This window comes from Streptomyces sp. NPDC043685, assembly GCF_056436585.1.
On the sequence record NZ_JBWKCH010000005.1, the window covers coordinates 456,874 to 514,544 of the forward strand.

Below are 57,671 nucleotides of genomic sequence, written 5' to 3' on the forward strand. Positions count from 1 at the left end.
CGCCTCGACGAGCAGGCATCCGGGGTGCTCGTCGAGCACGGTCGTCAGGGTCGGTGCGAAGTGGACGGTCTCGGCGGGCTGCCGGGCCCAGAACTCGGGGTCGCGGGCCCGGTCCGCGCCGAGGAGGCCGCGGGTGTAGGCGGAATAGAGGGGCAGCCTCGGCGGCGCCAGGCGCACCCTGTGCCAGGCGGGCAGGGAGGCGGCCACGGCGGGTTCGACGACGGGGCTGTGGAAGGCCTGGCGGGCGCGGACGTCCTGGCAGACCAGCCCGCGCGCGGTGAGGGTCCGCGCGGCGTCGTCCAGCGGGGCGCGCTCCCCCGCCAGCAGCAACTGGCGGGCGGCGTTCACCGCGGCCAGGTGCACGGTGGGGCCCAGGAGGTCGGAGACGTCGTCCACGGAGGCGGCGACCGCGAGCATCCCGCCGGGCGGGGTGTCGGCGAACAGGGACATGCGGTCGCGCATCAGCCGGATGCCGTCGGTGAATTCGAGGACGCCGGCGAGTGTCGCGGCGACCAGTTCGCCCACGCTGTGGCCGAACAGCGCCGCCGGGCGCAACCCCTGGTCCAGCAGCATGCGGCCCAGGGCGTGCCCCACCGCGTAGAGCAGGGGCTGCGCGACGGTGACGTCGTCGTAGTCGGGTGCCGGTTGCGGCGCGAGCCACTGCTCCCGCAGGCGGACGCCGTCCGGTCCGAGGAGCCGGAACGCCTCGTCCATCCAGGCCGTGAACGTCTCGTCGTGGCCGTGGAGTCCGGCCGCCATCCTCGGATGCTGCGCGCCCTGACCGGCGAACATCAGGACCACGGGCCTGGTCCGCCCTGCCGTGTCCGGCATCTCCACCCCTTTCCTCGTGTCGACCAGACGGTCATCCCCGGGGGTCGAGGCGCGCCGGAGGACCGTTCGAACCTCGGTGATCCGTCCCGGCTCGAGCCGGCTTCGACACCGCGGACCGACACTCCCCCGCGGCGGCGGACGGTCGCCGCAGGGTCCGAGCGCACACGGGGGAGGACTGTGGACATCGCGGACGTGTACGTGTCCGGGGTCGGACTGCATCTGGCGCGGCGCATGCCCGCCGAGGAGGTCGTGGACCGGGGCATCGCCGATCTGCGGACGGTCCGGCGCACGGGGATGCGCTCGGTGTGCGTCGGGGAGCGGTCGGGCCCGGAGATGGCCGTCGAGGCGGCGCGGGCCGCCCTGCGCGGGTCGGGGCGGGCGCCGTCCGACATCGGGGTGGTCCTGCACGCCGGCACCTGGTTCCAGGGGCACGACCTGTGGGCGCCGGCGTCCTATGTACAGCGCGAGGCGGTGGGCAACAGCTGTCTGTCCCTGGAAGTCGGGCAGTTGTCCAACGGCGGTATGGCGGCGATGGAACTGGCCGTGGCCTGGCTGCGGGCGGACGCCGGTCCCGGATCGCGCAGTGCGCTGATCACCACCGGGGACCGCTTCTGCCTGCCGGGCTTCGACCGCTGGCGGACCGACCCCGGAACGGTCTGCGGCGACGGCGGGACCGCGCTCGTGCTGTCGCGGGGCTCGGGTTTCGCCCGGCTGCGAAGTCTGGTGACGGTGTCCGAGCCGTCCCTGGAGGCGATGGGCCGCGACGGCGACGGCTTCGCCCCCGCGCCCCTGGCCGCCCGGGCACCGATCAGTGTCGCCGCCTCGCGGGAACGGCTGGTCAAGAAGATCGGGCTGACCCGGCTGCTGGAGGTGCTCCAGGAGGGTCAGCGGGCCGCTTTCGACCGGGCGTTGCACGAGGCCGGTGCCAAGGCCCGCGACATCGACTGGTTCGTCCTGCCGAACCTCGGACGCCCCAAGATGGACGCCCAGTTCTTCCAGGTGCTGGACATCGACCCGGAGCGCACGACCTGGTCCTGGGGCGCGGGGGTCGGCCACCTGGGCGCCGGTGACCCCTTCGCCGGACTCGCCCGGCTGGCGGGCACCGGGGCCCTGCGCCCCGGCCGGCTCTGCGCGTTGATCAGCGCGGGGGGCGGCTTCGCCTGGTCGGTCGCGGTCCTGGAGGTGGTCGCCGAGCCCCCGCCGACCCCGTCCTTCGAGGAGTGACGCCTGCCTCGCCGCCCGGGCGGCGAGGGCTGCCGCGGCGTCCTCGGGCGCGCGTCACCGAGCACCCGGTCCGCGGCCACGTCCCGGCGGGCCCGTCGCCGCCGGCCGCCGGGGGCCGTCGCCGCGTCCCTCGGGCCGCCGGCCCGCCGGCCCGCCGAGAACCCCACCGCCCACCCGGGGAGCCCGCTGCCCCACGGACGCAGTCCGCACCCCGGCTTGTGAGAACCCCGGCCCCGAGCCGTCCGGCGACACCCGCCACCACCGCCCGACCACCGGCGGCCCTGGCCACCCGGCCACCCGGCCACCCGGCCACCCGGCCACCCGGCCACGGCGGATCGTCGACCGTCCTTCCACGCCGATTCCAGCGACCGACCCGAGGCTGTGCACCGATCACCGCACGCCCCGCCGACACGGAGGCCCTCCGACGACATGACGACCAGTCACCTCTCACCGGACGCCCTGAACGGGTTCCGCGGCCGGCCACCCACCTGGTCGCCCTCGCCCTCGGGCGACGGCAGTGAACAGTGCACCGTAGAGGTGCCGCTCGATCACTCCCGGCCCGACGGGCCGCGGATCTCCCTGGCCCTGACCCGGATCCGGGCCAAGGACCCGGCCCGGCGCCGTGGCATCCTGCTCGCGCTCAACGGCGGCCCCGGCGGCTACTTCGGCCTGGGCCGCGGCTTCCCGGCGGTCCTGGCCCGCACCCGTCTGCCCGAGGTGTACGACCTGATCGGGTTCGACCCTCGCGGCACCGGTGCGTCCACGCCGCTGACCAGCGAGATCACCCCGGCCGAGGCGCCGTTCGACTCCCGGCTGCCCGACGCGGACTTCCCGCTGCTCGCCGAGGACGCCCGGATCCGCGAAGCGGGCAACCAGCGGCTGGGCGGCGAGGCGCGCCGTCACCACAACACCCCGAGCATCGCGCGGGACATGGACGTGATCCGGCAGGTGCTGGGCGAGGAGAAGCTCAGCTTCGTCGGGTACACCTACGGCACCTACCTGGGAGCCGTCTACGGCGCCCTGTTCCCCGACCGGCTGGACCGCTGCGTCCTGGACTCCTGTGTGCATCCGGACTGGTCGTGGCGGGAGCAGTTCATGGCCCAGGGCCGGGCCAACCGGGCCAACGTCGACGCGTGGGCGGCGTGGGTGGCCGAACGCGACGGGCTGTTCGGGCTCGGCGCGTCCCGGGAGGAGGTGCTGACGGCCGTCGAGGAGGCCGCGCGCAACACCGCCGAGAAGGCCGGCACACAGCTGCGCACCCTCTTCGACGGCGCCATGGGATCGCGCTCGGCGAACCGGGCCCGCTGGGCCGAACTGGGCCACCTGGTCCGCGAGTTGCGCACCGGTGACGCGGCGGTGGCGGGCCGGTGGCTGTCCAACGAACGGGTGTGGCCCCCGGCCGAGACGGAGGGCACCACGCGGTGCGGTGTGCTGGACGCGGTCACCCTGGAGAAGGACTGGCCGGCCGACCTCGAGGTCTACTACGAGGACATGCGCCGCTTCCGGGAGAACTACCCGTACGGATACGGCATGTTGCGCGCCGCGCCCTGGGTGGGGGCCTTCCGGGCCTTCACTCCCCCGCAGCCGCCGGTGAAGCTGACCGGCGAGGGCCTCTCCTCCGGTCTGGTGGTGCACGCCGACGGCGACCCGACCGACCACTACGAGGGCGGGGCCGCGATGGCCGAGCGGCTGGGGTACCGGCTGATCACCGTGGCCGACTCCGGCCAGCACGAGATCTACGGGTTCGGCGGCAATCCCGCGGTGGACGCCCTGGTCGACGCCTATCTCGTCGACGGCGTCGTGCCCGAGGACACCGTGTGCGCGAGCACGGTGCCCCGCCCCGACCTGCCCTGCGACGGCACGCCCGCGGCCACCGGCCGCGCCTGACCCGGACCGCGTCCGACAAGCGAAGGAAGAACCCATGGCACGCGCACTCGTGATCGGCGCAGGCATCGCCGGCACGGTCACCGCGATCGCACTGCAGAAGGCCGGCCTGGACCCGGTCGTCTACGAGGCCTACGACCGGACCGCCGACGGCATCGGCAACTTCGTCAACATCGCGCCGAACGGGATCGACGCGCTGGACAGCATCGGTCTGGGCCATCTGGTGCGCGAACACGGCTTCGACACCCCCGGCATCGCCTTCTACAGCCACACCGGCCGGGCCCTGACCGGCGACGTCCGCACCGACCGGCTGGCCGCCGACGGTCAGATCATCCAGACGATCCGGCGTTCGGACCTCTATGTGTCGCTGCGCGACGAGGCGGCGCAGCGCGGGATTCCCATCGAGTACGGCAAGCGGATCGTGGACGCCACCACGACGGGCGGCGTGGTCCGGGCCGTCTTCGCGGACGAGTCGCAGGCCGAGGGCGATCTCCTCGTCGGCGCCGACGGACTGCGCTCACAGGTGCGCCGCATCATCGACCCCTCCGCTCCCCTGCCGCGCTACCTCGGGGTGCTCAACGCCTTCGGCTGCGCGCGGGGTTTCCCCGCCGAGGGGCCGCCCGGGGTGATCCGGATGTTCTTCGGCAAGAAGAGCTTCTTCAGCTACACCAAACACCCCAACGGCGACCTGTGGTGGTTCGCCAACCCGCCCTGCGCGGCCGAGCCGGACGGGGCGCAGCTGCGGGCCCTGCGGCGGGACTGGCGCCGTTATCTGCTGGAGCTGTTCGCCGGCGACCGGACCCCGGCGGCCGCGATCATCGCGGCCACGCCCGACCCCGCGCCGCCCTCGCCCACCTACGACCTGCCCCGGGCACCGCACTGGCACCGGGACGGGCTCGTCGTGATCGGCGACGCGGCCCACGCCGTCTCGCCCACGGCGGGCCAGGGGTGCTCGGTCGCCATGGAGGACGCCGTGGTGCTGGCCAAGTGCCTGCGCGACGCGCCTGGCATCGACAAGGCGTTCCTCACCTACGAGTCGGTGCGGCGCAAGCGCGTCGAGGACATCGTGGCGCAGGGCAAGTACAACAACGAGGGCAATATGCGCCGCGGGCCGGTCGGCCGCTTCCTGCGCAACTACTTCATCGCCCGCGCCTTCAAGACTTCCGACGGCTCCGATCCCACCTGGATGAGCAGCCACCACATCGACTGGCACGCACCGGCCGACGGCGACGGGCACGGACTGCGGGCCTCGTCGTGACCCGATTCGCAAGCAGAGGAGAGACCTGATGACCAGCACCGCGGACGTCTCGGGCGCGCCGGAGACCTTCCCCTTCGTGCGTCCCGGCCCGTTCACCCCGCCCGAACAGTACGCGGGCATGGTGCGGCGGGGCGTCACCCAGGTGACCCTCGCCAACACCGGACTGCGCGTCTGGACGGTCACCGGCCACGAGGCGATACGCCGGCTGCTGACCGACCCGCGCGTCAGCGCCTCGCGCAAGCACCCGGGCTTCCCGTTCTACTTCGTGGCGCCGCCCGAGGCCCGCACCGAGACCTCCTTCATCGGCTACGACCCGCCCGAGCACACGGCCGCGCGCGGGAAGGCGGCCGCGGCCTTCACCTACCAGCGCGTGCAGAAGCTGCGTCCGCGCATCCAGGAGATCGTCGACGAGCACATCGACCGGCTGCTGGCCCTGACGCCGCCGGTGGACTTCCACCGTCTGTTCTCCCTGTCGCTGCCCACGACGATCATCTGCGACATGCTGGGCATCCCCCAGGGCGATCACGACTTCATCATCGAGCACAGCAACAACATGTTCGGCATCCACAGCACCCCCGAGCAGCGGGTGGCGGCGATCGTGGAGGTCAACGCCTATGTCGAGAAGCTGGTCGAGATCCGGGAGACCGAGCCCGGCGACGACCTGACCAGCCACATCATCAAGGAGTACCGGGCGTCGGGCGAGGAGTACACCCGGCGGGACCTGGTCAACATGGTCCGGATGCTGATGAACGGCGGTCACGAGACCACCGCGAGCATGCTGTCCCTGGGCACGGCCTGCCTGCTGGAGCACCCCGACCAGCTGGCGGAGCTGATGGCCGATCCGGAGGCGCTGATCGGCCCGGCGACCGAGGAACTGCTGCGCATGGTGACCATCGGGGACATCGGGGTGCCCCGGGTCGCCCTGGAGGACATCGAGATCGACGGCACGGTCATCCCGGCCGGTGACGGCATCCTGTGTCTGCTGCTGACCGCCAACCGGGACCCTGAGGTCTTCCCGGAGCCGGAGAAGCTGGACCTGCGCCGGGGCAGCCGCAAGCAGATGGGGTTCGGTCACGGCGCGCACCTGTGCATCGGTGCCGAACTGGCCCGGCTGGAGATGCAGATCGCCTGGACGACCCTGTTCCGGCGCATCCCCACCCTGCGGCTCGCCGTACCGCTCGACGAGGTGCCCCGCAAGGAGGGGGCCATCGTCTACGGGGTGCGCGAGCTGTCCGTCACCTGGGACGCGTGATGCAGCAGGAGGCGTACGGCCCGCAACTGGCCGAGATCTACGAACTCGTCTACGCCGCACGCGGCAAGGACTACGCCGCCGAGTCGGCCGAGGTGACGGCCCTGGTCCGGGACCGCAGGCCGGACGCCTCGTCCCTGCTGGACGTGGCCTGCGGCACCGGAGGCCATCTGACCTACTTCCAGGAGCACTTCACGACCGTGGAGGGGCTGGAGCTGTCGCGGCCGATGATCGCCCAGGCTGCGCGCCGGCTGCCCGGCATCCCCGTGCACCCGGGCGACATGCGCGACTTCACGCTCGGCCGCCGCTACGACGCGATCAGCCTGATGTTCAGCTCGATCGGCTACACCCGGTCGACGGACGAACTGGAGCGCACCCTCGCCAGTCTGGCGCGGCACCTCACCCCGGGCGGGGTGATCGTCCTGGAGCCCTGGTACTTCCCGGAGGCGTTCCTGCCCGGCTACATCGCGGACGACCTGGTGCGCACCGACGACCGGGTGACGGTTCGGGTGTCCCACTCGCGGCGGCAGGGGGACGACGTCCCGATCGTCGTGCACTACATCGACGCGCGGAAGGACGCCGGCATCCGGCACTTCACGGACGTCCACCTCATGCGGCTGTTCACCCGGGAGCAGTACGAGACGGCCTTCGAGCGGGCCGGCTGTTCGGTGGAGTACGTCGGTCCCGGACGCTTCAGCTGCGGTCTGTTCGTCGGTGTGGCCAAGTGACGCCGGTGCGCTGAGGCAGGGAAGGAACCGTACGGCCCCCTTCAGACGTCCGTCGGGAGGGGGCCGTCCGTCGTCGCCGCGGTCCACATGGCGCCGAGGGACTCCTCGAGGCCGATGCGGGGGGACCAGCCGAGCAGCCGCCCGGCGAGCCGGATGTCGGCGCGGGTCCAGGCGCCGCCGAGGCCCGCGACGTCCCGGGTCCGTTCCTCGATCAGGTCAGTGGAGTGTCCGGCGGCGGTGACGAAGAGCCGGACCAGGGTGCGCATGTCCACGGCGTGGCCGCTGCCGATGTTGAGGGCGTGGCCCGTCGCCGGGGAGTGGACGGCCCTGACGACCGCGTCGGCGAGGTCGCGGACGTCCACGAAGTCCCGGCGGGCCCCGGTGAGGACCACCGTCATGGGTTCCTGGTCGGCGAGGGCCCGGCGCAGCATCGTGACCAGCTTGCCGGGAAAGCTCGCCGGTGAGGGATGGGGTCCGCAGACGTTGGCCGCTCGCAGCACCAGCCCGTCGGCCGCGCCCGCGCGCACGGCGGCGAGAACGGCCTGCGATCCGGCGAGTTTCGTCCGCGCGTAGGCGCTGCCGGGGCGCGGGGGGATCTGTTCGTCGATGAGCGTCCCGGGAGGGACGTCGCCGTACTCGTGCAGGGTGCCGATGTGCACGACGCGCGTGCGCCGGGGCAGGTCGCCCAGGGCCGCGAGCAGCCGGTGCACCGCGGCGACGTTCACCGCGTCCAGGTCCTCGTCCGGCCGGGCCCAGCCGTCCGTCGCGTTGAGGGCGTCCGTCGCGTTGACGACCGTGTCGATGCGGTGGGCTGCCAGCAGCCCGGCGATGCGCTCCCGGCCGGCGTGGCCGAGGTCCAGGGGCGCGAAGGCGTACGGGCGGATGTGGGGGGCCGGCCGGCGGGCGACGACGAGGACGTCGTCGCCGCGGGCGGCCAGGGCGGTGCACACGTGGCGCCCCACCCAGCCCGTGCCGCCGAGGACGGCCACGCGCCGCCGTGTGGGTGCGGGCCGGTGCGATGTGGTCATGCCGTCCTCCCGGTCCTGCGGGCGGCCGGTGACCGGCCGCCCGGTTCCCCCTCAGGCGCCGGAACGCCCGGCGACGAGTTCTTCCAATACCGGCACGGTGCGCGCCGGGGACGGGCGGCGGGCGTTGTCGTCCGCCACGGTTCGCGCCTGGCGCGCGTACGAGGGGTCCTCCAGCAGCGCGCGGACGGCCTCCAGCATGGTCGCGGGCGACAGTTCCGCCGGGTGGACGCGGCGTACCGCGCCCAGGTCGGCGAGGCGGGCGATGGCGTCGAGCGGCTTTCCGCGTCCGGGCACGACGACCTGCGGCACACCGTGGACGAGGCAGGCCATCATCGTGCCGGGGCCACCGTGGTGGACGGCGGCGTCGCAGCCCGGCAGGACGGAGGTCAGCGACTGCCAGCCCGTGGCGATGACGCTGTCCGGCAGCGCGCCGAGCTGCCCGACGAGGTGGTCGGCCACCGCGACGACCAGGTCCACGTCCAGTTCGCCGAGCGAGCGGACGATCTGCCCGAGCATCGGGGCGCCGCCGATCTGCGGCTGCACGGAGCCGAGGGTGACCAGCAGCCGGGGGCGGGTGCGGGGCCGCAGCACCCACTCGGGCACGGTGCCCGGCTCTCCGTAGGGCACGTAGCGCAGCGGCGTCGTGCCGGGCGCCGCGTCGCCCAGCAGGGACGGGCAGTTGTCGAGCACGAGGGCGGGGTCGGGGAGCGCGTCGAGTCCGAATTCCTTGAGCTCCGGGGCGAGTTCGTCGGCGATCCAGGGGTCGACGGGCAGGTCGCCGGGGCCCACTACGTGCTTGACCCAGGGGATGTCGTGCCGGGCGGACGCCGCTGCCGCGGCGGCGTATCCGTACGACTCGGCGACGATCAGGTCGGGGCGCCAGCGGTCGACGAGTTCGGCGGTGCCCTCCAGGGTGCGGGCGGCGAGCCGTCCGAAGCCGCGGCCGATGCCCTCGGCCATCTCCTCGTCGGTGTCGGGCACCCGGACGCGCCCGCCGTCGCGGTCCTTGGCCATCACCTCGCCCATGTCGAGCGGGCCGTAGACCGGCGCCATGGGCAGGCCGGAGCCGCGCACGGGGCCCTCGAAGCTCTCGGGGGCCGCCACGAGCACCTCGTGGCCTGCCGCGCGCAGCGCCCACGCGAGGGGCACGATCGGGTAGTACAGCGGGTGAGCTGGGCCGGTGGCCACCAGTGTCTTCATGCCGGGGAAGGTAGAAGAGCGGGCCGGAACGGCACTCGAATCCGGCTGGGACGGCACGCCCCCCCCCCCGCCGGGCGGTCAGGCCCCGTCGCGCGGTGCCGTGAGGGCGTCCTCGAGTTTCAGGCACTCCCCGTAGTGCGGCAGCAGTCCGGCGTCCGCGGCCCGGGCGAGGGTGGGAGCCACCCGGTCCCGTTCGGAGAGGACCGGCTGGATGTCACCGGGCAGCGGCAGGCCGAGCTCGGGATCGAGGACGGACAGCGCCAGTTCGTTGTCCGGGTCGTAGGCGAGGGAGAGGGTGTACGCCATGGCCGTGTCGTCCTCGAGCGCCACGAAGGCGTGCCCGACGCCCACCGGGAAGTACACGGCGCGGAAGTCCACCGGGTCGAGGACGACGGCGTCCCACCGGCCGAAGGTCGGCGAGCCCAGGCGGAGGTCCACGACGATGTCGAGGGCCTTTCCCCGGACGCAGTACACGTACTTCGCCATGCCGGGCGGAGTGCGGGTGAAGTGCACCCCGCGCACGACACCGCGCCGGGAGAAGCTGCAACTGGTCTGGGCCACCGGGAAGAGCGGCCGGCCGGTCGCCCGGAGGAAGGCCTGCGACTGGAAGGGCGACACGAACAGTCCCCGGTCGTCCCGGAACACCTCGGGGGTGAAGACGCGCGCACCGGCGACCTCGAGCTCTCTCGATTCCATGGGCGATGACTGTGGCCCGGCCGCCTCGAAGCGCACTACAGGTCCGCTCCAGGCAGCTGCCCGATCGCGGTCAGTGGCTGACCGCGATCGCGGCTAGGTTGGCCCCGCGGGCGATCGTCTCCCCGCCGCCGTGCTCGGCGCGTACACAGGCGAAAGGACGCCATGGCCGAAGTTCTCACGCGCCGGGCCCTCAACCGGGCGACCCTGGAACGCCAGTTGCTGACGCGGCGCACGGACCTGTCCGCCCCGGCGGTGATCGAGCGGCTGGCCGGGTTGCAGGCGCAGGACCCCGATCCGCCGTACATCGGGCTGTGGAGCAGGATCGAGGGCTTCCGGCTGGAGGAGCTGACGAAGCTGCTCGAGGAGCGCGCGGTGGTGCGGGCGACCCTGTTCCGCGGGACCCAGCACCTGGTCACGGCGGAGGACTATCTGTGGCTGCGCCCGCTGTTGCAGCCGATGCTGGACCGCTGGCAGAAGGCCGCCTTCGGCAAGCAGACGGCCGGTGTGGATCTGGCCGAGCTGGCCGCGGCGGCCCGTTCGGCACTGGCCGGCGGTTCGCTGGCGCGGCCGGAGCTGGGCCGGTTGCTCGCGGAGCGCTGGCCGGGGCGTGACCCGGTGGCGCTGGCCCGTTCGGTGCAGGGGCTGCTCGCCGTGGTGCACCCGCCGCCGGACGGCACCTGGGGGCGCCGGGGCACCACCCCGTTCGCGCTCGCCGAGGAGTGGCTGGACCGGCCGCTCGCCGCGGACGCCTCACGGCGGCAGCTCGTGCTGCGGCATCTCGCCGGGTTCGGCCCGGCCACCGTCAAGGACGTCCAGGCGTGGAGCGGTACGACCCGGCTGCGTGAGGTGGTCGAGGAGCTGCGGCCGCGGTTGCGGGTGTACCGGGGCGAGGGCGGGGAGGAGCTGTTCGACCTTCCCGGGGCGCCGCTGCCCGACCCGGACTCGGTGGTCCCGGTGCGGTTCCTGGCCGCCCTGGACAACGTGGTGCTCGGTCACGCGGACCGCTCCCGGCTGATGACCGACGACCAGCGCCGGCACATCATCGTCGAGGCGGCGGTGCTCGTGGACGGCTTCGTGCGCGCCCTGTGGGTGATCAAGCGGGAGGGGCGCGGCAGGACGGCCGCGGTCCTGACCGTGAAGTTCTTCTCCCCGCTGACGGCGCGTGAGGAGGCGGAGGTGGCGGCGGAGGGCGAGCGCCTGCTGCGGTTCGCGGCCGCGGACGCCGAGCGGCACGACCTGCGATTCGTGCCGGTCGGGGACGCGAGCTGAGACGCCCACGCCCGCTCCGGCCACCGGCTCCGGAGCGGGCGTGGGCCGTCTCATTCCCGCGCGAGTTCCGTCGCGATGGTCCGCACGTACGCCCCGTACCCCGAGGGCCCGATCCGCACGCCCAGCCGGTAGCAGGCCTCGCTGTCGATGTAGCCCATGCGCAGGGCGACTTCCTCGATGCAGGCGATGCGCACGCCCTGCCGGGCCTCCAGCGTGCCCACGTACTGTCCGGCCTGGAGCAGCGACTCGGGGGTTCCGGTGTCGAGCCAGGCGAAGCCCCGGCCCAGGTTGACCAGGCGGGCGGCATCCCGTTCCAGGTACCAGCGGTTGACGTCGGTGATCTCCAGTTCGCCGCGTTCCGAGGGCCGGAGGTTTCGCGCCACGTCGACCACGCGGTTGTCGTAGAAGTACAGGCCGGTGATCGCCGTGTTGGAGCGGGGCTTTTCGGGTTTCTCCTCGATCGACAGCAGGCGCCCGTCGGCGTCGACCTCGCCCACGCCGTACCGCTCCGGGTCGTGCACCGGGTAGCCGAACAGCACGCAGCCCCGCACGTCGGCGCTGTGCTCGGCCAGGACGGAGTAGAAGTGGTGGCCGTGGAAGATGTTGTCGCCGAGGATCAGGGCGACCGGGTCGTCCCCGATGTGGTCGGCGCCCAGGACGAACGCGTCGGGCAGGCCGACGGGCCGGTGCTGGGCCCGGTAGGTGAGGGACAGGCCCAGCTGTGATCCGTCGCCCAGCAGCCGCTGGAACTGGGGCAGGTCGACCGGGGTGGAGATGATGAGGATGTCCCGGATGCCCGTGAGCATCAGCACGCTGAGCGGGTAGTAGATCATCGGCTTGTCGCCGACCGGAAGCAGCTGCTTGGAGACGCCGAGGGTGAGCGGCCTCAGCCGTGTTCCCGAACCGCCCGCCAGAATGATCCCCTTCACGGGTGTCTCCCGCCCTCCGCTCGCGGTGAATGGGTACGCCGTACATTCCGTCATCCGGTATTCGAGAGCGCCTCGACGACGACTCGACAGGGATTCCGTCCGGCCGGGGCGGCGGGCTTTCCCCACTCCATCTAGCAGGTGTCTAGTTCTCTTCGAGGAACCCGCCCTAGCGTGCGAGCATGACCACTTGCCGCGTCTGCCGGAGTTCCGTCACCGAGTTCTTCGATTTCGGTCGCCAGCCGCTGTCCGATGCATTTCGCCGACCCGAGGAGACGTCGGAGGAGTTCTTCTACCGACTCGCCGTCGGCGTCTGCGAGGAATGCGCCATGGTGCAGCTCATGGAGGAGGTCCCGCGGGAGCGCATGTTCCGCGAGGACTACCCCTACCGCTCGTCCATGTCGTCGGTCATGCGGGAGCACTTCGCCACGACCGCGCGCCGCCTGCTGGCCACCGAGTGCCACGGCGACGACCCGTTCGTGGTCGAGATCGGGTGCAACGACGGCGCCATGCTGAAGACCGTCGCCGCCGCCGGTGTCCGCCACCTGGGCGTCGACCCCTCGCGCGACGTGGTGGAACTGGCGGCCGCCCAGGGCGTGCGGGTGCGGTTCGACTTCTTCCAGGAGTCCACCGCCAAGGAGATCAGGGCCGCGGACGGTCCGGCCGACGTCGTCTACGCCGCCAACACCATGTGCCACATCCCCTACCTGGACTCGGTGTTCCGCGGTGTCGACGCGCTGCTGGGCACGGACGGGGTGTTCGTCTTCGAGGACCCGTACCTCGGCGACATCGTCGAGCGGGCCAGCTTCGACCAGATCTACGACGAGCACTTCTACCTGTTCTCCGCCTCGTCGGTGCAGGCCGCGGCCCGGCGGTTCGGCTTCGAACTGGTCGATGTGCAGCGGCTTCCGGTGCACGGCGGCGAGGTGCGCTACACGCTGGCCCGCGCGGGCCGCCGGCAGCCGAGCCCGGCGGTGGCGGAACTGACCGCCGAGGAAGGCCGCCGGCAGCTCACGGACAGCACGATCCTCGAACGGTTCGGCATGCAGGTGAAGAGGAACTGCGAGGAGCTCACCGCGCTGCTGCACCGGCTGCGCGACGCCGGGCACACCGTCGCCGCGTACGGCGCCACCGCCAAGAGCGCGACCGTGACGAACTACTGCGGCATCGGTCCCGACCTGATTCCCGCGATCTACGACTCGACGGTCGCGAAACAGGGCCGCCTCTCCCCCGGCGTGCACATTCCCGTCAAGCCGATCGAACAGTTCTCGGCGCCCTACCCGGAATACGCGCTGCTCTTCGCCTGGAACCACGCCGAGGAAATCATCGCGAGGGAGACCGCGTTCCGGGAACAAGGCGGGAAATGGATTCTCTACGTGCCGGACGTCCGCGTCGTCTGAGAGCGCGGAGCTGTCATGACCAGAGTGCTCGTCACGGGCGGAGCGGGTTTCATCGGCTCCCATTACGTACGGACCGTCCTCGGCCCCGACGGCCCGGGGGACGTCACCGTCACCGTGCTGGACGCCCTCACCTACGCCGGCAACCGGGCGAACCTGGCGCCGGTGGAGGACCATCCGGGGCTCACCTTCGTTCACGGGGACATCTGCGACACCGAGGTGGTCGACGCGCTGATGCGCACACACGACCAGGTGGTGCACTTCGCCGCCGAGTCCCATGTCGACCGGTCCATCGACAGCGCGGCGGACTTCGTACGGACCAATGTGACGGGCACGCAGGTCCTGCTGGACGCCGCGCTGCGCCACCGGGTCGGGCCGATCGTGCACATCTCCACCGACGAGGTCTACGGGTCCATCGACCGGGGCGCCTGGAGCGAGAGTTCCCCGGTGCGGCCGAACAGCCCGTACGCCGCGTCCAAGGCCGCCGGGGACCTGCTCGCCCTCGCCCAGCACCGGACGCACGGCCTGGACGTCCGGGTCACCCGCTGCTCCAACAACTACGGCCCGTACCAGTTCCCCGAGAAACTGATCCCGCTGTTCATCACCCGGCTGCTCGACGGCCGGGAGGCCCCGCTGTACGGCGACGGGGGCAACGTACGGGACTGGCTGCACGTCGAGGACCACGTCCGGGCCGTGGAACGGGTCAGGACCCGGGGGCGGCCGGGCGCGACCTACAACATCGGCGGCGGCACCCCGCTGGCCAACCGCGACCTCGTCGACCGGCTCGTGCGGGCCTGCGGCGCCTCGTGGGAGCAGGTCCGCCGGGTCGAGGACCGCAAGGGCCACGACCGGCGCTACTGCGTCGACCACTCCAAGATCACCCGCGAGCTGGGCTACGGCCCGACCGTCCCGCTGGCCAGGGGCCTGGCCGAGACGGTGGAGTGGTACCGCGCCCACCGCGACTGGTGGGAACCACTTCTGAGCCCCGCGGGCCGCACCGGGTGAACCGGGGGCGCGTGCGCCGATCATCACCGTCCGGGTTGTCGTCGGACTCGAGCAGGCAGGGCTCGAGTCAGGCGAGGAAGGCGACCTTGGCGACCCGTGCCGAGCCGTACGCGGACACGTACGGGCGACCTCACCGGTGCCCATCGAGAACCCGACGGCGCACCCGACGGCGGGCCGTTCACCCGGGCAGGGGGCGGTCGTCGACGACGTGCTTCATGACGAGGGTGGAGTTGAGGCGCTGGACGCCGGGGAGCCGGGCGAGCCGCTGGTCGTAGAGCTGCTGGAAGGCGCCGAGGTCGGTGGTGGCGACCCGCAGGAGGTAGTCGGGGTCGCCGAACAGGCGCTGGGCCTGGAGCACGTGCGGGACGGCGGCGACCGCCTCTTCGAACGCCGAGACCGTGTCGGCGTCCTCCCAGCGCAGGGTGACGAAGACCAGGGCCTCGAAGTTCAGGCCGACGGCGGCCGGGTCCACCACCGCGCGGTAGCCGCGGATCGCGCCCTCGCGTTCGAGGTCGCGCAGCCTGCGGTGGCAGGGCGACACGCTCAGTTTCACGCGGGCGGCGAGCTCGGTGATCGTGAGACGGCCGTCCTGCTGCAGCTCGGTGAGAATTTTCCGGTCCAGGGCATCCATGGAGGAGATTCTGCCCAGATACCGGGATACGGCGGTAAAGAAGGGAACGGGGAGGAGGAGATCGGCAGCGCCGTGCGCGGCCGGTTCCCTCACGGCACCTCCGGTCCGTGGAACTCGCTCATCGCGTCGACGAGCCGGCGCCCGAGGTGGTCGGCGAACGAGGAGTGCGGCAGCAGCCGGTACGTCGGCGTGCCGTCGGTCTGCCAGAGCAGGACGGTGACGGGGCCCACCGTGGTCGACACCGCCCGCCCCGGACCGAAGGCCCGGGGGTGCAGGTCCAGCGGACAGCCCTTCTCCAGCACCTGCCGGGCGGACGGGCCGCTCAGCTCCAGCGTGGTGCGGTGCGCGGAGACGTCCACGACCGACCCGGGGTCCGGGCCCAGCGCCTTGCGCAGGGCGGCGGTCTCGTCGGACGGGGAGAGCACGAGCCACTCGTCGGGGCCCAGCCAGAGGACCGTGCGGGGCCCTGACGTCGTGGTGTCGCCGCACCGGCGCGGGAGCGGCGCCCCCAGGGCTTTCTCGATCCGGCCGGCCGCCGCGGAGGCGGGCTCGACGCGCACGTTCACCATGCCGAGGAACGGCAGCTCCCGCAGGGCGACGCCCCGGGCACCGGTGACGGTGGCGGCGCGCATCCGTTCCTCCAGGTGGGCCAGGGGGCTTCGGCGCAGTGTCGCGGGGCCTGTGTCAGCCATCTCGTCTGGTCCCTTCGGGGTCGTAGAGGACGCAGTCGGTCACCTCGACGGGCACCAGGTCCCGGCCCACCGGGGCGAGCAGGGTCTCGCCGATCCTGGCCCGCCCGCCGGTGACGAGGGCCAGGGCGAAGGGGCGGCCGAGGGCCTGGCTGTGATAGCTGGAGGTGACGTGGCCGAGCATCGGCACCGGCGTCCTGTCCAAGTCGGCGTCCCGCGCGACGAGTTGGGTGCCCTCGGGCAGCCGGGTCGTGCGGTCGCTCGGCAGCAGGCCGACCAGGTGCCTGCGGTCGGCGCGGGCGGTGTCGGCACGGGAGAAGGACCGCTTGCCGATGAAGTCCTTCCGCTGCGACACCACCCAGGACATGCCCGCGTCCTGGGGTGTGACGGTGCCGTCGGTGTCCTGCCCGACGATGATGTAGCCCTTCTCGGCCCGCAGCACGTGCATGGTCTCGGTGCCGTACAGGGTGATGCCGTACGGCTGCCCGGCCGCGTGGACCTGTTCCCAGACGGCCAGGCCGTACCACCCCGAGACGTTGATCTCGTAGGCCAGTTCGCCGGAGAAGGAGATGCGGCAGACGCGCGCCGGAACGCCGCAGGCGAGGGTGGTCTCGCGGAAGGTCATGTAGGGGAACGCCTCGGCGGACAGGTCCAGGCCGGGCGCGAGCCGGGCGACGACGTCCCGGGACTTCGGGCCCACGACGGCGATGGTCGACCACTGCTCGGTCACCGAGGTGCAGTGCACGTCGAGTCGGGACCACTCGGTCTGGAGCCACTCCTCCAGCCAGTCCAGGACCTCGGCGGCACCGCCGGTCGTGGTGGTCGTGAAGTAGCGGTCGTCGTCGAGGCGGAGGGTCACACCGTCGTCGAAGATCATGCCGTCGGGCCTGCACATCACGCCGTAGCGGGCCGTGCCGGGCTTCAGCTTCGCGAAGGCGTTGGTGTAGATCCGGTCGAGGAACTCGCCCGCGTCGGCGCCCCGGATCTCGATCTTGCCGAGGGTGGAGGCGTCCATGAACGCCACCCCTTCGCGGGCGGCCCGGCATTCCCGGGCCACGGCGGTGTCCATGTCCTCGCCGGGCCGGGGATAGAACCGGGGGCGCTTCCACTGCCCTGCGTTCTCGAACTCGGCGCCGTGCGCCACGTGCCAGCCGTGCAGCGGCGTGGTCCGCTCCGGGTCGAACAGCTCGCCGCGTTCGCGTCCGGCCAGGGCGGCGAAGGCGACCGGTGTGTACGGCGCCCGGTGGGCCGTGGTGCCGATCTGCCCGGGTGAACCGCCGAGCGCCTCGGCGATGACGCCGATCGCGTTGACGCCCGAGGTCTTGCCCTGGTCGTTCGCGGTGCCGAGGGAGGTGTAGCGCTTGACGTGCTCGACGCCGCGCATCCCGGCCGCGGTGGACCGCCAGACGTCGGCGACGGTGACGTCGCGCTGGAGGTCGACGAAGTGACGGTCCCAGGTGGCCGGTTCGCCGTCGGGTCCGGGGATCAGCCACAGGGCGCGGGCCGGGCCGGCCGGCAGCCGCTCGCCCTCGGGCGGTACGGCGACCGGGAACCCCGCCCGCGTCGCGGCCAGCGCGCCCGCCCGGGCCCCTTCCGAGCGGCAACCGTCGGTGTCGTACGTCCCGCGCGCGGCACCGACGACCTGCTGGTCCCGCACGGCGCCGTCGGGCACGAAGGCGACCAGGTCCTCGTCCCAGCGCAGCCGTCCCTGGCGCTGGCTGTGCAGATGCACCACCGGGCTCCAGCCGCCCGAGACGGCGAGCAGGTCGCATGCGAACAGTTGGGGCGCGCCGGTGAGCCGGCCGTCCGCGTCGAGTTCCCGGACCGTGACGCCGGTGAGTCTCGGCCCGCCCGCCGTACCGGTCACCGCGCTGCCCGTCAGCACCCGCACCCCGGTGGCCCCGGCGATCCGGGCGGCCCGGCGGGACAGGCAGGGCCGTGCGTCGGCCACGGCGGCGATGCCGATCCCGGCCGCGTGCAGAGCGGCGACCGTGTCGTAGGCGCTGTCGTTGGTCGTGCTCACCACGGCCCGGGATCCGGGGGCCACGGCGTACCGGTCGAGGTACGTCCGCACGGCCGAGGCGAGCATCACCCCGGGCCGGTCGTTGCCGGCGAAGACCAGCGGCCGCTCGTGCGCGCCGGTCGCCAGCACCACCTGGCGGGCCCGGATGTGCCACAGCCGCTGGCGGGAGACGCCCTCGACGGCGGTCGCGAGGTGGTCGGTGCGGCGCTGGAGGGCGAGCACGTAGTTGTCGTCGTACGACCCGAAGGCGGTGGTGCGTCGCAGGACGACGGTCTCGGGGTCGCGGGCCGGGGCCGCGCGCGGGCCCGCGCCCTCGCCGGTGCCGGAGTGCGGGCGGTCACCGGGATCGGGCTTGTCGTCGACGAGGATCACCCGGGCGCCGGAAGCGGCGGCAGCGGCGGCGGCCGCGAGTCCGGCCGGGCCGGCGCCGACGACCAGGACGTCGGTGTGGGCGTACTTCTTGTCGTAGAGGGCCGGGTCGGGGGTGGGGGCGAGCCGGCCCTTCCCGGACAGGGTGGTGGCGGACAGTCCGTCGTACAGCTCCACCGTCGTCGCCGGGAGCATGCCCTCCGGGCAGGGGCCGTCGAGCCGGACCAGGGCGTTGGGTTCCTCGACACCCGCGGCGACGATGCCGCGCGGACGGCCGCGGTAGAGCGACGGGGCGACCTCGACGAGCCCGTTCGCCAGCATCGCGGAGGCGAGGGTGTCACCGGGGTGGCCGGTCAGCTCCCGTCCGTCGACGGTGAAGCGCAGCAGGGTGGCGCGGTCGACGCGGCCGCCGTGCGGCAGCCGGAAACGCTGCTCGGTCATCGGGTCCCTCCGGGGCGCGGCTCGTCGAGCCGGTAGGTGGTCAGCACCTCGTAAGTGGCGGTGTCGCGCAGCACGTTGAACCAGCGGCGGCAGCCGGTGCTGTGTGCCCACCGCTCGGCGAAGGGACCCTCGGGGTTGTCGCGGTAGAAGACGTACTCGGCCCACTGCTCGTCGGTCAGCCCGGCGGGGTCCTCGGGGTGGGGGACGTGGGCCTGCCCGCCGTAGCGGTACTCGGTCTCGTCCCGCGGGCCGCACCAGGGGCAGGTGATCAGCAGCACGGTGTCCTCCTCAGTGGGCCACGGCCGCGGCGCCGTGCTCGTCGATCAGCGCGCCGGTCGTGAAACGGTCGAGGGCGAAGGGGGCGTTCAGCGGATGCGGCTCGCCGGTCGCGAGGGTGTGCGCGAAGGTCCAGCCGGCCGCCGGGGTGGCCTTGAAGCCGCCGGTCCCCCAGCCGCAGTTGACGTACAGACCCTCCACCGAGGTGCCGCCGATGATCGGTGAGGCATCGGGGGTGACGTCGACGACGCCGCCCCAGGTCCGCAGCACATGCGCCCGCGCGAAGACGGGGAACAGCTCGACGGCGGCGGCCATCTGCCGCTCGATGACGTGGAACGAGCCGCGCCGGCCGTACCCGTTGTAGGAGTCGACGCCCGCGCCCATCACCAGCTCGCCCTTGTGCGCCTGGGAGACGTAGACGTGCACGTGGTTCGACATGACGACGGTCGGGTGCACCGGCTCGTGCAGCTCGGAGACCAGGGCCTGGAGCGGGTGGGACTGCACCGGCAGCCGCAGCCCCGCCCGTTCGGCGAGGACGCTGCTGTGGCCTGCCGCCGCGAGGCCCACGCGGCCGGTGTGGATGCGGCCGCGGGTGGTGTCGACGCCCACGACCCGGTCGCCGTCCTTGACGAAGCCGGTGACCTCGCAGCCCTGGATCAGGTGCACGCCCAGCTGGTCGGCGCGACGGGCCAGCGCCCACGCGACGTGGTCGTGCTTGGCGATGCCGGCCCGGGGCTGGAAGGTGCCGCCCAGGACCGGATGGCGGGTGCGGGGTGAGACGTCGAGGATGGGGCAGACCTCGGCGACCTGGTCCGGGTCGAGCCATTCGGCGTCGACGCCGTTGAGACGGTTGGCGTTCACCCGGCGCACGCTCTCGCGGACGTCCTGGAGGGTGTGGGCGAGGTTGAGGACCCCGCGCCGGCTGAAGAGGAAGTCGTAGTCGAGCTCTTCAGGGAGCCGCTCCCACAGCTTGAGGGCGTGTTCGTAGATCGCGGCGCTCTCGTCCCGGAGGTAGTTGGAGCGGATGATCGTGGTGTTGCGGGCCATGTTGCCGCCCGCCAGCCAGCCCTTCTCCAGAACGGCCACGTCGGTGATGCCGTGGTCGCGGGCGAGGTAGTAGGCGGTGGCCAGGCCGTGGCCGCCCCCGCCGACGACGACGACGTCGTACGAGGAACGCGGCTCGGGGTGGTGCCAGAGGAAGTCGGGATGTTCCGGCGGCGGCTCGGCGCTCATGCCACGGCTCCGTTCGCGTGGTGGGGGGCGGCGGGGCTGGTCGACGGGCTGGTCGTCCTGGGTGCACCGTTCTGGGAGCCGGTTGATGCGCGACTGATATATCAGACTGTGCGGTACGGTATGGGAGCTCACCGGACAGGTCAAGGGGGCCTTCATGCGGCAGTCGGCGACGGAGCTCGCGAGCGGGGAGTCCCTGGGTCCGGAGCCCGGGGCCGAGGAGCTGTCCCTCGCCGAGCGCGCGTACCGCGCCATCCGCGACCGGCTCGTCATGCTGGAGATCCGTCCGGGTGCGCCGATCCACGAGGAGCAGCTCGCGCAGTCCCTCGGCGTCGGGCGGACACCGGTGCGCGAGGCCCTGAAGCGGCTCCAGTACGAGCGCCTGATCACGGCTTATCCCCGGCGCGGCACGTTCGCCACCGAGGTCAACATCACCGACCTTGCCCATGTCTTCGAGGTGCGCCAGGAGCTGGAACCCCTGGCCGCCGCGCTGGCCGCGCGACGCGCCACGACGGCGGACCGGGCGGCCCTGACGGCCCTGCGGCAGGAGCTGGCGGGCGCGCACTCCGCCCGGCGGCATCCCGGCGCGCTGATGCATCTGGACCTGCGGGTCCACCGCGCCGTCTACGCCGCCGCGCACAACCCGTATCTGGAGGACACCCTCATCCGCCACGACAACCTCGCCACCCGCATCTGGTGCCTGTTCCTGGACCGCCTGCCCGACATGGCGGGCCACGTCCAGGAGCACGGGCCGCTGATCGAGGCGATCATCGCGGGCGAGCCGGAGCGGGCGGCGCGGCTGGCCCATGGGCACGTCGAGGGGTTCGAGCGGGCGATCCGGGCGGCCATCTGAGTGTCTTCGCCGGTCACCGCAGTGGCTCAGCGCAGACGCGCCGGTGCGGGCCGGTAGCGGGACAATCGGTGCAGGAAGCGTGAGCAGCCAGGGGCGGCACATCCGGAGGCACCGTGGAGGGACGCGTACCGGAGGACTTGGCGGTCGTCGTCGACGCCGACGGGGCGATCTCGGTGTGGAGCGACGGTGCTCGCCGCCTGCTCGGACACGAGCCCGCCGAGGTCGTGGGCAGGCCCGCCGACGACCTGCTCGCCGCCCGGCTGCCCGAGTCCACGCGGCGGCACGCGGCCGAGGGCCGGCGCTGGGCCGGTGAGGTGGCGCTGTGGAACCGGGACGGCAACCGGGTGGTGGTCCGGCTCCAGGGGACGCCGATGCTGGACGGGCGGGGCAGGCGGCTGTGGCTCGTGACCGGCACCGCGCCGGTGTACCCGGCGGCGCCCGCCGACCGGGCGACCCTGCCCCTGTGGGACCTCACGCTCGCCCAGCTCCCCGTGCCGGTGGCGGTGTACGACCGGGATGCGCGGCTGGTGGCGGCCAACGAGATGATGACCGCGGTGATGGGCAGGTCCGTGGAGGAGATGAAGGGCCTGACCCTGTGGGAGATCGAGCCGAACCCGCCCTTCGACTCCTACGACCGCCTCCAGCGGGAGGTCCTGCGCACCGGTGAGCTGATCTTCCACGAGGAGCACGGCAAGGCCCCGGGCGAGACCCGGCCGCACGCCTGGTCGATGTTCATGTCGCCGCTGAAGGACGAGACCGGCGCGGTGCGGGGCATGTCGGCGACCGTGTTCGACACGACGGAGCAGTACTGGGCCCGCCGCCGGCTGGCGGTGCTGAACGAGGCCAGTCTGCGGATCGGGAGCACCCTGGACGTGACCCGCACGGCCGAGGAGCTGGCCGAGGTGGCCGTGGCCGGGGGTTTCGCGGACTTCGTCGCCGTGGATCTGCTGGAGTCCGTCGCCCTGGGCGAGGAGCCGGAACCGCTGCCGCCGGACACGCCCGTCACCGTGCGGCGCACCGCACAGCGGTCGGTGCTGGAGGGCTGCCCGGAGTCGGTGGTGGCAGCGGGCGCCGCGACCCCCTACCCGGTGGGGACGCTGCCGCTGCGGACCCTGGCAGCCGACCGGGGTGCCCGGCACCGGCCGGGCGATCCGGAGCTGCGGGAGTGGATCACGGCCTCACCGGGCCGCGCCGAGTCCGTGTCCCGGTTCATGATGCACTCGGTGATGATGGTGCCGTTGCGGGCCCGCGGCGTGACGCTGGGCCTGGTGCACTTCCTGCGCCACCGCACCCCGGACCCGTTCAGCGAGGACGATCTGCTGCTAGCGGAGGACATCGTGGCCCGGGCCGCGGTGAGCGTGGACAACGCCCGCCGCTTCACCCGGGAACGCCGCACGGCCCTGGCACTCCAGCGCAGCCTGCTCCCGGAACGGCTCCCCGACCTCGCGGCGATGGACATCGCCTACCGCTATCTGCCGACCGGGGCCGGGGCGGACATCGGGGGCGACTGGTTCGACGTGATCCCGTTGTCCGGCGCCCGCGTGGCCCTGGTCGTGGGTGACGTGGTCGGCCACGGCATCCAGGCGTCGGCCACGATGGGCCGGCTGCGGACCGCCGTACGGACGCTCGCCGATGTCGATCTCGCCCCCGACGAGCTGCTCACCCAGCTGGACGACCTCGTCATCCGGCTCGACCGGGAGGAGGGCCCGGAGGCGCGCGGGGCGGAGGAGGCGTCGGGGCAGGTCGGTGCCACCTGCCTGTACGCCGTGTACGACCCGGTGTCCCGTCGCTGCACCATGGCCCGCGCCGGGCATCCGCCGCCCGTGCTGGTGACGCCCGACGGCGGCGTACGGTTCCTCGACCTGCCGGCCGGGCCGCCGCTGGGCCTGGGCGGTCTGCCCTTCGAGGCCGTGGAGGTGCAACTGGAGGAGAACAGCCTGCTCGCCCTCTACACCGACGGTCTGATCGAGGCGCCCGACCACGACATCGAGATCGGCACGGCCCTGCTGCGCGACGCCCTGGGCGACTTCGGCGGCACGCTCGAGGAGACCTGCGAGCGGGTCCTGCGCACGCTGCTGACCGGCCGGCCCGACGACGACATCGTGCTGATGCTCGCGCGCACGGCCGTCCTCGACCCCGGGAAGGTCCGCACCTGGCAGTTGCCGCCGGACCCCGCGGCCGTGGCGCGGGCCCGCAAGATGGCGGGCGATCAGCTGGCCGAATGGGGGCTGGCGGAGGCGGAGTTCGCCACCGAACTGATCGTCAGCGAGCTGGTCACCAACGCGCTGCGGTACGGCGGCGCCCCCATCGAACTGCGGCTGATCCGCGACTCGACCCTCATCTGCGAGGTGTCCGACGGCAGCAGCACCGCGCCGCACCTGCGCCGGGCCCGGGTCTTCGACGAGGGCGGCCGGGGCCTGCTGCTCGTCGCCCAGCTCGCCGAGCGGTGGGGCACCCGCCAGACGGCCACGGGCAAGACCATCTGGGCGGAGCAGCCCTTGCCGCCGGGCATCTGAACCGGACACTCGCGGGTCCGCGATGCCCGGTCACGGCGGGCCTGTTCCCCGGCGTCCGGTACGGGCGCGGTGTCCGATGCGGCATGCCGGCACGCACCACGGGTACCCCGGTGATCTTGCAAGGCGGCCCTCGGGCCGTATGTTCGTCGGAAGGAGAGCCGTGTCTGACGAGACGGTGAAGAACGTCTTCGTGATCGGGCTCGACGAGGCCAATCTGCCCACGCTCCAGCAGGTCCCGGGAGCCGACCGGCTGCGCTTCCACCAGCTGCTGACCATCGAGGAGCTCCAGGTCGGCGAAGTGCACCTCCCCTCGCTGCTCGACAAGGCCCAGGGGGTGCTCGACGCGTTCGACGGCAGCATCGACGCGATCGTGGGGTACTGGGACTTCCCGGTCAGCACCCTCGTCCCGATGCTGAGCGAGCGCTACGGCACCCGCAGCACCAGCCTGGAGTCGGTGGTCAAGTGCGAGCACAAGTACTGGAGCCGGCTGGAGCAGCAGAAGGCCACCGACCGGCATCCGCGCTTCGGACAGGTGGACCTGTCGGCCGAGCCGCCGCGCCCGCCGCAGGACGTGACCTTCCCGATGTGGCTCAAGCCCGCCCTCTCGTACTCCTCCGAACTCGCCTTCGGCGTGGATGACGAAGAGGAGTTCCGCAAGGCGGTCGGCGAGATCCGCGAGGGCATATCCCGCATCGGCCGGCCCTTCGAGCACATCCTCGAACGCATCGACCTGCCGCCGGAGATGCACGGCGTGGGCGGCCGGGTCTGTCTCGCCGAGGAGGCGCTGTCCGGCGTCCAGGTCGCCGTCGAGGGCTACGTCCACCAGGGCGAGGTGACCGTCTACGGAGTCCTGGACTCCATCCAGTACCCGGACTCCTCCTGTTTCCTGCGCCACCAGTACCCCTCGATGCTGCCGCCCCCGGTCATCGCGCGGCTGCACGACGTCAGCGAGCGCGTGATGCGGCAGATCGGGATGGACTCGGCCACCTTCAGCATCGAGTACTTCTACGACCCGCGGACCCAGGAGATCAATCTGCTGGAGATCAACCCCCGGCACTCCCAGTCGCACGCGGAGCTGTTCCAGTACGTCGACGGCGTGCCCAACCACCACTGCATGGTCCGCCTCGCCCTCGGCGAGGACCCGCGCATGCCGCACCGCGAGGGCGAGTACGCCATGGCCGCGAAGTGGTACCACCGCTGGTTCACCGATGGTGTGGTGCGCCGGGTGCCGAGCGCCGAGGAGATCGCGCGCATCGAGCGGGAGACCCCGGGTGTGCGCATCGAGGTCGTCCCCGCACAGGGCGACAGGCTCTCGGAGCTGCCGGGGCAGGACAGCTACAGCTACGAGCTGGCGCACATCTACACCGGCGGTGCCGACGAGGCGGAGCTGCGGGCGAAGTTCGACCACTGCGTGGCGGCCCTGGGCCTCCTCTTCGAGGACGCCCCGTCCGGAGCCGAAGCCGCGCGAAAGTGAGGAGCACGTCACTTCAATGCGTTATGTGACCAACCTGCCGTACGAGACGAAGGAAGAAGAGCACGTCACGATCCCGATGTCCGACGGGATCCGGCTCTCCGCGCACATCTGGCGCCCCACCTCCTCCGACCAGGAGCCGGTGCCGGCGGTGCTGGAGTACATCCCGTACCGCAAGCGCGACCTGACCGCCGTACGCGACTCGATCCACCACCCCTACCTCGCCGGGCACGGCTACGCCTGCGTCCGCGTCGACCTGCGCGGCACCGGCGACTCGGAGGGCGTGCTGCGCGACGAGTACCTGGAGCGGGAGCAGGCGGACGCCGAGGAGGTCCTGGCCTGGCTGGCGGAGCAACCGTGGTGCGACGGCGGCACGGGCATGATGGGCATCTCCTGGGGCGCGTTCGCGGCGCTCCAGGTGGCGGCCCGCCGGCCGCCGAGCCTGAAGGCCATCGCCATCGCCTCGTTCACCGACGACCGGCACGCCGACGACATGCACTACATGGGCGGCGCCCTGCTGTCGGACAACCTGGCCGAGGCGGGCACCATGTTCGCCTACGGCACCTGCCCGCCCGACCCGGCCGTGGTCGGCGAGCGCTGGCGCGAGATGTGGCACGAGCGGCTGGAGAACACCGAGCCCTGGGTGCTGGAGTGGCTGCGCCACCAGCGCCGCGACGACTACTGGCGGCACGCCTCGGTGTGCGAGGACTACACGAGCGTGCAATGTCCGGTCCTGGCCTCGAGCGGCTGGGCGGACGGCTACTCCAACGCCGTGACCCGGCTGCTGGGCAACCTGGACGTGCCCCGCAAGGGGCTGATCGGGCCCTGGTCGCACAAGTTCCCGCACCTCGGGGAGCCGGGCCCGGCCATCGGCTACCTCCAGGAGCTCGTGCGGTGGTGGGACCACTGGCTCAAGGGTGTCGACAACGGCGTCATGGACGGGCCGATGCTCCAGGCGTGGATGCAGGACAGCGTGCCGCCCTCCACCTCCTACGAGGAGCGGCCGGGCCGCTGGGTGGGCGAGCCGGACTGGCCGTCCCCGCACATCCGGTCCGTCACGCACCCGCTCACCCGGCACACGATCGGGCCGCCGCGCGACGCGGACGCGCCGGCGCCCGAGGGCGGTGAGGCGATGACCGTCCGCTCACCGCTCTCCGTCGGCCAGTTCGCGGGCAAGTGGGCCTCCTACAACGCGCCCCCGGACCTGCCCTACGACCAGCGGGAGGAGGACGGCGGTTCGCTCGTCTTCGACACCGAGCCGCTGACCGAGCCGGTGGAGATCCTCGGCTCGCCGAGCGTGGAGCTCGACCTGTCGGTCAGCGAGCCGGTCGCCCTGGTGGCCGCGCGGCTGTCCGACGTGAGCCCCGACGGCGCCGCGACGCGCGTCTCGTACGGCATCCTGAATCTGACCCGCCGTGACAGCACCGAGGCCCCCGAGCCGTTGGAGCCGGGCCGGCGCTACCGGGCCACCATCCCGCTGAACGGGGTGGCCCAGGCGTTCCCTCCCGGCCACCGCATCCGGCTGTCCCTGTCGACGTCCTACTGGCCGCTGGCCTGGCCCGCGCCCAAGCCGGCCCTGCTCAGCGTCCACGAGCACTCCAGCACGCTCACCCTGCCGGTGCGGCCGGTGGACGAGCCCGACGAGGTGCCGTCCTCGCCCTTCGGTGAGCCCGAGGGCACTCCCCCGCTCGCCATGACCCAGGTGACGCCGCCGGAGGAACGCTGGGACGTCAAGCGGGATCTGATCGACTACCGCTCCGAGCTGGACATCGTGAAGGACCGGGGCACGGTCCGCTTCGAGGACATCGGCCTGGAGGCCGGCCGCCGCGCCCACGAGCGGTACACGGCGGTCGCCGACGACTTCACCTCGGTCGGCGGCGAGACCACGTGGACCATGCGGTTCCAGCGGGACGACTGGGACGTGCGGGTGGTCACCCACACCCGGCTCACGTGCGACGAGACGGACTTCTTCGTCGACGCGACCCTCGACGCCTACGAGGCAGGCCGGCGGGTCTTCTCCCGCACCTGGAACGAGGAGGTCCCCCGCGACCTGCTGTAGGCCGCGTCACCTCAGCCGGGCGGCGCACCAGCGGAAGTGCCCGTCCTGCGGGCCGGTGCCGAAGAGGTCGTACGTGATGAGGGCGTAGGCCCTGCGGTAGAGGGTCAGGACCTCTTCGGCATGGCCCAGTTCGCGGGCGAAGAGACGGCTCAGCTCGGCGGTGTGACGGTCGGCGTCGGGTCCGTACATGTCCCAGACGGCGGCCGTGACCGCCGCCTCGAAGGCGGGGTCGCCAACCGTGGTGCAGAACCCGAAGTCGAGGACGGCCACGGGCCGTCCGGCCTCGTCGAGGTGGATGTTGGGCGGCACCAGGTCGCCGTGGACGACACTGTCGGCCTGGTCGGGCAGGGCCCGCAGCGCGGCGGCCGTGCGGGACACGACGTCGGCCAGGCCGGGCACGTGCGCGGCGAGGGCGTCCCCGTTGCGGCCCGCGGCCCGTTCCACGAGAGCGGCGAGCGCGTCGGAGAAGCGGGAGTGGCCCTGCCAGAGCGGCCGGTCGTCCCCCTGGATCGCCATGCGCCGCATGGCATGGGTGCCCGGGACGGAGGCGAGCCCGCGCAGGACGGTGAGCAGGGCGTCGGTCTCGCCGCGGGGCAGGTCGCGGGCGGGCGGGTCGCCCTCGGTGCCGGAGCGCAACGGGCGCCCGCCCAGCTCGCGTTCATAGCTGACCAGCACCCCGTCGTGCTCCTCGACGCCGAGGATCTCCGGAGTGTCGAAGGGCAGGGGGTGCCGGGCGATGTCGGCGTAGAGCCGTCGGGTCAGGGCGAAGTCCTGCGGAGGGCGCCCGGTCCACACCTTCGCCACGGTTCCCTCCCGGAGCCGGTAGACGGTCCCCTCTATGCCGGAGGCGAGGCGCCGCGCGCGTGGGTGGCCGCGTCGGGCGAAGTACTGAACCCAGGGGTCGGCCTCGTGCGTGTCCGTCTCGGTCATGCGCGGCATTCAACCAGCGCCGCCCGCGGGCCGTCTCTCCCGCCGGGCACGGAAGTCGCCGGGTGCACCCGCCTTGCGGCTCCCGCGGGCACGGCGGCGGATACTGGAGGACTCGCGATACGGACCGGTTCCCGACCCGCCCTCGCCGCCAGGAGGACCACATGACCGTGCGCACAGGACGTGTCGAACTGACCCCCGCCGCCGAGGAGCTGCTGCGGCGGCTGACCGCGGCGCACGGGCCGGTGATGTTCCACCAGTCCGGCGGCTGCTGCGACGGCAGCGCCCCGATGTGCTACCCACGCGACGAGTTCCGGGTCGGCGGCTCGGACGTGCTGCTGGGACACGTGGCCGGGGACACCCCGTTCTGGATGAGCGCGGACCAGTTCAGGCACTGGTCGCACACCCATCTCACCGTGGACGTGGTCCCCGGCCGCGGCAGCGGCTTCTCGCTGGAGGCCCCGGAGGGCGTCCGCTTCCTGCTCCGCTCCCGTCTCCTCACCGACGAGGAACTGCACCGCCTCGCGTCGAAGCCGCCCCTGCGCGACGGTGCGGACCACACCGGTACGGCATGACGCCCCGTCGGCCGGGCTGACCCTGCCGGCCTGTCGCGGCGCCCCTCGATCTCCTAGAGTTCCGGATCATCCGCTACTCGTCGGCAAGGGGTCCGGACATGGCAGAAGTCGTCCTGTTCCATCACGCGCAGGGCCTGACCCCGGGGGTCGCCGCATTCGCCGACGAACTCCGCGGCGCCGGCCACACCGTCCACACACCCGATCTCTTGGAGGGCCGTACCTTCGCCTCTCTCGAGGAGGGCGCGGGCCATGTCGAACGGATCGGCTTCGCCGAAACGACCGAGCGCGGCGTCCGCGCGGCCGGACACCTTCCGCAGGACGTCTTCTACGTCGGCTTCTCACTCGGTGTGCTGCCCGCCCAGAAGCTGGCCCAGACACGGGCGGGCGCTCGGGGCGCGCTCCTGTTCCACGCCTGCATCCCGGTGGCCGAGTTCGGGACGGCTTGGCCGGACGGCGTGCCGGTGCAGGTGCACGCGATGGAAGCCGACCCGTTCTTCGCCGAGGACGCCGACGCGGCTCGCGCCCTCGTCTCCGGCAGCGCTGACGCGGAGCTGTTCCTCTACCCCGGAGACCGGCACCTGTTCGCGGACCGTTCGCTGCCGTCCTACACTCCGGCCGCAGCCGAACTCCTGACCCGGCGGACGATCGAGTTCCTCGGCTCGCACCAGGGCCCTTCTGACGGCTCTTGCTGAGGTGGTCGGATCAGTGGATCTCGGAGGCCGTTGTCCGGTCCCCGAGACACAAACCCCTTGAGTTGCGGCCCAGTTCTCGAACACACTCGTCCACACGCCGACGGAACGGAGTCCATCGCGATGCCGGACACCACTTCGGCCGACCTCGGCCCTCGTGAGGTGCTGGCCCGATACCAGCGGGCGATGCTCGACAAGTCCGCGGACGACCTGGCCGATCTGTACGCGGTCGACGCCGTGCACGAGTTCCCTTTCCTCTTCCCCGGCATGCCCGAGCGCTACCGGGGACGCGACGAGGTCCGCGCGGGCTATCGAGCGGCCTGGGGCGCGAGCCCGGCACAACCGCAGGAGATCCGCGAAGTCGCCGTGCACGAGTCCACCGATCCGGAGGTGATCGTCGTCGAGCAGGTCGTCTCCGGGACCGTGACCACGACCGGCCGGCCCTTCAGCTTCCCGGGCCTCCTCGTGATCCGTGTCCGAAACGGCCAGATCGTGCATGTCCGCGACTACATGGACGGGCTCGGCGTGGCTCACGCGATGGACCGACTGACCGCGGTGGCCGCAAGCCTCAGCGGCCGCTCCTGACCCAGCACGTCACGGAAACCCTCGGACCTGGCAGGTGCGGACGAAGACCACCGGGAGGTGACCACGCCCGCGCTCCACCTGCCCGCCACACCCGTGGCACCTAGGGTGGGCCCATGTACACGTCCCGGGTCTCCGGCCATGTCGACGCTCCCCGTGCCGCCGTCTACCGGGCGCTGGTGAGCGCCGAGGCGATCGCGCGCTGGCGGGTGCCGGCCGGGATGCGCGCCGAGGTGCACGAGTTCGACGCCCGCGAGGGCGGTGGCTTCCGTGTCTCCCTCACCTACGACGCACCGGCCGCCTCAGGGAAGTCGGCCGCGCACACCGACACCTACCACGGGCACTTCGCGCGTCTGGTGCCCGGCGAACAGGTGGTGGAAGTGCTGGAGTTCGAGACCGCCGACCCCGCCCTGGGCGGCACCATGACCCTGACGACCACGCTCACCGACGCCGAGGACGGCGGCACCGACGTGCTCATGGTGCACGAGGGCGTCCCCGACGCCGTGCCCGCCGCGGACAACGAGACGGGCACGCGCATGGCCCTGGCCCAATTGGCCCGGCTCGTCGAGACCGGCGACGCCTTCTGAGCGGCGGGACCGCACAGCACCGGGGCGCATCGACGGCGGCGCCCGCCTGAATCCTCCGCACGGAGCGCCACCCGGCCGGGCCGGCCCAGCCCGAAGGGCGCCGAGAAGCCGCGCCTCACGAACCGGGCGCACCAACAGACCCGCCGTCACCGTCTGGACGCCCTCACGAAGCCTCCCCTAGGGTGCTGCGGCAAGCGCTTTCTAGCCTGCCCATGCCAACTCCCGTGTGCGCAGCCCCGCCGACGACCGGACGAGGAACCGTCGCGGGCCGGCGCGGAAAGGCAGTGCCCAGTGCCGCAGAGACCGCCGTTCCCGTCCGTCACCCGCAAGTCCTTCTTACGGGGCATGGCGGCCGTGGGTGCCGCTCCCCTGCTTCCCGTCCCCGCTGCCGAGGCCGCGCCCTCGGCCCGCCGCCCGGACTTCCCCCTGCTCCAGGACGGCACCGCCGTGGACGTGTGCGTCGACGCGGCGGACGACCCCGCCGTCATCCGCGCGGCCGGGGACCTCCAGGCCGACGTGGAGCGCGTCGGCGGCGTACGGCCGAAGCTCGTGCACACCGTCCCGCCGCGTGCCCGGCTGCTGGTCCTGGTGGGCACGATCGGCGCGAGCCCGGTGATCGACCGGCTCATCGGGCAGGGACGCCTGGACGTCTCCCGGGTGAAGGACCGCTGGGAGGCCTCCGTCACCCAGGTCGTGGACCGTCCGCTGCCCGGTGTGGAGCGTGCCCTGGTCATCGCCGGAAGCGACCGCCGCGGCACGGTCTACGGCGTCTACGACACCTCGGAGCGCATCGGCGTCTCGCCCTGGTACTGGTGGGCCGACGTCCCCGTGGCCCGCCGTGACACGGTGACGGTCCCGGCCGGGCCCCTCGTCCGGCGGGAACCCGCCGTCCGCTACCGGGGCATCTTCATCAACGACGAGCAGAACCTCACCACCTGGTCCCACCGCACCCAGGAGCCGGACAAGAACATCGGCCCGAAGACCTACGAGCGGGTCTTCGAGCTGCTGCTCCGCCTCAAGGCCAACTACCTCTGGCCGGCGATGCACCCCTACTCCGACTTCTTCAACAAGCACCGCGAGAACCCCGAACTGGCCGACCGCTACGGCATCGTGGTCGGCTCCAGCCACCCCGAGGCCATGCTGCGCAACGGCGTCCACGAGTGGCAGCCGTGGGCCGAGGAGCACCGGGCCGCGGACGGCACGCTCCCCCTGTACGACTACACGGTGAACCCGTCCGTCATCTCCGACTACTGGCGGGCGCGGGCGCGCCAGAACGCCGCCTACGAGAGCAGCTGGACGATCGGCATGCGCGGGCTGCACGACTCGGCGCTGGAGACGAAGCACGCCACCACCGTCCCGGAGAAGGTCGCGGTGATGAACGACATCATCGCCGACCAGCGCCGCATCCTGGCCGAGGAGGTCGGCCCGGCCGCCGGGCCGCAGATCTTCATCCCGTACAAGGAGGTCCTGGAGCTGTACAACGCGGGCGTGCAGGTCCCCGAGGACGTCACGCTGATCTGGCCGGACGACAACCACGGCAACATGCGCCAGCTCCCGAACGACGCCGAGCGACGCCGCTCCGGCGGCAACGGCATCTACTACCACCTCTCCTACTGGGGACGCCCCCGCAGCTATCTGTGGCTGGACACCACGCAGTTGAGCAAGGTGTGGCAGGAGTTGCGCCGGGTCCACGAGCACCGGGCGGACCGCATGTGGATCTTCAACGTCGGTGACATCAAGTCGATCGAGACGGGGCTGTCCTTCTGCCTGGACATGGCCTGGGACGTGGACCGGTGGGGCCCTGAGAACGTCGAGGACTTCCTCGTGGAGTGGTCCGGGCGCCAGTTCGGCCGGCGGTACGGCGCGGAGATCGCCGCCCTGCGCACCGAGTACTACCGCCTCGCGGCGGAGCGGCGCCCGGAGTTCATCGACCGGGCGGTCTTCTCGACGGTGCACCACGGCGACGAGGCCGGCCGCCGCATGACGGCCTACGAGAACCTGCTGGAGCGGGCGCGCCGGCTCGGCGCGAAGCTGCCCGAGTCCTGCCGGGACGCCTACTTCGAGCTGGTCGAGTACCCCGTGCACGGCGCGTACCTGATGAACCTGAAGTACTACTGGGCCGATCGCAACGCGCTCGCCGCCCGGCAGGGCCGCGGGGCCGGCACGAACCGTTTCGCGGACCTGGCCGAGGCGGCGCACACCGAGGAGCAGGCGATCACCCGGCGCTACAACACGCAGATCGCGGGCGGCAAGTGGGACGGCATCGTCAACCCCTACCCGTCCGAGATCCCCAAGGCACCGGGCCGCCCGGCCGTGACCAGACTCCCCCGCCAGGAGACCTCGGGCCTGGGCCTCGCCTCCGAGGGCAACGAGACGGGAACCGACCGCCCGTTGTCCTTCTCCTCCTACACCCGCGACCGCCGTTTCGTGGACGTCTTCAACACCGGCTTCCTGCCGCTGGAGTGGCGTGCCGAGCCGAGCGCCCCGTGGATCCGGCTGAGCACGACGGGCGGTGAACTCACCGACCAGCTGCGGGTGTGGGCCGAGATCGACTGGGCGCGGGTGCCGGAGGGCACGCACCGCCCGGCGCTGACCTTCACGGGCGCCGGCCGGAGCATCGGGGTGCCGCTGCTGGTGGTCAACGACGGGGAACGGGCGCGCCGTCGCGCCCGCGGGTTCGTCGAGGCCCACGGCTATGTGTCGATCGACGCCGCGCACTTCGACCGTGAGGTGCCGCGCGGTGGGGCGCGGTGGCGGGTGGTGCGCGGGCTGGGCCGCCGTACGGCGGCGGTCGAGGCGGTCCCGACGACGGCACCGCCGATCACCGAGGAGCTCACCACCCGGTCACCGGAGCTGCGGTACCGCATCCGCTTCTCCACGGCCGGCACGTTCCCGGTGACCGTCTTCCGTCTGCCCTCGCTGGACGAACGCGGCAGGCGACGTGTCGCCGTCGCCCTCGACGACCAGCCCCCGGCGGTCGTGTCGGGCCAGGCGGTCGCCACCGGCAACCGGGGCGACGCCTGGGCGCGCAACGTGGAGGAGGGCGTCGAGAAGCTGACGGTCCGGGTGACGGTGGCCGCTCCGGGCGACCATGTGCTGAGGGTGTTCATGGTGGATCCGGGGATCGCGGTGGACCAGATCGTGATCGACACGGGCGGGGCGGGGGGCGGGTATCTGGCGCCGCCCGAGAGTTATCGCCGCTCCTGACCCGGGACCGGGCGGCCCGTCGGCTCCGTGAGCGAGCCGCCGAGCCGCCCGGCTGCTCCCGGCGGCATTTCCGGACCGGTGCATATCGGTGTATACGGAAAAGACGTGAGGACGCCCCGAGAAGCGCGAGTGACGGAAGAACACCGCTTTTTGCCTGACGTGCTTCGGAAGTGATGCACTCAGCGCTTCCCTGTGCACCCGTGCGCCCCCTTGGAGAAAGGGTTCGTCAAGTCAGCGGCGGGGTTGGACTGGGCAGGACATGGTGCAAGCGCCACGTCGGTGAAACGTCACCGTTTTCCCCGGTCGACCGAAGCGGGTGGTATTCGATGAACAGCCGCGTTCCCGAATCGCAACAGGCATGGACGGTTGGTACTGCTCCAGGCATATTCCCATCCATCGGCCACGGTATCGCCTTGTTCCGCCGTCCGCTGGAGTTTCTGAATTCTCTTCCCGAGCGGGGTGATCTGGTCGAGATACGCCTGGGCCCCCAGCGGGCCTGGATGGTGTGTCACCCCGAGCTGGTCCACCTGATGCTCAGGGACACCCGTACCTTCGACAAGGGCGGACCGCAGTACGAGCGGCTGCGGGCGCTGATGGGCAACGGCGTCGTCACCTGCCCGCACGGCGAGCACCGGCGCCAGCGCCGCATGCTGCAACCCACCTTCCGCCCTTCCCGGGTCGCCGCGCAGACGGACCTGATGGCCCGGGAGGCCGAGGCGTTGTGCCGTGACTGGCGGGACGGGCAGAAGGTCGATGTCAGTGCCGCCACGCTGACTCTGACGACCCGGCTGATCAGCCGGCTCCTGCTGTCCGACTCGCTCGGTCCGGCGGCGGCCGACGAGGTGCGGCACTGCCTCGCCGCCATCGTGCGCGGCCTGTTCGTGCGCACCGTCGTGCCGGTCGACGTCCTGTTCCGTCTCCCCACTCCGGCCAACCGCCGCTACCGGCGTGCGGTGGAGCGGGTACGCGAACTCATCGACGCGGCCGTCGCCGAGCGCCGCGTGGGTGCGCCCCGCGACGATCTGCTGGGGCTCCTGCTCACGGCCGCCGGGGCCGAGGACGGCACGCCCCCGGTCACCGACCGGGAGGTCCAGGACCAGTTGGTGTCGCTCCTGCTCACCGGGTCGGAGAGCCCTTCGATGTGTCTGGCCTCGGTGTTCGGTCTGCTGGCCCAGCACCCGGAGGTGGAGCGGCGACTGCACGCCGAGGTCGACACCGTCCTCGGCGGCCGGCTGCCCGACGCCGATGATCTGCCGCGTCTGGTCTACACCCGGTCCGTCCTCACGGAGACCCTGCGCCATTCCCCGCCGGGCTGGCTCTTCACCCGGGTCACGACCCGCGAGACGGAGCTGGCCGGGCGCCGGCTGCCGAGGGGGACCACCGTCCTGTACAGCCCGTACCTCCTGCACCACGACCCCGAGTCATTCCCCGAGCCCGACCGGTTCCTGCCCGAGCGCTGGCTGGAGGGCGGTGCGGCCGCCGGTCCGCACGGGGCGCTGATCCCGTTCGCCGCCGGCAACCGCAAGTGCATCGGCGACCTGTTCTCCATGGCCGAGATGACGGTGGCCCTGGCCACCATCGCCGGCCGCTGGCGGTTACGGCATCCCACCGGACGCGTCGCCCCGCCCCGCCCGGGGGCGACCCTGGGACCGAGGTCCCTGACGATGATCTGCGTCCCACGGGCGGACGCACCGGGCGGCACCGCGCCGCACGCCGTCGCCGCCGCGCCCGGAGCCGCGCCCGCGGCGCCCGGGGCGGACAAGAGCCGGAGGGACGGTGACGACGGTGTCCACCACGCATGAGGAAGCAACGATCGTCACGCCGGGCGGAACCGCCCCCGCGAACCTGGTCGAGCTGATCGACACCCGGCTCCACATGCCCTTTCCGTTCCGGTGCAACCCCCACGAGCCGGACGCCGCGGCGGCCGTCGACCACTGGCTGCGCGTGACCGGGCTGAGTGACGAGCCGGGGGTGGCGGCCATGATCTCCCGCACCCGCCCGGCCGAACTGGCCTCCTACAACAGCCCCGACGCGGATCCCGGCATCCTGCGGCTCGTCGCCCTCCAGATCGCCTACCAGTTCGTCTTCGACGACCGGGCCGAGGAGGTCGGCCGGCACGGGCCGGGGCTCCTGCTGCCGATGCTGTGCGAGAGCATCGCGATCCTGCGGGACGGCGCAGCGCCCGATACCCCGCTGGGTGCCGCCCTGGCCGACCTCCACCGCCAGGTCGGCGAACGCTGCACCCCGGCGCAGGCCGCGCGCTGGGCGTGGAAGAGCCGCGAGTACGTGCACGGCCTGCTGTACGAGGCGGTCGCGCAGAGCCACCCCTCCCCCCTCCGGTCGGGGCTGTGCACCTCGATACGGTCCCTCACCGCGGGCGTGGAGCCCTTCCACCCGCTGTGCGAGGCCGCGCAGCCCTGCGAGCTGCCCCCCGGCGAGCTCCACCACCCGCTCATGCGGCGGCTCGCCCGGCTGTCGGCCGACGCGGCGGTGTGGATCCCCGACCTCTTCTCCGCGGTCAAGGAGCAGCGGTCCGGCGGAATGATCAATCTGGCCCTCGCCTACCAACGGGCCCACCAGTGCCCCCTGCCGGTGGCCGTCACGCTGGCCATCGAGCGGATCAACCGCACGATCCGCGAGTTCCAGGAGCTGCGCGCCGCGATCGAACCGTCGTTGAGCCCTTCGGGCGTCGGCTATGTGGAAGGCATGGCCGGGTGGATCCGCGGCTGCTACTACTGGTCCCGCACCGTGCCGCGCTACGCGGACGCGGCCGGCCCCCTGGCGGGGTGACAGGGCGCTGATCAGACCGCGGAGCGAGTGCCCATTCGGGCAACGGTACCCGCGGGATCGGTGTTTCACGCGGCTGTAGCAGGTCATTCACCCTTCTTCGTCGAGCTCGTTCCAGAATCCGGAACGGTGCCCATCGGGAGGCGTACGCTCTCGCTGCCTCCCGATGGCCGACGACAGGAAGCGGTACGCCCCATGGCGAACGAGCTGCGGCAATCCCCGCCCCAGACCCGGCCGTTGCTCGAGCGCCGCAAGGAGCTCCGCGCACTCGACTCGGCGTTGACGGGTCTGCGCGACAGCGTCGACGGCGTGCCTCAGGCGCCGCGCGGCGGAGTCCTCGCCTTCACCGGTCCGGCCGGGATGGGCAAGACCGCCCTGTTGACCCAGGCCCGGATCCGCGCCGGGGCGCAGGGGTTCACGGTGCTGTCGGGCAGGGGTGGTGAGAAGGAGCAGGGGCTCGCGTTCCACCTGGTGCGCCAGATCGTCCAGCCCGTCCTGGCCTCCATGGAGGAGGAGGAACGGCGCGCCTTCCTGGGCGGCTGGCACGACATCGTCGCCGCCGCGCTCGGCCTGGTCGCGACGCCGAGCGGCCATGTGCCGGATCCGACCGGGGTCCGTGACGGTCTCGACTGGGTGATGACGCGCCTGGCGGTGACGAAATGCCCTCTCGTGCTGCTGCTGGACGATCTGCACTGGGCCGACGTCGAGTCGCTGAGCTGGCTCGCCTCGTTCGCGCCCCGGGCCATGGATCTGTCACTGCTCGTCGTGGTCGCGTTCCGGCCCGACGAACTGCCGCTGGAGGCCGCTGCCTTCACTTCCCCGGCCGCCGATCTGGGGAGCCGTCCCTTCACTCTGGCGCCGCTCAGCGCCACGGCCGTGGCCCGGATCGTCCGGGACGAGGTCGGCGAGGAGGCCGAGGACGAGTTCTGCGAGGAGTGCTGGGAGGTCACCGGGGGGAGCCCGTTCGAGGCCGTGGAGCTCTCCATCAGGCTGGGCGAGCGCAGTGTGCGGGGCACCAGCGAGGACCTGCCGGCGATGCGTGACCTGGCGGCCGCGGTGAAGGGGCCGGGGCTGATCGAACGGCTTCAGGGCTTCGGCACCACCACCGTCCGCTTCGCCTACGCGGGGGCCGTGCTCGGGCAGGCCATCTCCCCGGAACTGGCCGCCCGTATCGCGGCGATCGGCAGCACCGCGGCGGCCGAGGCCACGCAGAAGCTGCGCGCCGCGCGCATTCTGGCCGACGGCGAGGGGCCCGGGGAGAGCCTGGACTTCGTGCACCCCCTGATCGCCACGACGATCTACCGGTCCATCCGTCCGAGCCTGCGGGAGGGGCTGCACAACTCGGCCGCGGAGGTCGTGCGGGCGGCCGGGCTCGGTGACGCCGCCGCGGCCCGGCACCTCCTGGAAGTGCCCTGCGAGGGCAGCAGCGAGGCGGTGGCCTGTCTTCGGCGGGCCGCCCGGGAAGCGCTGCACTCCGGCGCCCCGGAGGCGGCCCGGCGGCTGCTGAACCGGGCTCTGCAGGAGCCGCCGCTGCCGGAGGACCGGGCCGCGCTGCTGCACGAACTCGCCTGTGCGACCTTCCTCATCAAGCCCACGGCCACCGTCACGCATCTGCGGGAGGCCCTCGCGGAACCGGACATCGACCCCGAGCTGCGTGCCTCGATGGTGTACCGGCTGACCCAGGCGCTGGCCCACACCGACCGGATGGCGGAGGCCGCGACGGTGGCCGCGGACGAGGCGCGGCGGGCCGCCGCCCATCCGCGGATCCGGTTGCGGATGCAGGCCGACCACTTCGTGTGGAGCGCGTTCCGCGCCGACGAGTCGGATTCGTCCGCCCGCTCGCGGGCGCTGGCCCGGCTGGCCGACCGGCTGCCCGGGCGCGGTCTCGAGGAGCGGTACATCCTCGGGTCGCGCGCCTGGGACGCCATGATGTGCGGCGAGCCCCGGCACAAGGCGCTGGCGTTCGCCGAGGAGGCCTTGCGCGGCGGACTGAGCTGGACCCATGAGAACCGGGGCTTCGAGGTTCCCGTCTCGGTCGCGCTGGTGTTCATGTACTGCGACCAGCCACGGCGGGCCGAGGAGCTGTTCGCCAAGGGCATGGCCGAATGCGAGTCGAAGGGGTGGCGCGGCTCCCACCTGGCCCTGGGGCAGACCCTGGCCGGGTACATCCGGTACCGCCGCGGCTGCCTGGTCGAGGCCGAGAACCTGGTGCGGGAGGGGCTGCGCATCGCCGACCGGGTGGAAGGCGCGGTGCCCGCCCAGTGGTTCGCCGTCGGCATCCTGATCCAGACGCTGCTGGCCCGCGGCCGGGTCCTGGGGGCGCGCCGGCTCGCCGACACCTACCGCTACGGCGAGAGCATCCCGAACTCCGTCATCTATCCCGACCCGCGCACCGTCCACGCCGAGCTGCTCCTGGCGGAGGGCCGGCCCGACGAGGCCGCCGTCCTGCTGACCGAGGTCGGCGAGTGGCTGGAGGGCCGGGACTGGCGCAACCCCGCGTGGTGCCCCTGGCAGCTGGGACTCGCCTCCGCCCTGTCGCGCAGCGCCCCGGACCGGGCGGTGCGCCACGCGCAGGACGCCGTGAAGCGGGCCCGGGACTTCGGCGCGGCCTCCGCGATCGGCCAGGCCCTGCACGCCCAGGCGGAGGTGACGGGCGGGGAGGCCGCGCTCGGACTGCACGCGGAGGCCGTCGACCACCTCCAGCAGTCGCCCGCCGCGTACGAACTGGCCCGTGCCCAGGTCGGCCACGGGGCCGCGCTGGCCCGGGCCGGGCACCTGCACGACGCCGCCGACCGGCTCTACCAGGGCCTGGAAGGAGCGGTGCACTGCGGGGCCGAGGGCCTCGCCGCCCGGGCCAGGAGGGAACTGTCCGCCGCGGGCCTGCGCCCCCTGCCCCTGCGCTACGCCCAGACCGACATGCTCACGGCCCAGGAACGCAAAGCCGCCGAGCTGACCGCCCAGGGGCACCCGGCCTCGGTGGTCGCGAAGCAGCTCCGCATCACCGAGCAAGGGGTGCGCCGGCAGCTGTCCTCCGTGTACCGGAAGCTCGGCACCGACGCGGCCGGTCTGGTGGCGGCCCTGGAGGCCTGCCCGCGGCCGGGGCGGTGAGCAGGGCGGAGGGCGAGCAGGGCGGCGGATTCGTCCTCAACTGCCGTACTGCGCACACTGCTTGACGTTGAACCGTTTCACTGCTTCCCTCATAAGGCTGCCTATGGGAGCGCTCCCAGCCCACACCCCCACGTGAAGGGAACCCCGTGCAGACCTCCCCCCACACCTCCCCCAGACGATGCGCCCTGCCGGCCCTGCTGACTGCCATGCTCATGGCCTTTCTGCTGTCCTTGACCGGCGGCTCGCCCGCGCAGGCCGCCCCGGGCGACGTCACGCCGAAGGCGGCCGCCCCCGGGCAGCCCGGCGATCCGAACATCAAGTTCGTCGGCCGCTGGGACACCACCAGCTCCAGCACCGCCTACACCCCGTACTGGGCGGGCGCGTACTACCGGGCCGGCTTCACCGGCCGGACGGTCAAGCTGAAGCAGCGGGGCACGATCGACCTGTGGGCGCGGATCGACAACGGTCCCGTGAAGTTCTACGACGACGTCAAGGGGACCGTGAACCTGACCCCGACCGCCCTCTCCCCCGGCAACCACACACTCCAGGTCAACTACCAGGTGGTGGCGGGCTCCTACCGGGGCGACGCCGTCTTCCAGGGGCTGGTCCTGGACAGCGGCGCGACGACGTTCGCGCCCGCGGCCCCGTCGAAGCTGGTCGAGTTCGTCGGCGACTCCATCACCGTGGGCACGACGAGTTCGCAGAACGCCCGTACCGCCTACGGCTGGCTGATCGGTGAGCGGCTGGGCGTCGAGCACACGCAGATCGCGCAGGGCGGGGCGTGCCTGGTGGCCGCGGCGGACGGATGCGTGGGACTGGAGCGGCAGTTCACCAAGCTCAACCCGAACGCGTCGACGCCCGACTGGAACTTCTCCCGCTACCGGGCCGACGCGGTCGTCATCAACCTCGGAACCAACGACGTGGGCCACGGGGTGAGTGCCGCGCAGTTCCAGTCGGCGTACAGCAGTCTGCTGCGCAAGGTGCGGGCCGCCTATCCGCAGGCGTGGATCTTCGCGCTGGAGACGTTCCGGGGACGGTTCGTCCCGCAGACCGAGGCCGCCGTGAAGGCCGCCGTCGCCGGTGGTGACGCCCGGGTCTCCTTCGTCGACACCACCGGCTGGCTGGGGTCGGGCGACCTGACCGACTCGGTGCATCCCAACGACCGGGGGCACCGGGTCATCGCCGACCGGCTCGCGCCGGTCATCGCGGCCCGGATCGGTTCATAGGAGCCCGAGGGCCGGGGGCGGGTCTCACATCGGGCCGGGGCCCGCTCCCCCCTTGAGACGTTCGAGGTCCGAGGGCCGCACCTGGATGACGAGCAGGGCGATCAGCGCGGCGACGGCGGTGAAGATCGCCGCCACGATGAAGGCGGCCGAGACGCCGGCGGTGAGGATCTCGTCGGACCAGGGCTTGGGCAGTTGCCCGGTGCGTTCGAACCGGATGCGCTCGGCCGGGGTCGCCTGCCGGAGGAAGTCCGGGACCTGCTTGTCCGCCTCGTTGGTGCTGGCGGTGCCGTACATCGTGACCAGGATGGACAGGCCGAGGGAGCCGCCGACCTGCTGGGTGGCGTTGAGGAGGCCGGAGGCCGCGCCGGTCTCCGGTGTGGGCACGTTGGACAGCGCCATGAGGGTCAGGGACACGAACTCCATGCCCATGCCCAGGCTGAAGACGAGCATCGGGCCGAGGACGCTGCCCGCGTAGGTGGAGTGCACGTCGGTCAGGGTCAGCCAGGCCAGACCCGTCGCGGCCAGGATCGCGCCCACCACCATGAACGGCTTGGGCCCGTAGACGGGCAGGAACCGTGAGGCCAGTCCGGCGCCGATGGCGATGACCGCGCTGACCGGCAGGAAGGCCAGTCCGGCCGAGAGCGGGCTGAACCCGAGCACGTTCTGCACGAACAGCGTGAGGAAGAAGAACATGCCGAAGATGGCGGCGGCCAGGCACAGCATGATGCCGTAGGTACCGGCGCGGTTGCGGTCGGCGAACATGTGCAGCGGTGTGATGGGCTGTTTCGACCGCCGCTCGATCGCGATGAAGGCCGCGAGGACCACGACCGCCCCGGCGAAGGAGGCGAGGGTGAGCGGGTCCCGCCAGCCGTCCTGCGCGGCTCTGATGAAACCGTAGACGAGCAGCACCATGCCCGCGGTGGAGGTGAGCGCGCCGGCGATGTCGAAGCGGCCGGGGTGGCGTTCGGACTCCCTGATGTAGCGCGGTGTGGCGAGCACGATGAGCAGGCCGATGGGCACGTTGACGAACAGCACCCACCGCCAGTTCAGCCATTCCACCAGCATGCCGCCGGCGAGCAGGCCGATCGCGCCGCCACCGGCCGAGACGGCGGCGAACACCCCGAAGGCGCGGTTGCGTTCCGGCCCCTCGCGGAAGGTGGTGCTGATCAGGGCGAGGGAGGTCGGGGAGGCGATGGCGCCGCCGACGCCCTGAAGGGCACGGGCGCCCAGGAGTTGGCCGGCGTTCTGGGCGAACCCGCCGAGCAGGGAGGCGAGCACGAACAGCAGCACGCCGAAGACGAAGACCCGCCGTCGGCCCAGGATGTCACCGGCCCGGCCGCCGAGGAGCAGCAGCCCGCCGAAGGTGAGGGTGTAGGCGTTCACCACCCAGGACAGGCTCGTGGTGGAGAACTCCAGCGAACTCTGGATGTGCGGCAGCGCGATGTTCACGATGGTGATGTCGAGGACCACCATCAACTGGCAGGAGGCGATGACCAGCAGTGCCATCGCGTTTCCGCCACCACCGGATTCCCTGGTGGTGGTCGCCTGTGGTGAAGCCGGCTGCGGGCTGCTGCCTGCGGTGTCCACCGTTCGACGGTACGCCCGCCTCTCCCGCCCCACCACTCGATCACCGTCGGGCCGGGCGGGGCCGGTTGCGTGGCGGCCGAGCTGAGATTCGCGCGCTGTGCGGGGATAATCCGGTCAAGGTGGCCCAGTGGGCCGCGTACGGCGGAGAGGAGCGACCGTGATCCGCGTTCTTCTCGTCGAGGGGACCCGTCTCGTGCGGGGTGCCTTCGCCGCTCTGCTGTCGCGGGAGGACGACATCGAGGTCGTCGCGGAGGCCGACGGCGACGGTGACGTCCTGGCGCGTGCCCTGGTATGCCGGCCGGACGTGGCCGTGATCGGCGTGGACTCCAGGGAGGGCGAGGAGATCGCCGTCCGGGGCGAGCTGCGGGCGCGGCTGCCGGAGTGCCGGCTGCTGCTGATGATGGCCTCGACGACACCCGAGCGGCTGCGCCGCATGCTCGATGTGCACGCCGCCGGTGTCATCTGCACCAACGCCCCTCCCGACCGGCTGGTGCACGGTGTGCGCAAGCTGGTGCGGGGGCAGCGGTTCGTCGACCCCGAATTCGCGCTCGCCGCGCTGGACGCGGGAGCGAACCCGCTCACCCCGCGTGAGGTGCAGGTGCTGCGGCTGACCGCCGACGGCACTCCGACGCGCGAGATCGCCGAGCGGCTGTGCCTGTCCGCGGCGACGGTGCGCAACCATCTGTCGGCGATCACCCGGAAGACGGGCGGGCGCAACCGGATCGACGCCATCAGGATCGCCACGGAGTCGGGCTGGGTGTGATCCACCATGCTCCTGCACGCCCCTTCACGCCCCCGTGGCGGGCCCTGGCGCAGGGACGGCCGGGCAGGTCATCGAGGTGTACCTGCCCGGCCCCCGCGGGCCTCGCGCCCTTCCCGGGATCTGCTTCGAGCATCCCAGCACGGGGGCACCGTCCACCAGCGCCTTTTGTCACGCGTGCGGTGTGAAAGCGTCCTTCGCGGACCGTGAGGAACGTCGGTGCGGGATGGGCGTTCGACTCGGTTGCGGGTCAGCGGCCGCCGCGGATGAGGCCCGTCAGATAGCGCCAGAGCGAGGAGCGCTGCCGGGCGGCCGGGTCCGGCAGGACCTCCTCGGCCGCCCCCGGCGCGGGCACGTCGGCCCACGGCCGGGGAGGCGGTGCGGAGGCGAGGTCGTACCGCACGGGCAGCGAGCGCAGGCCGCGCATGAAGGGCGAGGAGCGCCACGGCAGTTGATCGGCGGGCAGGGCGAGGTCGAGGTAGTCGAACCGCTCGAACAGGCGCCCCACCCCGGCCGCCGCGACCGCCGAGGCCAGTTCCCGCGCCGGGCACTGGCGCGGGCCCGCTCCCCAGGACAGGTGGGCCCGGGTGCTGATGGTGGTGCCCGAGGCGATGTGGTCGGCGAAGAGCGGGTCGGCGTGTGCGGCGCCCGGGGAGACCCAGACCGGGTCGCCGGCCCGGATGGTGTAGTTGCCGAGCTGGGTGTCCCGGGCGGCGAAGCGCGGGACGAAGTTGACCAGCGGCGGCTTGCGCATGACCACCCGGTTCATGGTCTCCCTGACCATCCCGGCGGACAGGCTGGCGCGCACGCTGCCCTCGCCCGAGATGACCTCCACGACGGTGTTGGAGATGAGGATGCCGACGTGGTCGGAGGTCATGCCCAGCAGCATGAACAGCTCTCGGGCGAGATGGTCCAGCGACAGGTCCGGGTGGGCGGCCAGCAGGTAGGAGGGGAAGTCGTCGCCCGGCTTCTCCAGCTTGAGCGCGGCCAGTTCGGCCAGCGTCGCCAGCAGGCGCTCCAGTGCGGCCTCGGCGTCCGGGCCGGCGTCCAGCACCCGCCACATGTCCATCAGCGCGTCGTCGCCCTGCGAGCCGGGGAAGCCCAGCAGGTGGCTGGCCACCATCAGGGGCAGCGGCCGGGAGAACTGGGCGGACAGGTCCGCGAGGCCGCTCTTGCCGCCCTGCCCGATGAGGGTGATCAGTTCGTCGGCGTAGGCGGTGACGGCGGCCTTCAGGCGCTTGGCCTGGGGGTGGCGGGGGTCCTGGAAGGGCTTGAGGGCGACGTCCCAGGCGGTGCGCAGCGGCCGGTAGCCGGCGCCGCCCTGGATGAGGATGTGGTTGACCTCCAGGGAGGGTCCCAGCGGCCAGTCGGCGGGCACCCTGCCCTCGGAGCGGGCCCGCCAGTTCTCCAGGCCCTTGGGCCAGCCGTCGTCGTCCTGGAGCACCTGGAGCGACTCCCGGTAGCCGAGAACCAGCCAGGCGGGCACCCCCAGCAGGTCGACCGGCGCGACGGACCCGTGCTCCCGGCGCAGCCGCTCGTAGACCAGCGCGGGACGCGTCTCGTAGTCCCTGGTCAGCAGCGGTTCGGGACTGAGTGTCTCCAGCCTCGTGTCGTCCAGGTCCACGGATCCGCCGTCACCCCACTGGGATTCCATCGTCTTGCCACCCTCCGACACGCCCTGTACCGGCGCACCATCAGTCGGTAGCCGGAAACGGTGGGGACCCTACCCCAGGCTGAACCCACGGGTAACGACGGGGGTCGGGTGGTGGGGGCGGTGCCGTGGCGTGTCAGGCTGCCGTGTAACCGAGTTGGCGGCGCATGTAGGGCGTCATGAGGCTCTTCGCCTTGGCCAGGGTGGTGGTGCGGCCGCCCAGCACGGCGGATTCGCCGCCCGGCACGGGCAGCACGGTCAGTCCGTCGGCGGGGCCGAACGGCACGATGAGCGGGGTGCGCCGGATCGGGCGGTACAGGCGCGGCTCCTTGCGGTGCCTGCCCGGACTGCGCAGGTGGGCGCGGATGTTGTGGGCGGCGAGGTCCGCCTGGGCGAGCGCGGCGGGGGTGATCTTGAGTTCGCTGATGTCGTTCACGTCGCCGACGGCGAACACGTCCGGTCTGCCCTCGACGCGGAGCGTCCGGTCGACCTTGACGCGTCCTGCGGCGTCGAGCCAGTCGCCGTGCCCGGCCAGGCGCAGCCAGAGCGTGTTGGGGGTGGTGCCGGTCGCCCAGAAGGACAGGTCGGCCTCGATGACGGTGCCGCGGGCGTCGCGGTAGGTGCCGAAGTCGGTGCCGGGCGAGATGAAGGACTCGAGCCGCACCTCGATGTCGTGGGACTCCAGCCAGGCCAGCGCCTTGCGTCCGGGGCGGGCCTGGCCCGTGGAGTCGAGCAGGGCGGACCCGGAGTGGGCGAGGGTGACCCGGGCGTCCGGGCGGGCGAGGCGGATCTCGGCGCTGAGTTCGACGCCGCCGGGGCCGCCGCCGACGACCAGGACGTGTTCGGCGGTGGCGATGTCGCGCTGGTGCCCGGCGAACGACTTGACCGCTTCCTCGGTGGTGGTGCCGGTGAAGCGGGCCGGTTCGGGGTAGTCGGCGCCGGTGGCGATCACGACCACGTCGTACGGCAGTCGCTCGCCGGTGGCGAGGACGACGTGCCGTTCGGCGGTGTCGAGGCGTACGGCCTTGCCGGTGACGACGCGGCCGTGGTGCAGCAGCCGGTCGTAGGGGATGAAGGGGGTGTGGGTCCACTCGGGGTGGACTCCGGCGCGCAGGGAGGCGATGCGGTGGAAGAAGACCTCCTTGCGGTCCACCAGCGTCACCCGGGCCGTGGTGTCGAGCCGCCTGGCCAGCCGGACACCGGCGTATCCGCCGCCGATCACCACTACGTCGCCGTCGTGCACACCGAGTCTCCTGTGCCTGTGGGGGGGAGAGCGAGGGCCGCCGCGGACGGGCCCCGCTCGGATCGACCCTCGGCGGCCACTCGACTGACGCGACAGTAGCGCTTGAAAACTAAAGGGATTCCGAGGTTCGGTGCATGTTCCGTGAAGGGTTCGGCACCTGACCGGCCGTCACCTGCCCCGGATCTTCCCGTCACCTGCCCCAGATCTTCCGGTACGCCTCCCGGTAACCCGACGGGTCCCAGGTGGTGGCGCCTTCGCTGTTGTCGGCCGTGGCGATGTGCACCGGCGCCACGTACCCGCTGTCGGGACGGCCGGAGAAGGCGCGGTTGAACTCGTCGACGATCTGCCAGCCCTGGAGGGACAGCGGCTCGGGCACGGTGGCGGCCTGGTACTGCCTGCTGTTCACGCGCTGGAAGGCGGACGGGTCGCCGTCGCCCGCCCCGATGTTGAAGGGCGGGCCCGAGCCCTTCTCACCGGCGGCGCGGAAGGCCGGGGCGGCGTCGGCGAAGTACAGGTCGTTGATGGCCACGGAGTGGGTCCAGCGGTCCCGGAAGCGGGAGAGCAGGGAGGAGATCTCCCGGGGGGTGCGGCTGCTGGCGTCGGGGATCGGGATGTTCTCCACCGAGAGCAGCCGCACGCCCTGACAGCTCGTCAGTTCCTCGCGGATCAGGTCGGACTTGTTGCGCGCGAAGGGGATCGACGCGTCCGTGATGAGCACGACACCGGCACGGCCGCCGGAGTCGGAGATGATCCACTGCGCGCTGATGCGGGCCACGTCCCGCACGCGGGTGGTGACGTTGGTGAACAGGTCGGGCCGCCGGCTGGGGCCGGGCTCGGGGACGGCGTGCCAGCCGATGAGCGGGATGCGCTGCGCGTTGGCCCGGGCGGTCTGCTGCGCCGTCGAGTCGGGGTCGAACCCGCCGATCACGATGCCCGAGGGACGCAGGGCCACGGCTTCGCTCATGGCCGCCTGGATACCGGCCGGGGTGCCGCCGCCGTCGATGACCCGGACGTTCCAGCCGATGGCCCGCGCGGCGTCCCGCACTCCGTCCGCGGCACCCGCCACGCCGGGGTTGGTCATGGTCTGGGCGACGAAGACGATCGTCTTGCCCGGCACCGCTTCGGGGCCGCTGGTGGGCCCCGACCAGGGGATGTCGGTGCGCTGCGCGCGGGTGACGGCCTCGCGGGCCCGGGCGTGGACGGCGGGGCAGCCGTTCGGGCCCGTCGCGGACTCCTCCGCGGTCTCGGAGGAACCGCGTTCGCAGCCGGTGAGGGCGGCGGCCGCGGCCAGCAGGGCGCACGAGGCCAGCCGCGCGGTGCGGACTGCGGGGGCGGCCTTGCGGGTGCGGTGCACGGGAGCTCCAGTGAGGGTTCGGCGCGGGTGCCGGACGGGTCAGGGCGGTGACGTGCCGCCCCCGGGCGCAGGAGCGGACGGGGGCGGTGCCGCGGGTGTGTCGCGGGCCGCGCCGCCGCGCAGCCTGCGGCGGGCCGCGTATCCGGCCAGGCCCACGGCGATCAGGAGGGTGCCGCCGTTGAACAGCGGGACCGTCCAGAACTCGGCGCCGAGCTGGGCGATGCCGGTGAGTCCGACGGCGAGGACGGCGACGGCGACGAGGGTGCCGAGGGCGTTGGGCCGGCCGGGCTTGATCGCCGTGGAGCCGAGGAGGGCGCCGACGAAGGCGGGCAGCAGGTAGTCGAGGCCCACGCTCGGGTTGCCGATCTGCTGCTGGGCGGCGAGCAGGACCCCGGCGAAGCCCACGATCAGGCCCGAGGCGGCGAACGCGTAGACGGTGTACGTGCGGGTCGGGATGCCCAGGAGGTCGGCGGCGCGCGGGTTCGACCCGACGACGTAGAGGTACCGGCCGAGCGGCAGCCGTTCCAGCACCAGCCAGAGGAGGGCCACGAGGGCGAGTACGTAGAAGGCGGGGACCGGGAGGCCGAGGAAGGAGGAGTCGTAGAGGTCGGTGAACGCGGGCGGCAGGCCCCGCGGGCCGGGGACGATCCGGCCGCCGTCGGTGATCCAGCCGGTCACGGCGTACAGGATGCTGCCGGTGCCCAGCGTGGCGATGAAGGAGTCGATCCGGCCGAACTCGACGACGACGCCGTTCAGGACGCCCACGACCAGCCCGCCGGTGAGCACCGTGAGGCAGGCCGGGGCCCAGGGCCAGCCCTGCTCGACGACGAGCCAGAGCACCATCACATGGGCCAGGCCGAGGGCGTATCCGAGGGAGAGGTCGAACGCGCCGGTGACGATGGGCAGCATGGCGGCGAGGGCGAGGACCGCCGGGATCGACTGGTTGGACAGGATCGAGTCGAGGGTGTCCAGCGTGGGGAACGTGTCCGGCAGGGCGAGGGAGAAGACCAGGTAGAGCAGGGCGGTGAGGGCGAGCAGGCCGTAGGCGCCGACGAGGTGGCCGCCGGGGCGGCGCCCGGGCCGCGGCGGCGTCATGGGTGCCCTGCCGGGGACGGGGGCAGGGCCGAGGCCGCCCGGGTCAGTCCGGCGACGGTGAGGGCGGGACCGCTCAGCTCTTCCGTCACGGTCCCGCGCACGAAGACCAGCGTGCGCCGGCACACGCTCGCCACCTCCTCGAAGTCGGTGGAGAGCAGCAGGACCGCGAGGCCCGCCTCCAGCGCCTCGGCCAGCAGGCGGTGGATGGCGGTTTTGGCCCCGACGTCGACACTCGCGGTCGGCTCCTCCAGGATCAGCAGCCGCAGATCCGACCGCAGCCGGCGGCCGATCACGACCTTCTGCTGGTTGCCGCCGGACAGCGTGGCGATGGGGATCTCGGGATCCGGCGGGCGCACCGCGAACCGTTCGATCAGGGCCGCGGCCCGGGCCCGTTCGCTGCGGGGGCCGATCCAGCGCGGTGCGCGCGGGCCTCCCGCGCGGGGGTCGGCCAGGAGGTTCTCCCGTACGGTCAGCTCGGCGAGGCAGCCTTCGCGCAGCCGGTCGCCCGGTACGAGACCGACCCCGAGGGCGACGGCCTCCGCGACCGAGCGGGGGCGGTACGGACGTCCCCGCAGCGCGGCCCGCCCTCCGAGCAGGGGCCGGGCGCCGGCGAGGGCTCGGCCGAGGTCAATGTGCCCGGCTCCGGAGAGGCCGACCAGGCCGAGCACCTCCCCGGCCGCCAGCTCCAGACCGACGGGTCCGGCCCCGGCGGTACGCACGCCGTCGAGGGTCAGGACGGGCGGCGCTGCGGCCGGTGCCCTCGCGGGGCGGGGGGTGGCCGGTGCGGCCGCCTCGCCGACGATGTCCTGGACCAGCCGGGCCGGGTCGCGGTCCGCCGTCCGGCCGTGGCTGACGAGACGGCCGTCGCGCAGGACGGCGTACGCGTCGGCCACCTGGCGGACCTCGTCCAGGCGGTGGCTGACGTAGAGGAGGGCGTGCCCGCGGTCGCGCAGGTCGTGCAGGACGCCGAAGAGCCGGGCGCTGTCCGCGGCGGGCAGGCGGGCGGTCGGTTCGTCGAGGACGAGGAGCCGGGCGCGGGCGGCGAGGGCCCGGGCGATCGCGACCAGGGAGCGGTCGGCGGGCGTGAGGGTGGAGACCGGCGCGTCGGGGTCGAGGTGGGCGGCGACGGTGCGCAGGGCGCCGGCACAGCGCGCGCGGGTGCGCCGCCAGGAGATCAGCCCGGACCGGCGTGCGTAGCCGGTGGTCAGGGCGAGGTTCTCGGAGACGGTCATCCACTCCACGAGGCCGAGGTCCTGGTGGATGAAGGACATGCTCCGGGTGGCGGCGGGACTGCCGAGCGGCTCCCCCGCGACGGTGATCTGACCGGCGTCGGCCTGGTGGACTCCGGCGAGGATCTTGATGAGGGTGGACTTCCCGGCGCCGTTGGGTCCGAGCAGGGCGAGGACGCTGCCCGGACGGACGTCCAGGTCGACCCCGGCCAGCGCGACGGTGCCGCCGAACCGTTTGCTGAGCCCGCGGATGCGGAGCAGGGGTTCCGGCCCGAACGGCGAAGCCGTCTTCGCCGACCTGTCGGGAGTGTCGCGCACCCGATCAAATTACAGCATTTCGGGCACTCTTCGGCTCGTCACGGCTCCACTCGCTCACGCGGCGTCGATCCCGCATTCGGCCCAGATGACCTTGCCCTCCGGCAGATAGCGCGTCCCCCAGCTCTGCGAGAGCTGCGCGACGAGGAACAGACCGCGGCCTCCCTCGTCGGTACTGGCCGCGCGGCGCAGGTGGGGGGCGGTGTTGCTGGCGTCGGAGACCTCGCAGATCAGCGTGCGGCCGTGCAGCAGCCGCACCCGGATGGGCTCGGCGCCGTGCCGGATGGCGTTGGTGATCAGCTCGCTGAGGATCAGCTCCGCGGCGAACGCGGTGTCGTCGAGGCCCCGCTCGGACAGCCACCGCATGGCGCACGCCCGGACCTCACCGACGAGGGCCGGGTCGGCGGACAGCTCCCAGGTGGCGACCCGGGCGGGATCCATGGCGTGCACGCGGGCGACCAGCAGGGCGATGTCGTCGTGCGGGTGCGCGGGCGCGACGGTGTCCAGGACCGCCTGGCAGGTCTCCTCGGGGGCGCGCCCGGGACGGGCCAGGGCCTCGCGCAGCTGCTCCAGGACCAGGTCGACGTCGCGGTGCCGGTCCTCGATGAGCCCGTCGGTGTACAGGACCAGCTGGCTGCCCGCCGGGAGGTCGACCTCGACGGCGTCGAAGGGCAGGCCTCCGAGACCGAGCGGTGGCCCGGCGGGGAGGTCGGGGAAGCTCACGGTGCCGTCGGGCAGCACGAGCGCGGGCGGCGGGTGACCGGCCCGGGCCATCAGGCACCGCTGCGTGGTCGGGTCGTGGATGGCGTAGAGGCAGGTCGCGCCGATGACGCCGGCGCCCTTGCCGTCCGGGTCCTCCCGGTCGAGGCGGCCCACGAGGTTGTCCAGGTGGGTGAGGACCTCCTCCGGCGGGAAGTCGAGCTCGGCGAAGCTGCGCGCGGCGGTGCGCAGGCGGCCCATCGTGGCCGCGGAGAGCATGCCGTGGCCGACGACGTCGCCGACGAGGAGTCCGACGCGGGCGCCGGACAGGGGGATGACGTCGTACCAGTCGCCGCCCACATCGGACTCGGCGGGCAGGTAGCGGTGGGCCACCTCGACGGCGTCCTGGTCGGGCAGGCCGTGCGGGAGGAGCCGGCGCTGGAGGGCCAGGACCATGGTGCGTTCGTGGGTGTAGCGCCGGGCGTTGTCGATGGACAGGGCGGCGCGGGAGGCGAGTTCCTGTGCCAGGGAGCGGTCGTCGTCCCCGAAGGAACCGCCGGCCCGGTAGAAGCTGGCGATGCCGAGTACCACGCCCCGGGCGAGCAGGGGCACCGCGATCAGGGACTGCACATGGGTCAGGAGGCGCTCGGTGTGCTCGGGGTCCTGGGCGAGCCAGCCCGCGGCGGCCTTCAGATCCGGCTCCAGCACGGCCTCGCCACGGGTGAGACAGCGCAGCTGGGGTGCGGTCGGGCCGTAGTCCATACGCTTGCCGGGCGGAGTGAAGGGCAGTCCCTCACGGATGCCGTGGAGGACGGTGCGGCGCAGGTCGGCGAGGGGGTCGGCGGACTCCTCGCCCCGCAGCACGGCGTCGGGCAGGTCGATGGTGACGAAGTCGGCCAGTCCGGGAACGGCCGTCTCGGCCAGTTCCTCGGCGGTGCGGCGCACGTCCAGGGTGGTGCCGATGCGGGTGCTGGCCTCGGACAGCAACTCCAGACGCCGACGCGCTGCCAGGGCGTAGGCCCCGACGTGCGGCTCCCCCAGCATCACCAGTCCCCGCGCGGGGAACGCGGCTTCGGACGGCACACGGGGCGGGCGACGCCCTCCGCCGTCGGGCGGCGGTGCACCGTCCGACGTGGGTACACCGTCCGGCGCGGACACACCGTCCGGCGTGGGTACACCGTCCGGCGCGGGTGCGCCATCCGGAGGCGGTGCACCGTCCGGCGTGGGCGCGTCGGGTTCGGCGGCGCTGCGGCCGCCGTCGGCCGTGACGACCGCGTCGGGCTCGGCCGGGCCGTCCGCTTTCGGCGTGGCCCCACCTCCCCCGCCCGCCGCCGGAAGAGCTCCGTCGGGCCCGACAGGCTCATCCGACCCGGCAGGCGCATCCGGCCCGGAGTCCGCCCCGAACCGGGCCGTCGCGCCACCGGGCCAGGAGGCATCCCCACGGCTGCCGGGCGCGCCGGGGGTAAGGGGTGCGTCGGGCTCGGCGGTCGTGCCGGGCGCGCCGGGGGCGACGGATGGGTCGGGCCCGTCGGTCATACCGGACGTGCCGGGGGCGACGGGTTCGGCGGGTCCGTCGGGCCCGGCAGCCGCGTCCGCTGCGGCGGAACCGCGGCCTCCGGTGGAGGTGGCCGCCCGGCCGGGGGACGCGGCGAGGAAGCCGGACGGAAGGGTGAGCGCCGGGCGCGCGAACGAGAGCGCGGCGGCGAGCGGAAGGAGTTCGTCCGTCTGGTGGGGTATGACGAGGGGTTCTCCCGCCGGGACGCCCAGCAGCTCGGCCTCGATGGCGATGCCCCGCACGCCGGATCCGCTCCTCACCGGACGGCTCACGAGCGTCACCCGCCGGCCGTCGGACAGGGTCACCTCGAGGGTCCCCGGCCGGGCGCCGGAGATCAGCGCCGCGGCCTTCTCCTTCAAGAGCTCCTGGTCGACGGGACGCAACGCGTTCACGAGGGCGCCCACCGCCACACCGCGGCGGGGACCGGCCGTCTCGGCCGCGGTGGCCAGATACGTTCGCAACAGGGCGCGCTCGTGCGCCGAGCTCTGCATAAGGAGTCGCCGTTCGATGCCCTCGGCGGCCCTGCGGATGGCGACGCCCAGCGCGGGCCGCTCGAAGCCACGCGGGTAGCCGAGGCACAGCACGCCCTCGATGCGCCCGCTGAGCGGGTCCCGGACGGGCAGCGCGACGCAGGCGCTCTGCTGGGAGCGCTCCGCGAAGTGCTCGGCGCCGTAGACGCGGATGAGCTGCCGCTCCGCCAGGGCCAGCCCGATGCCGTTGGTGCCGGCGACCTGCTCGGCGAAGACGAACCCGGGCACGACCTGGATGGCCGGCAGGCTCCTGGCCATCGACGGGTCCCCGAAGCGGCGCAGCAGCACCGTCCCGTTCGCGTCGGCGACGGAGATGTTGACCTGGCTCCCGGCGAACGTGGCCTGCAAACGGTCGAGCACCGGCGCGGCCGCCCGGACGATCCGGCCTCCCGGGTCGAAGTCGTCCCGGTAGGGCAGGTCGACCGCGTCCGGCGACAGCCCCAGGGAGCGGCTGCGCTGCCACGAGTTGAGGATGGACGTCCGTACACCGGCCGCGACCGGCTCGCCCTGGAGGAACCGTTCACGAAGACTCACGGGCCCCGTGCCGTCCGTCGCACGCCCCGCCGGCTTGGGTTCCTCGTCGGACCGAACCACGCTTCGCCTCACTTGCGCCCGCGATAATCCGCTGCTCGGAAGAGAGTCTGGCATTGATGAGGATACGGGCATAACGGTCACACGTCACGGTGCAGCCGGGACCCACGGGACCGGTGAGCGGCGGACGGGAGCGGGCGGCGGAGCGGACGGGCGGCGCTCACCCCAGGAAACTCAGGCGTACCTTGCGTTCGGGGTTGTCCCTGTTGGTGTCGACCAGGCACACCGACTGCCAGGTGCCGAGTTCCAGTCGGCCGCCCACCACCGGCAGGGTCGCGTGGGGCGGGACGAGGGCGGGCAGGACGTGGTCGCGGCCGTGACCGGGGCTGCCGTGCCGGTGCTGCCAGCGGTCGTCGGCGGGCAGCAGGGTGTGCAGGGCGGCCAGCAGGTCGTCGTCGCTGCCGGCGCCGGTCTCCAGGACGGCGATGCCGGCCGTCGCGTGCGGGACGAAGACATTGAGCAGACCGTCGCGACCGGCCGCCGCCTCGCGCAGGAAGGACTCACAGTCGCCGGTGATGTCGAGGACCCGCTCGGCGGTACCGGTGCTGACGTTCAGGACTCGCGTGGTGAAGACATCTGACATGCTCCCATCCTGACGCACCCGGTGGCCGTCCCCGGGACATGCCCGGCCGGTGGCGAGCCCTCCACCCCGCCGCCGCCTGCGCCACCCACCTCCCGTCGCGCCGGGCGATCGCCGAGGGAAGATCCACGCCTCCGCCCCGGTTGGTAGAAGTGTGAACAACACACACGAGGTCGACGTGGTCGTCATCGGCGCGGGTCAGGCAGGTCTGGCCGCCGCCTACCACCTGCGGCGATCCGGTTTCGAGCCGGACCGCGACTTCGTCGTGCTGGACCACTCCCCCGGCCCCGGCGGCGCCTGGCAGTTCCGGTGGCCCTCGCTCACCTACGGCAAGGTGCACGGGATGCACGCCCTGCCGGGCATGGAACTGACGGACGCCGCCCCGGAGCGGCCGTCCGCCGAGGTGATCAGCGCCTACTTCGACCGCTACGAGCGGGCCTTCGATCTGCGGGTCAGGCGTCCGGTGGACGTGCGGACCGTACGCGAGGGGCCCGGTGGCCGGCTGCTCGTCGAGACTTCGGACGGCGTGTGGGCGACTCGCGCGCTGATCAACGCGACCGGCACCTGGGACCGGCCGTTCTGGCCGCGCTATCCCGGCCAGGAGACCTTCCGGGGGCGGCAGCTGCACACGGCGCAGTATCCCGGGCCCGAGCAGTTCGCCGGGCAGCGGGTCGTGGTGGTGGGCGGCGGCGCCTCGGGCACCCAGCATCTGCTGGAGATCGCCTCGTACGCGGCGGCCACCACCTGGGTGACACGGCGCCCGCCGGTCTTCCGTGAGGGGCCCTTCGACGAGGACGCGGGCCGCGCGGCGGTCGCGCTCGTCGAGGAACGGGTGCGGCAGGGACTGCCGCCCCGCAGCGTCGTCTCGGTGACGGGGCTGCCGCTCAACGACGCGATCCGGCAGGGCATCGAGGACGGGGTGCTCGACCGCCAGCCGATGTTCGACCGCATCACGCCCACGGGTGTGGACTGGGCCGACGGCCGCCACGTCGACGCCGACGTCATCCTCTGGGCCACCGGCTTCCGCGCCGCCCTCGACCACCTCGCCCCGCTCCGGCTGCGCGCCCCGGGCGGCGGCATCCGCATGGAGGGAACGCACGCGGCGGCGGACCCCCGCGTCCACCTCGTCGGCTACGGCCCGTCGGCCAGCACCATCGGGGCCAACCGGGCCGGCCGCGCCGCCGTACGGGACATCAGGCGACTGCTGGAGAGGGAACCGGCCGCGGCGTGAGGCCGGGCGGCACCGACGCGCCCGTCACCCGGCCGCCCGCACCCCGCCCTTGTGGTTCCGCGCGTTGAACTCCGCGACGTTGCGCTGGTGTTGCTGGTAGTCCGCCGTGAAGCGGGTGTCGCCCGGGCGGACCGTGACGAAGTACAGCCAGTCACCCGGGGGCGGGTCGACGGCCGCGCGCATCGCCTCCTCGCCCGGGTTGTCGATGGGCGTGGGCGGCAGGCCCATGCGCTGGTACGAGTTGTACGGGCTGTCGATCCGGGTGTCGCTCTCCGTCGTGCGGAGGGTGGAGCGGTTGAGGGCGTAGTTGATGGTGGAGTCCATCTGCAGCGGCATGCCGCGTTCGAGGCGGTTGAAGATCACCCGGGCAACCTTGCCCATGTCGGCCCTGGTGGCCGCTTCCGCCTGGACGATGCTCGCGATGGTGACGGCCTGGTAGACGTTCATGGCGTTGCGCTGCGCCCCGGCGGCGATGGGCGCGCCGTTGAACTTCTCGTTGGCGGTGTCGACCATCAGCGCGAGGAGCTTGTCCGGCGTGGTCTTCTCCCGGAGCGGATACGTGGCCGGGAAGAGATAGCCCTCGGGGTTGCCCTCGGCGTCGTTCGGCAGTTTCAGGGCGGCCTTGTCCAGGGACTTCCTGGTGCTTCCCGGGGGCAGGGCGAGGGCCTTGTCGACGGCCGCGTAGACCTGGCTCGCACGCCAGCCCTCCGGGACGGCCAGCGTCGTGGGCCGGCCCTCTTCCTCGGTGCCGAGGGTCAGCAGCGGCACCGCCACGGCGGTACCGACCACGACGGCCCCGGCCGCGACGAGGGCGATGCGGCCCCGGCGCGTCAGTCGGATCGTGCTCCGTGGCGGAGTGTTCTTCTGCATGCGGGCACGGTAACCCGCATATCGTCACAAACCCGGCATATTTTCATCTTGTCGGTTCCAGTTGGGCGTCCCGGCGTACGAGCGCCGCATACCGGCCGCCCAGGTCCAGGAGCTCCTCGTGCGTGCCGCGTTCCACCGCCCGGCCCGCGTCGAGGACCACGATCTGGTCGGCGCCGCGCACGGTGGAGAGCCGGTGGGCGATGGTGAGGGTGGTGCGGTTCGCCGACAGGGCGTCGATGGCGTCCTGGACGGCCGCCTCGGTCCGGGTGTCCAGGGCGCTGGTGGCCTCGTCGAGGATGAGGACCGGCGGGTCGCGCAGGATGGTGCGGGCGATGGCCAGGCGCTGCTTCTCCCCGCCGGAGAAACGGTGGCCGCGCTCTCCGACGACGGTGTCGTAGCCGTCGGGCAGGGCGGCGATGTGGTCGTGGATCTGCGCCGCCTCGGCCGCCTGACGCAGTTCCTCGTCGGTGGCGTCGGGCTTGGCGAAGCGCAGGTTGTCGGCGACCGAGGCGTGGAAGAGGTACGTCTCCTGCGAGACGACGCCGACCGCGCGGGCCAGGGTGTCGAAGTCGAGGTCGCGGACGTCGACCCCGTCGAGGGTGACGCGGCCGCCGGTGACGTCGTAGAGCCGGGGCACCAGATAGCCGAGGGTGGACTTGCCCGCGCCGGTGGGTCCGACGATCGCGAGACTGCCTCCGGCCGGGACGGTGAGGTCGATGCCGTCGAGGACGGGAGCGCCCTTGCCGTCGTAGCCGAAGGAGACGTTCTCGAAGCGCACCTCGCCCTTGACCCGGTCCAGACGCACCGGGTCGGGGCGCTCGGTGATGTCGATCGGCAGGTCGAGGTACTCGAAGATGCGCTGGAAGAGGGCGAGCGAGGTCTGGATCTGCACACCGGTCGACAACAGGCTCACGGCCGGGCGGAACAGGCCCTGCTGGAGCGAGACGAAGGCGACGATGGTGCCGATGGAGACCTCGGGGCCGCCCAGCTGGAGGGCCATGCCGGCGGTCCAGTAGATGACGGCGGGCAGGGCGGCCATGACGATGGTGATGACGGCCATGCGCCACCGCCCGGCCATGTTCGACCGGACCTCGAGGTCGACCAGTTCCTCCGACTCCTCGGCGAAGGACCTGGTCAGCGAGTCCGAGCGGCCCATGGTGCGGCCGAGCAGGATGCCGCTGACGGAGAGCGACTCGGTGACGGTGGCGGCCATGGCTGCCATCTGCTTCTGGCGCTGGGTGGTGATCTTCCGGCGTTCGTTGCCGACGCGGCGGCTGATCCACACGAACACCGGCAGCAACAGCAGGGAGACGACCGTCAGGCGCCAGTCCAGGGCGATCATCGCGACGATCGTGGCGACCACGCTGGTGACGTTGGAGACCAGGGAGGTCGCGGTGGAGGTGACGGTGGCCTGCATGCCGCCGATGTCGTTGGCGATGC

The 57,671-nt window shown here is 72.7% G+C and carries 44 protein-coding genes (2 of these 44 only partly in view); 23 read left to right on the plus strand and 21 right to left on the minus strand.

The window, feature by feature from the left end:
• A protein-coding gene (locus AC0665_RS18985) for an acyltransferase domain-containing protein (protein ID WP_478705402.1) crosses the window boundary here: on the minus strand, positions 1–831 show its 5' portion. 222 nt of this gene lie to the left of the window's left edge; the window shows 831 of its 1,053 coding nt (coding positions 1–831); its start codon is at positions 829–831; the stop codon falls past the left edge of the window.
• Between the two features lie 177 nt (positions 832–1,008).
• On the opposite strand from AC0665_RS18985, the gene AC0665_RS18990 reads away from it, so the two are divergent.
• The 5 genes from AC0665_RS18990 (at position 1,009) to AC0665_RS19010 (ending at position 7,174) form a co-directional block, all read left to right on the plus strand.
• Positions 1,009–2,055, plus strand: a complete 1,047-nt coding sequence (locus AC0665_RS18990; RefSeq protein ID WP_478705403.1) for a ketoacyl-ACP synthase III family protein — start codon at positions 1,009–1,011, stop codon at positions 2,053–2,055.
• Between the two features lie 429 nt (positions 2,056–2,484).
• A complete protein-coding gene (locus AC0665_RS18995) occupies positions 2,485–3,942 on the plus strand; it encodes an alpha/beta fold hydrolase (protein WP_478705404.1) in 1,458 nt (485 codons plus the stop codon).
• 34 nt (positions 3,943–3,976) lie between these two features.
• Complete coding sequence (locus AC0665_RS19000) at positions 3,977–5,197, plus strand: NAD(P)/FAD-dependent oxidoreductase (RefSeq protein WP_366051760.1); 1,221 nt, start codon at positions 3,977–3,979, stop codon at positions 5,195–5,197.
• A gap of 28 nt (positions 5,198–5,225) precedes the next feature.
• Complete coding sequence (locus AC0665_RS19005; RefSeq protein ID WP_478705405.1) at positions 5,226–6,449, plus strand: cytochrome P450; 1,224 nt, start codon at positions 5,226–5,228, stop codon at positions 6,447–6,449.
• Entirely contained in the window at positions 6,449–7,174 is a 726-nt protein-coding gene (locus AC0665_RS19010) for a class I SAM-dependent methyltransferase (RefSeq protein ID WP_478608401.1), read from the plus strand. The genes AC0665_RS19005 and AC0665_RS19010 overlap by 1 nt, the downstream gene beginning before the upstream one ends.
• Positions 7,175–7,215: 41 nt before the next feature.
• On the opposite strand, the gene AC0665_RS19015 is transcribed toward AC0665_RS19010, so the two are convergent.
• The 3 genes from AC0665_RS19015 to AC0665_RS19025 form a co-directional block, all read right to left on the minus strand.
• Positions 7,216–8,202 carry an NAD-dependent epimerase/dehydratase family protein gene (locus AC0665_RS19015; protein ID WP_478705406.1) on the minus strand — a complete coding sequence of 329 codons (987 nt, stop codon included), beginning with the start codon at positions 8,200–8,202 and terminating at the stop codon, positions 7,216–7,218.
• Positions 8,203–8,253: 51 nt separating this feature from the next.
• The gene (locus AC0665_RS19020; RefSeq protein WP_478705407.1) at positions 8,254–9,402 is read right to left on the minus strand and encodes a nucleotide disphospho-sugar-binding domain-containing protein; all 1,149 of its coding nucleotides are present in this window, start codon (positions 9,400–9,402) and stop codon (positions 8,254–8,256) included.
• Between the two features lie 78 nt (positions 9,403–9,480).
• A complete protein-coding gene (locus AC0665_RS19025; protein WP_468405371.1) occupies positions 9,481–10,098 on the minus strand; it encodes a dTDP-4-dehydrorhamnose 3,5-epimerase family protein in 618 nt (205 codons plus the stop codon).
• Positions 10,099–10,260: 162 nt separating this feature from the next.
• Between AC0665_RS19025 and AC0665_RS19030 the strand changes: the two genes are divergently transcribed.
• Positions 10,261–11,367, plus strand: coding sequence for a winged helix DNA-binding domain-containing protein (locus tag AC0665_RS19030; RefSeq protein WP_478705408.1), 1,107 nt, complete (start codon positions 10,261–10,263; stop codon positions 11,365–11,367).
• A 50-nt stretch (positions 11,368–11,417) separates the two neighbouring features.
• Here AC0665_RS19030 and rfbA read toward each other — a convergent pair whose 3' ends face one another.
• Positions 11,418–12,296, minus strand: coding sequence for a glucose-1-phosphate thymidylyltransferase RfbA (gene rfbA, locus AC0665_RS19035; protein ID WP_478608286.1), 879 nt, complete (start codon positions 12,294–12,296; stop codon positions 11,418–11,420).
• 179 nt (positions 12,297–12,475) lie between these two features.
• Between rfbA and AC0665_RS19040 the strand changes: the two genes are divergently transcribed.
• Entirely contained in the window at positions 12,476–13,693 is a 1,218-nt protein-coding gene (locus AC0665_RS19040) for a methyltransferase domain-containing protein (protein WP_468405365.1), read from the plus strand.
• Positions 13,694–13,708: 15 nt separating this feature from the next.
• Positions 13,709–14,695: a dTDP-glucose 4,6-dehydratase gene (rfbB, locus tag AC0665_RS19045; RefSeq protein WP_478705409.1), complete on the plus strand. Its 987-nt coding sequence runs from the start codon at positions 13,709–13,711 to the stop codon at positions 14,693–14,695.
• A gap of 178 nt (positions 14,696–14,873) precedes the next feature.
• On the opposite strand, the gene AC0665_RS19050 is transcribed toward rfbB, so the two are convergent.
• From AC0665_RS19050 to AC0665_RS19070, 5 genes are all read right to left on the minus strand, one after another.
• Entirely contained in the window at positions 14,874–15,326 is a 453-nt protein-coding gene (locus AC0665_RS19050; RefSeq protein ID WP_468405360.1) for an Lrp/AsnC family transcriptional regulator, read from the minus strand.
• A gap of 89 nt (positions 15,327–15,415) precedes the next feature.
• Positions 15,416–16,018 carry a sarcosine oxidase subunit gamma gene (locus AC0665_RS19055; protein WP_478705410.1) on the minus strand — a complete coding sequence of 201 codons (603 nt, stop codon included), beginning with the start codon at positions 16,016–16,018 and terminating at the stop codon, positions 15,416–15,418.
• Positions 16,011–18,848, minus strand: a complete 2,838-nt coding sequence (locus AC0665_RS19060) for a 2Fe-2S iron-sulfur cluster-binding protein (protein ID WP_478705411.1) — start codon at positions 18,846–18,848, stop codon at positions 16,011–16,013. The genes AC0665_RS19055 and AC0665_RS19060 overlap by 8 nt, the downstream gene beginning before the upstream one ends.
• Positions 18,845–19,126, minus strand: a complete 282-nt coding sequence (locus tag AC0665_RS19065; protein WP_468405353.1) for a sarcosine oxidase subunit delta — start codon at positions 19,124–19,126, stop codon at positions 18,845–18,847. The genes AC0665_RS19060 and AC0665_RS19065 overlap by 4 nt, the downstream gene beginning before the upstream one ends.
• Before the next feature lie 10 nt (positions 19,127–19,136).
• Positions 19,137–20,357 carry a sarcosine oxidase subunit beta family protein gene (locus AC0665_RS19070; RefSeq protein ID WP_478705412.1) on the minus strand — a complete coding sequence of 407 codons (1,221 nt, stop codon included), beginning with the start codon at positions 20,355–20,357 and terminating at the stop codon, positions 19,137–19,139.
• A 154-nt stretch (positions 20,358–20,511) separates the two neighbouring features.
• Between AC0665_RS19070 and AC0665_RS19075 the strand changes: the two genes are divergently transcribed.
• The 4 genes from AC0665_RS19075 to AC0665_RS19090 all read left to right on the plus strand — a co-directional run bounded on the left by AC0665_RS19075 (position 20,512) and on the right by AC0665_RS19090 (position 27,253).
• On the plus strand, positions 20,512–21,207 hold the full coding sequence (locus AC0665_RS19075) for a GntR family transcriptional regulator (protein ID WP_478705413.1): 696 nt from the start codon (positions 20,512–20,514) through the stop codon (positions 21,205–21,207).
• A 113-nt stretch (positions 21,208–21,320) separates the two neighbouring features.
• A complete protein-coding gene (locus AC0665_RS19080) occupies positions 21,321–23,723 on the plus strand; it encodes a SpoIIE family protein phosphatase (RefSeq protein WP_478705414.1) in 2,403 nt (800 codons plus the stop codon).
• Between the two features lie 160 nt (positions 23,724–23,883).
• Entirely contained in the window at positions 23,884–25,197 is a 1,314-nt protein-coding gene (locus AC0665_RS19085; protein ID WP_468405345.1) for an ATP-grasp domain-containing protein, read from the plus strand.
• 16 nt (positions 25,198–25,213) lie between these two features.
• Positions 25,214–27,253, plus strand: a complete 2,040-nt coding sequence (locus AC0665_RS19090) for a CocE/NonD family hydrolase (protein WP_478705415.1) — start codon at positions 25,214–25,216, stop codon at positions 27,251–27,253.
• Between the two features lie 6 nt (positions 27,254–27,259).
• On the opposite strand, the gene AC0665_RS19095 is transcribed toward AC0665_RS19090, so the two are convergent.
• Positions 27,260–28,183 carry a phosphotransferase family protein gene (locus tag AC0665_RS19095; RefSeq protein ID WP_478705416.1) on the minus strand — a complete coding sequence of 308 codons (924 nt, stop codon included), beginning with the start codon at positions 28,181–28,183 and terminating at the stop codon, positions 27,260–27,262.
• Between the two features lie 161 nt (positions 28,184–28,344).
• Here AC0665_RS19095 and AC0665_RS19100 point away from each other — a divergent pair, with 161 nt between their 5' ends.
• The 9 genes from AC0665_RS19100 to AC0665_RS19140 all read left to right on the plus strand — a co-directional run bounded on the left by AC0665_RS19100 (position 28,345) and on the right by AC0665_RS19140 (position 40,941).
• Positions 28,345–28,755 carry a DUF779 domain-containing protein gene (locus AC0665_RS19100; protein WP_478705417.1) on the plus strand — a complete coding sequence of 137 codons (411 nt, stop codon included), beginning with the start codon at positions 28,345–28,347 and terminating at the stop codon, positions 28,753–28,755.
• A 98-nt stretch (positions 28,756–28,853) separates the two neighbouring features.
• Complete coding sequence (locus AC0665_RS19105; protein ID WP_478705418.1) at positions 28,854–29,447, plus strand: dienelactone hydrolase family protein; 594 nt, start codon at positions 28,854–28,856, stop codon at positions 29,445–29,447.
• Positions 29,448–29,567: 120 nt separating this feature from the next.
• Positions 29,568–30,029 (plus strand): nuclear transport factor 2 family protein, encoded by a 462-nt coding sequence (locus AC0665_RS19110; protein ID WP_468405335.1) that lies wholly within the window; start codon positions 29,568–29,570, stop codon positions 30,027–30,029.
• Positions 30,030–30,142: 113 nt separating this feature from the next.
• Positions 30,143–30,613: an SRPBCC domain-containing protein gene (locus tag AC0665_RS19115; RefSeq protein ID WP_478705419.1), complete on the plus strand. Its 471-nt coding sequence runs from the start codon at positions 30,143–30,145 to the stop codon at positions 30,611–30,613.
• A 345-nt stretch (positions 30,614–30,958) separates the two neighbouring features.
• Entirely contained in the window at positions 30,959–33,820 is a 2,862-nt protein-coding gene (locus AC0665_RS19120) for a glycosyl hydrolase 115 family protein (protein WP_478705497.1), read from the plus strand.
• 326 nt (positions 33,821–34,146) lie between these two features.
• Complete coding sequence (locus AC0665_RS19125) at positions 34,147–35,622, plus strand: cytochrome P450 (protein WP_478608254.1); 1,476 nt, start codon at positions 34,147–34,149, stop codon at positions 35,620–35,622.
• Positions 35,606–36,610 (plus strand): (-)-alpha-amorphene synthase, encoded by a 1,005-nt coding sequence (locus AC0665_RS19130; RefSeq protein WP_478705420.1) that lies wholly within the window; start codon positions 35,606–35,608, stop codon positions 36,608–36,610. The genes AC0665_RS19125 and AC0665_RS19130 overlap by 17 nt, the downstream gene beginning before the upstream one ends.
• A 192-nt stretch (positions 36,611–36,802) precedes the next feature.
• On the plus strand, positions 36,803–39,715 hold the full coding sequence (locus AC0665_RS19135; protein WP_478705421.1) for a helix-turn-helix transcriptional regulator: 2,913 nt from the start codon (positions 36,803–36,805) through the stop codon (positions 39,713–39,715).
• Positions 39,716–39,861: 146 nt separating this feature from the next.
• The gene (locus tag AC0665_RS19140) at positions 39,862–40,941 is read left to right on the plus strand and encodes an SGNH/GDSL hydrolase family protein (RefSeq protein WP_478705422.1); all 1,080 of its coding nucleotides are present in this window, start codon (positions 39,862–39,864) and stop codon (positions 40,939–40,941) included.
• 24 nt (positions 40,942–40,965) lie between these two features.
• On the opposite strand, the gene AC0665_RS19145 is transcribed toward AC0665_RS19140, so the two are convergent.
• Entirely contained in the window at positions 40,966–42,447 is a 1,482-nt protein-coding gene (locus AC0665_RS19145) for an MFS transporter (RefSeq protein WP_468406356.1), read from the minus strand.
• A 238-nt stretch (positions 42,448–42,685) separates the two neighbouring features.
• On the opposite strand from AC0665_RS19145, the gene AC0665_RS19150 reads away from it, so the two are divergent.
• On the plus strand, positions 42,686–43,291 hold the full coding sequence (locus tag AC0665_RS19150; protein WP_478705423.1) for a response regulator transcription factor: 606 nt from the start codon (positions 42,686–42,688) through the stop codon (positions 43,289–43,291).
• 247 nt (positions 43,292–43,538) lie between these two features.
• On the opposite strand, the gene AC0665_RS19155 is transcribed toward AC0665_RS19150, so the two are convergent.
• From AC0665_RS19155 to AC0665_RS19185, 7 genes are all read right to left on the minus strand, one after another.
• A complete protein-coding gene (locus AC0665_RS19155; RefSeq protein ID WP_478705424.1) occupies positions 43,539–44,942 on the minus strand; it encodes a cytochrome P450 in 1,404 nt (467 codons plus the stop codon).
• Positions 44,943–45,075: 133 nt separating this feature from the next.
• Positions 45,076–46,182 carry an NAD(P)/FAD-dependent oxidoreductase gene (locus AC0665_RS19160; protein WP_468637846.1) on the minus strand — a complete coding sequence of 369 codons (1,107 nt, stop codon included), beginning with the start codon at positions 46,180–46,182 and terminating at the stop codon, positions 45,076–45,078.
• A gap of 190 nt (positions 46,183–46,372) precedes the next feature.
• Entirely contained in the window at positions 46,373–47,536 is a 1,164-nt protein-coding gene (locus AC0665_RS19165; RefSeq protein WP_468405317.1) for a substrate-binding domain-containing protein, read from the minus strand.
• Positions 47,537–47,575: 39 nt separating this feature from the next.
• On the minus strand, positions 47,576–48,631 hold the full coding sequence (locus AC0665_RS19170; RefSeq protein WP_478705425.1) for an ABC transporter permease: 1,056 nt from the start codon (positions 48,629–48,631) through the stop codon (positions 47,576–47,578).
• Positions 48,628–50,178, minus strand: coding sequence for a sugar ABC transporter ATP-binding protein (locus tag AC0665_RS19175; protein WP_478705426.1), 1,551 nt, complete (start codon positions 50,176–50,178; stop codon positions 48,628–48,630). Before AC0665_RS19175 ends, AC0665_RS19170 begins: the two co-directional genes overlap by 4 nt.
• A gap of 54 nt (positions 50,179–50,232) precedes the next feature.
• Entirely contained in the window at positions 50,233–53,553 is a 3,321-nt protein-coding gene (locus AC0665_RS19180; protein WP_478705427.1) for a SpoIIE family protein phosphatase, read from the minus strand.
• Between the two features lie 157 nt (positions 53,554–53,710).
• Complete coding sequence (locus AC0665_RS19185) at positions 53,711–54,133, minus strand: secondary thiamine-phosphate synthase enzyme YjbQ (RefSeq protein WP_363120594.1); 423 nt, start codon at positions 54,131–54,133, stop codon at positions 53,711–53,713.
• Positions 54,134–54,284: 151 nt separating this feature from the next.
• Between AC0665_RS19185 and AC0665_RS19190 the strand changes: the two genes are divergently transcribed.
• Positions 54,285–55,361, plus strand: coding sequence for an NAD(P)-binding domain-containing protein (locus AC0665_RS19190; protein WP_478705428.1), 1,077 nt, complete (start codon positions 54,285–54,287; stop codon positions 55,359–55,361).
• 24 nt (positions 55,362–55,385) lie between these two features.
• Here AC0665_RS19190 and mltG read toward each other — a convergent pair whose 3' ends face one another.
• On the minus strand, positions 55,386–56,231 hold the full coding sequence (mltG, locus tag AC0665_RS19195; RefSeq protein ID WP_468405246.1) for an endolytic transglycosylase MltG: 846 nt from the start codon (positions 56,229–56,231) through the stop codon (positions 55,386–55,388).
• Between the two features lie 43 nt (positions 56,232–56,274).
• Positions 56,275–57,671, minus strand: partial view of an ABC transporter ATP-binding protein gene (locus AC0665_RS19200; RefSeq protein WP_478509199.1) — the 3' portion only. Its footprint extends 406 nt past the window's final position; the window shows 1,397 of its 1,803 coding nt (coding positions 407–1,803); its start codon lies beyond the right edge, outside the window — the gene reads right to left on this strand; the stop codon is at positions 56,275–56,277.

Coding starts and splice junctions, on each gene's coding strand:
- AC0665_RS19105 (WP_478705418.1), top strand. CDS start 28,854: ATGGCAGAAGTCGTCCTGTTCCATCACGCGCAGGGCCTGACCCCGGGG.
- rfbB (WP_478705409.1), top strand. CDS start 13,709: ATGACCAGAGTGCTCGTCACGGGCGGAGCGGGTTTCATCGGCTCCCAT.
- AC0665_RS19055 (WP_478705410.1), bottom strand. CDS start 16,018: ATGGCTGACACAGGCCCCGCGACACTGCGCCGAAGCCCCCTGGCCCAC.
- AC0665_RS19125 (WP_478608254.1), top strand. CDS start 34,147: ATGAACAGCCGCGTTCCCGAATCGCAACAGGCATGGACGGTTGGTACT.
- AC0665_RS19015 (WP_478705406.1), bottom strand. CDS start 8,202: ATGACCACATCGCACCGGCCCGCACCCACACGGCGGCGCGTGGCCGTC.
- AC0665_RS19120 (WP_478705497.1), top strand. CDS start 30,959: ATGGCGGCCGTGGGTGCCGCTCCCCTGCTTCCCGTCCCCGCTGCCGAG.
- mltG (WP_468405246.1), bottom strand. CDS start 56,231: ATGCAGAAGAACACTCCGCCACGGAGCACGATCCGACTGACGCGCCGG.
- AC0665_RS19155 (WP_478705424.1), bottom strand. CDS start 44,942: ATGGAATCCCAGTGGGGTGACGGCGGATCCGTGGACCTGGACGACACG.
- AC0665_RS19020 (WP_478705407.1), bottom strand. CDS start 9,402: ATGAAGACACTGGTGGCCACCGGCCCAGCTCACCCGCTGTACTACCCG.
- AC0665_RS19010 (WP_478608401.1), top strand. CDS start 6,449: ATGCAGCAGGAGGCGTACGGCCCGCAACTGGCCGAGATCTACGAACTC.
- AC0665_RS19070 (WP_478705412.1), bottom strand. CDS start 20,357: ATGAGCGCCGAGCCGCCGCCGGAACATCCCGACTTCCTCTGGCACCAC.
- AC0665_RS19025 (WP_468405371.1), bottom strand. CDS start 10,098: ATGGAATCGAGAGAGCTCGAGGTCGCCGGTGCGCGCGTCTTCACCCCC.
- AC0665_RS19005 (WP_478705405.1), top strand. CDS start 5,226: ATGACCAGCACCGCGGACGTCTCGGGCGCGCCGGAGACCTTCCCCTTC.
- AC0665_RS19145 (WP_468406356.1), bottom strand. CDS start 42,447: ATGGCACTGCTGGTCATCGCCTCCTGCCAGTTGATGGTGGTCCTCGAC.
- AC0665_RS19135 (WP_478705421.1), top strand. CDS start 36,803: ATGGCGAACGAGCTGCGGCAATCCCCGCCCCAGACCCGGCCGTTGCTC.
- AC0665_RS19090 (WP_478705415.1), top strand. CDS start 25,214: ATGCGTTATGTGACCAACCTGCCGTACGAGACGAAGGAAGAAGAGCAC.
- AC0665_RS19000 (WP_366051760.1), top strand. CDS start 3,977: ATGGCACGCGCACTCGTGATCGGCGCAGGCATCGCCGGCACGGTCACC.
- AC0665_RS19170 (WP_478705425.1), bottom strand. CDS start 48,631: ATGACGCCGCCGCGGCCCGGGCGCCGCCCCGGCGGCCACCTCGTCGGC.
- AC0665_RS19050 (WP_468405360.1), bottom strand. CDS start 15,326: ATGGATGCCCTGGACCGGAAAATTCTCACCGAGCTGCAGCAGGACGGC.
- AC0665_RS19075 (WP_478705413.1), top strand. CDS start 20,512: ATGCGGCAGTCGGCGACGGAGCTCGCGAGCGGGGAGTCCCTGGGTCCG.
- AC0665_RS19095 (WP_478705416.1), bottom strand. CDS start 28,183: ATGACCGAGACGGACACGCACGAGGCCGACCCCTGGGTTCAGTACTTC.
- AC0665_RS19115 (WP_478705419.1), top strand. CDS start 30,143: ATGTACACGTCCCGGGTCTCCGGCCATGTCGACGCTCCCCGTGCCGCC.
- AC0665_RS18995 (WP_478705404.1), top strand. CDS start 2,485: ATGACGACCAGTCACCTCTCACCGGACGCCCTGAACGGGTTCCGCGGC.
- AC0665_RS19060 (WP_478705411.1), bottom strand. CDS start 18,848: ATGACCGAGCAGCGTTTCCGGCTGCCGCACGGCGGCCGCGTCGACCGC.
- AC0665_RS19185 (WP_363120594.1), bottom strand. CDS start 54,133: ATGTCAGATGTCTTCACCACGCGAGTCCTGAACGTCAGCACCGGTACC.
- AC0665_RS19030 (WP_478705408.1), top strand. CDS start 10,261: ATGGCCGAAGTTCTCACGCGCCGGGCCCTCAACCGGGCGACCCTGGAA.
- AC0665_RS19040 (WP_468405365.1), top strand. CDS start 12,476: ATGACCACTTGCCGCGTCTGCCGGAGTTCCGTCACCGAGTTCTTCGAT.
- AC0665_RS19110 (WP_468405335.1), top strand. CDS start 29,568: ATGCCGGACACCACTTCGGCCGACCTCGGCCCTCGTGAGGTGCTGGCC.
- AC0665_RS19100 (WP_478705417.1), top strand. CDS start 28,345: ATGACCGTGCGCACAGGACGTGTCGAACTGACCCCCGCCGCCGAGGAG.